The organism is Streptomyces sp. NPDC045431 (assembly GCF_040646655.1).
Lineage (GTDB): Bacteria > Actinomycetota > Actinomycetes > Streptomycetales > Streptomycetaceae > Streptomyces.
This window is the reverse complement of record NZ_JBEZAQ010000007.1, coordinates 226,739-281,656: the sequence shown is the minus strand read 5'-3', so window position 1 is coordinate 281,656 and position 54,918 is coordinate 226,739. Positions and strand designations below refer to the sequence as shown.

The window sequence follows — 54,918 nt, the reverse complement described above, 5'->3', positions numbered from 1 at the left end:
GTAGCCGGCGGGCGGGACGGCGACGCCGATCTCGCCCTGGATGGGCTCGATGATGACGAACGCCGTCTCCTCGGTGACCGCCGCGCGCAGCGCGTCGACGTCGCCGTACGGTACGTGCGTCACGTCGCCGGGCAGCGGCAGGAACGGCTGCTGCTTGCCGGCCTGGCCGGTGAGGGCGAGCGAGCCCATGGTGCGGCCGTGGAACCCGCCGGTGGTGGCGACCATGTGGGTGCGCCCGGTCAGCCGGCCGATCTTGAAGGCGGCTTCGTTGGCCTCGGCGCCGGAGTTGCAGAAGAAGACCCGGCCCGGCCGGCCGAAGAGCTGGAGCAGCCGCTCGGCGAGCGCGACGGGCGGCTCGGCGACGAAGAGGTTGGAGACGTGGCCGAGGGTGGCTACTTGCGTGGAGACGGCCTCGACGATCGCGGGGTGGGCGTGGCCGAGGGCGTTGACGGCGATGCCGCCGACGAAGTCGAGGTACTCGGTGCCGTCGGCGTCCCAGACCTTCGCGCCCTGACCGCGTACGAGGGACAGCTTCGGCGTGCCGTAGTTGTCCATCAGCGCGGCCTGCCAGCGCTGCCGCAGTGCGTCGGTGCTCATTGCTCCCCCTGTCCGTCCGGCACGACCATCGTGCCGATGCCCTCGTCGGTGAAGATCTCCAGGAGGATGGAGTGCTGCACGCGGCCGTCGATGACGCGCGCGGTCGTCACGCCGTTGCGTACGGCGTGGAGGCAGCCCTCCATCTTGGGGACCATGCCGCTGGAGAGCTCGGGCAGCAACTTCTCCAGTTCGGTGGCGGTGAGCCGGCTGATGACCTCGTCGGAGTGGGGCCAGTCCTCGTACAGGCCCTCGACATCGGTCAGGACCATCAGCGTCTCGGCGCCCAGCGCCGCAGCGAGTGCCGCAGCCGCCGTATCAGCATTGACGTTGTAGACATGTCCGTCGTCCTGGGAACGGGCGATCGACGAGACGACCGGGATGCGGCCGTCGGCGAGCAGGGCCTCGATGGCGCCGGTGTCGATGCCGGTGATCTCACCGACCCGGCCGATGTCGACGAGCTCGCCGTCGATGCGCGGCTGGTGCTTGGTGGCGGTGATGGTGTGGGCGTCCTCGCCGGTCAGGCCGACGGCGAGCGGGCCGTGCTGGTTGAGCAGCCCGACGAGCTCGCGCTGGACCTGCCCGGCCAGGACCATCCGTACGACGTCCATCGCGTCCTCGGTGGTGACCCTCAGGCCCGCCTTGAACTCGCTGACGATGCCGTGGCGGTCGAGCGCCGCGCTGATCTGCGGGCCGCCGCCGTGCACCACGACCGGCTTGAGGCCGGCGTGGTGCAGGAAGACGACGTCCTGGGCGAAGGCGGCTTTCAGGTCCTCGTCGATCATGGCGTTGCCGCCGAACTTGATGACGACGGTCTTGCCGCGGTGGCGGGTCAGCCAGGGCAGCGCCTCGATGAGGATCTGGGCCTTGGGCAGGGCGGTGTGCTTGCGTGTCGTGCTCATGAGCTGTACGCGCTGTTCTCGTGGACGTAGTCGGCGGTGAGGTCGTTGGTCCAGATGACCGCCGACGCGGAGCCGGCCGCGAGGTCGGCGGTGATCGTCACTTCCCGGTAGCGCATGTCGACGAGGTCGCGGTCCTCGCCGACGGAGCCGTTCTTGCAGACCCAGACGCCGTTGATGGCGACGTTGAGCCGGTCCGGCTCGAAGGCGGCCTCGGTGGTGCCGATGGCGGACAGGACGCGGCCCCAGTTGGGGTCCTCGCCGTGGATCGCGCACTTGAGGAGGTTGTTGCGGGCGATGGAGCGGCCCACCTCGACGGCGTCCTCCTCGGAGGCGGCGTTGACCACCTCGACGCGGATGTCCTTGGACGCGCCCTCGGCGTCGCCGATGAGCTGCCGGCCGAGGTCGTCGCAGACCGTGCGGACGGCCTCGGCGAACTCCTCGTACGCGGGCGTGGTGCCGGAGGCGCCGGAGGCGAGGAGCAGCACGGTGTCGTTGGTGGACATGCAGCCGTCGGAGTCGACCCGGTCGAAGGTGACGCGGGTGGCGTCGCGCAGCGCCTTGTCGAGCGTCGCGGCGTCGACGTCGGCGTCGGTGGTGAGGACGACGAGCATGGTGGCGAGGCCGGGGGCGAGCATGCCCGCGCCCTTGGCCATGCCGCCGACGGTCCAGCCGTCCTTGCCGGTGGCGACGGACGTCTTGTGGACGGTGTCGGTGGTCTTGATGGCGATGGCGGCCTTCTCGCCGCCGTGCTCGCTGAGCGCCTCGGCGGCCTTCTCCACGCCGGGGAGCAGCTTGTCCATGGGGAGGAGTACGCCGATGAGGCCGGTCGACGCGACGGCGACCTCGCCCGCGCCGATGCCGAGGACGTCGGCGGCCTTCTCGGCGGTGGCGTGGGCGTCCTGGAAGCCCTGCGGGCCGGTGCAGGCGTTGGCGCCGCCGGAGTTGAGGACGACGGCGGTCAGCTCGCCGGTCTTCAGGACCTGCTCGGACCACAGGACGGGCGCGGCCTTGACGCGGTTGGAGGTGAAGACGCCCGCGGCGGCGCGGCGCGGCCCGGTGTTGACCACGAGGGCCAGGTCCGGGTTGCCGTTCTCCTTGATCCCGGCGGCGATGCCGGCCGCCGTGAATCCCTTGGCTGCCGTGACGCTCACGGTGCGACTCCGATCGTCGAAAGACCCGTGTCCTCGGGGAACCCGAGGGCGATGTTCATGCTCTGCACCGCGCCGCCGGCGGTGCCCTTGGTGAGGTTGTCGATGGCGCTGATCGCGATGACGCGGCCGGCCGTCTCGTCGTACGCGACCTGGACCTGGACGGCGTTGGAGCCGTAGACGGAGGCGGTCGCGGGCCACTGCCCCTCGGGCAGGAGGTGGACGAACGGCTCGTCGGCGTACGCCTTCTCGTACGCGGCGCGTACGTCCTCGGCCGTGGTGCCCGGCTTGGCCTTGGCGCTGCAGGTGGCGAGGATGCCGCGGGCCATGGGGGCGAGGGTCGGGGTGAAGGAGACGGTGACCTTCTCGCCCGCCACGGCGCCGAGGTTCTGCATCATCTCGGGCGTGTGGCGGTGGCCGCCTCCGACGCCGTACGGGGACATGGAGCCCATGACCTCGGAGCCGAGCAGGTGCGGCTTGAGCGCCTTGCCCGCGCCGGAGGTGCCGGTGGCGGCGACGATCACGGCGTCCGGCTCGACGAGGCCGCTGCCGTACGCCGGGAAGAGCGCGAGCGATACGGCCGTGGGGTAGCAGCCGGGCACCGCGATGCGCTTGGCCCCCTCCAGCGCGGCGCGGGCGCCCGGCAGCTCGGGGAGGCCGTAGGGCCAGGTCCCGGCGTGCGGGGAGCCGTAGAACCTCTCCCAGTCGGCGGCGTCGCGCAGCCGGAAGTCGGCGCCCATGTCGACGACGAGGACGTCGTCGCCGAGTTGCTCGGCGACGGCGGCGGACTGGCCGTGCGGCAGGGCCAGGAAGACGACGTCGTGCCCGGCGAGGACCTCGGCGGTGGTCGGCTCCAGCACCCGGTCGGCGAGCGGCAGCAGGTGCGGCTGGAGCCCGCCGAAGCGCTGGCCGGCGTTGGAGTTGCCGGTCAGGGCGCCGATCTCGACGCGGGGGTGGGCGAGGAGCAGCCGGAGGAGCTCTCCCCCCGCGTATCCGCTCGCGCCCGCCACTGCTGCTCGTACTGCCATCGGTCCTCCTCGGTGATGGCATGACTATACGCAGCCCTGCAGCTTTATGCAAAGAGTTCAGTCGCGCGACGGTCGCCGCCAGGAGACCGAGCGGCCGGGTTGGCTACCACCGTCGTCGAATGAAGCGCACCCGCTCGACCGCGGGGCCCCGAGCGGGAACGCGCATCAGGGAGCGACCGGGCGCTCGAAGAAGGTCTCGAGCACCACGGTGGCCTGCGTGCCGCTGACGCCGTCGATCGCGTAGATGCGGCGCAGCACGTCCTGGAGCTGCTCGGTCGTCGAGGTCCTGACCTTGACGAGGACGGACGCGCTGCCCGCGATGACGTGGGCTTCCTGGATCTCCGGGATGGCGGAGAACCGGTTGCCGGAGTCACCCACCCATCGCGTCGAGTCCACCATGACGAAGGCGAGCACGCCCCGGCCGATCGCCATGGGGTCGACCTCCACGGCCGTCCGCCGGATGACACCCCGCTCCCGCAGTTTGCGTACGCGTTCATGGGTCGCCCCCGCCGACAGCCCGACGGCCCGGCCCAGTGCCGCGTACGACTGTGTGGCGTCCTGCTGGAGGAGGGCGAGCAGGTGCCGGTCCACGCCGTCCATCGAATCTCCTTCGGGTAAGTCCTTGATCCAACGAATGTGGTTCTGCATAGTAAGCCTTTGTTCGACTTACATTCGCCGAGGGTGAGGATGCCGCATGTCCAGTGAGCGACCGCCGTTGTACGAGGTCCTCGATGACCGGTTCCGCACGGGCAGGTGCAACGCGGGCGACTCGCGGCTGGAGAAGCTGTACGAGGGCAGCCGCTGGGCCGAGGGGCCGGTGTACGTCCCGGCCGGCCGGTACCTGGTGTGGAGCGACATCCCCAACGACCGGCTCCTCCGCTGGGACGAAACCACCGGCACGGTCGGCGTCTTCCGCTCACCCGCCGGTCACCCCAACGGCAACACGCTGGACGCCGAGGGCCGGCTCATCACCTGCGAACAGGGCAACCGCCGGGTCACCCGCACCGAACACGACGGTTCGGTCACCGTGATCGCCGACCGCTACCAGGGCAAGCGCCTGAACAGCCCGAACGACGCGGCGGTGAAGTCCGACGGCTCCATCTGGTTCTCCGACCCCGACTTCGGGATCACCAGCGACTACGAGGGGCATCGCGCCGAGAGCGAGATCGGCGCCTGCAACGTCTACCGCGTGGATCCCCGCAGCGGTGAGGTGCGGCTGGTCGCGGACGGTCTCCGCGGCCCGAACGGGCTCGTCTTCTCCCTCGACGAACGCCGCTTGTACGTCTCGGACAGCCGGGCCAACCACATCCGCGTCTTCGACGTCCACGAGGACGGCACCCTCACCGGCGGTGACGTCTTCGCCGAGTGCAAGAACGGCAACTTCGACAACATCCGCTTCGACGACGACGGCCGGCTCTGGGCCGCCGCCATGGACGGCGGCGTCCACTGCTACGACCCGGACGGCACGCTCCTCGGCCGCCTCCTGGTCCCCGATCCCGTCGCGAACATCCGCTTCGGAGGCGCGAAGCGCAACCGCCTGTTCATCGCCGCCGACACCGCGCTGTACTCCGTCGTCATGGGTGTCACCGGCCCGCCACCCCTGCCGGCGGCGCGCGGGGACCACGCCCGGCGCAGTGGCTGAGGCCGGCGCCGCGCGTCCGTGACGGCGCCCGCCGCCGGGCCCCGCCCGGCTTCCGGGCCGAGGAGCACGCCACGGGCTCCCCGGCGCGGCCGGGCCGTCAGGCGGCCCTCGTCACCACGCGCATCCCGCCCTCCGCGAGGACGTCGAGCACCAGGGCGACGAGGTCATACCGCTCGCCCTCCGGCGCCAGGGCGCGGGTACCGTCCCTGCCCGGCATGATCGCCGTCCACCTGCACCGGGGGTGCATGCCCCGACCAGGTGGAACCCGGGAAACCCTTTTCCGGCGGAAGCGTTCAGCCGCCGGCGCCGACGTACGCCGCGAGGTGCTCGCCGGTGAGGGTGGAGCGGGCGGTGACGAGGTCGGCGGGGGTGCCCTCGAAGACGATCCGGCCGCCGTCGTGGCCGGCGCCGGGGCCGAGGTCGATGATCCAGTCGGCGTGCGCCATGACCGCCTGGTGGTGCTCGATGACGATGACCGACTTGCCGGAGTCGACCAGCCGGTCCAGCAGGCCGAGCAGCTGCTCGACGTCGGCGAGGTGGAGGCCGGTGGTCGGCTCGTCGAGGACGTACACACCGCCCTTCTCCGCCATGTGCGTGGCGAGCTTCAGCCGCTGCCGCTCGCCGCCGGAGAGCGTGGTGAGCGGCTGGCCGAGGGTGAGGTAGCCGAGCCCGACGTCGGCGAGCCGCGTCAGGATCCTGTGGGCCGCCGGGGTGCGCGCCTCGCCGGTGGCGAAGAACTCCTCGGCCTCGGTCACCGACATCGCGAGCACCTCGCTGATGTCGCGCCCGCCGAGGTGGTGGTCGAGGACGGACGCCTGGAACCGCTTGCCCTCGCACTCCTCGCAGGGGGTGGCGACACCGGCCATCATCGCCAGGTCGGTGTAGATGACGCCGGCGCCGTTGCAGGTGGGGCAGGCACCCTCGCTGTTGGCGCTGAAGAGCGCGGGCTTGACCCCGTTGGCCTTGGCGAAGGCCTTGCGGATCGGCTCGAGCAGCCCGGTGTACGTCGCGGGGTTGCTGCGCCGCGAGCCGCGGATCGGGGTCTGGTCGATGGACACCACACCCTCGGATGCGGGGATCGACCCGTGGATGAGCGAGCTCTTGCCGGAACCGGCCACGCCGGTGACCACGCACAGCACCCCAAGCGGGACGTCGACGTCGACGTCCCGGAGGTTGTTCGCCGTCGCGCCGCGGATCTCCAGCGTGCCGGTGGGCTTGCGCACCGCCTCCCTGAGCGCGGCCCGGTCGTCGAGGTGGCGGCCGGTGACGGTGTCGGCGGCCCGCAGTCCCTCGACGGTGCCCTCGAAGCAGACCGTGCCGCCCGCCGTACCGGCGCCGGGGCCGAGGTCGACGACGTGGTCGGCGATGGCGATCACCTCGGGCTTGTGCTCCACGACGAGGACGGTGTTGCCCTTGTCGCGCAGCCGCAGCAGCAGGTCGTTCATCCGCTGGATGTCGTGGGGGTGCAGGCCGGCGGTCGGCTCGTCGAAGACGTACGTGACGTCGGTGAGCGAGGAGCCGAGGTGGCGGATCATCTTGACGCGCTGCGCCTCGCCGCCCGACAGCGTGCCCGACGGCCGGTCGAGCGAGAGGTAGCCGAGCCCGATCTCCACGAAGGAGTCCAGGGTCTGCCGCAGCGAGGCGAGCAGCGGCGCCGCCGAGGGCTCGTCGAGGTCGCGGACCCAGGCGGCGAGGTCGCTGATCTGCATCGCGCAGGCGTCGGCGATGCTGATGCCCCGGATCTTGGACGAGCGGGCCGCCTCGGTGAGCCGGGTGCCGTCGCACTCGGGGCAGGTGGCGAAGGTGACCGCCCGGTCCACGAACGCCCGGATGTGCGGCTGGAGCGCCTCCCGGTCCTTGGACAGCATCGACTTCCGGAGCTTCGGGATCAGCCCCTCGTAGGTGAGGTTGATGCCCTCGACCTTGATCTTGGTCGGCTCCTTGTGGAGGAGGGCGTACAGCTCCTTCTCGGTGAAGTCGCGGATCGGCTTGTCGGGATCGAAGAAGCCGCAGCCGGTGTAGATGCGGCCGTACCAGCCGTCCACGCTGTAACCGGGGACGGTGAGCGCGCCCTCATTGAGCGACTTGCTGTCGTCGTACAGCTGCGACAGGTCGACGTCGGAGACCCTGCCCATGCCCTCGCAGCGCGGGCACATACCACCGGTGATCTTGAAGTCGCGCCGCTCCTTCACGGTCTTCCCGCCGCGTTCCAGGGTGACCGCGCCGGCGCCGCTGATGGAGGCGACGTTGAAGGAGAAGGCCTGCGGCGAGCCGATGTGCGGGTGGCCGAGCCGGCTGAAGAGGATGCGCAGCATGGCGTGGGCGTCGGTGACGGTGCCCACCGTGGAGCGGGGGTTGGCGCCCATCCGCTGCTGGTCGACGATGATCGCGGTCGTCAGGCCCTCGAGTACGTCGACGTCGGGGCGGGCCAGCGTCGGCATGAAGCCCTGCACGAAGGCGCTGTACGTTTCGTTGATCAGCCGCTGGGACTCCGCGGCGACGGTGTCGAACACGAGTGAGCTCTTGCCCGAACCGGAGACCCCGGTGAACACCGTCAGCCGGCGCTTCGGGATCTCCAGGCTGACGTCCTTGAGGTTGTTCACCCGCGCGCCGTGCACGCGGATCAGATCGTGGCTGTCGGCGGTGTGCGGCACGGGCGACTGCGGGTCCGTCGTCGTGGCCATGCTCATCGTCTCTCCATCTGTGGGGCGGCGGGGCGGAGGGGCCGGCGATCTTTCGGCGTCGGGGAAGTATGCCCCGCGCCGGGGAGCGCGGTCACTGTGGGCCGCGCTCCCCGGCGAGTGGTCTTCGGGCGACCGAGTCGCTTGCCCGGCACCGGAGTTGGAGCGCTCCGGCGGCGGGGCGGCGGGCCCGGCCGAAGCCGGTCGTTACCGCTTGCGGGGCTGGTTGAAGCGGAGCATGTTGCCGGCCGGGTCGCGAAAGGCGCAGTCGCGGACGCCGTACGGCTGGTCGATCGGCTCCTGCAAGACCTCGCCCCCGGCGGCCCGGATGCGTTCGAAGGTGGCGTCGCAGTCGTCGGTGGTGAAGATGACGCCGCGCAGCAGGCCCTTGGCCAGCAGTTCGGCCATCGCCTGCCGGTCGGCGGGCGAGGCGTTGGGGTCGGCGAGCGGCGGTTCGAGGACGATCTCCACGCCCGGCTGCGTGGGCGAGCCGACGGTCACCCAGCGCATCCCCTCGAACGCGACGTCGTTGCGCACCTCGAGGCCGAGGACGTCGCGGTAGAAGGCGAGCGCCTTGTCATGGTCGTCGACGGCGATGAAGCACTGTGAGAGTTTGATGTCCATGCGGTCGACGCTACGAGGCGGCGGCCGCTCCCGCTTCTCCGATCCTGACCGGTTCTCCTCCGGCCCCGGCCGGTCGTACTTCGGCCCCGGCCGGTGCGCGGTCCCGGGACGGCCGGGTGAGGACCTTGGCGACGCAGGCCGGGATCGCGGCACCGGCCTCGTGGGAGCGGGCCCGGTAGGCGCTGGGGCTCTCGCCGACGAGCTCGGTGAAGCGCGAGCTGAACGACCCGAGCGAGGTACACCCCACCGCGAAGCAGACCTCGGTCACGCTCATGTCGCCCCGCCGCAGCAGCGCCTTCGCCCGCTCGATACGTCGGGTCATCAGGTAGCTGTAGGGCGTCTCCCCGAAGGCGGCGCGGAAGCTGCGGGAGAAGTGCCCCGCCGACATGAGGGCGACCTTGGCCAGCGCGGGCACGTCCAACGGCTGCGCGTAGTCGCGGTCCATCACGTCGCGCGCGCGCCGCAGCCGTACCAAGTCCTCCAGGGTCGCCATACGCACCAGGATGGCACGCGGCCGAGGGGGCTGCGTGGTCGGAACGTCGTGGACCCCCTTGACGAGTGGGCACGCGCCCCCTACAAGTGGGCGTATGCCCACTTCGCCCGAGCGAGGCCGTCCGTCCGGACAGGGGCCTCACCAACACCGGCACGTGGCCGAGGCGTTCGGCACGGACGCCGAGCGCTACGATCGCGCCCGGCCCCGCTATCCCCAGGCCCTCGTCGAGCGGATCGTCGCCGCCTGCCCGGGCCCGCGCGTCCTCGACGTCGGGTGCGGCACCGGCATCGCCGCCCGCCAGTTCCGGGCGGCCGGCTGCCGGGCCCTCGGGGTCGAGCCCGACCCGCGCATGGCCGACCGGGCGCGGCGGCTCGGGACCGAGGTGGAGGTGGCGACGTTCGAAGTCTGGGACCCGGCCGGCCGGAAGTTCGACGCGGTCGTCGCCGGCCAGGCGTGGCACTGGATCGACCCCGTCGCGGGAGCGGCCAAGGCCGCGCGCGTACTGCGCCCCGGCGGACTGCTGGCGCCGTTCTGGAACGCGTTCCGGTTGCCGCCCGACCTGGCGGAAGCCGTCTCCGAGGTCTGCCGACGGGCGCTGCCCGACGCGCCGTTCGACCACCACGCGATGGCGCAGGGCTCCCTGGACGCGTACGAGGCGGTCTTCGCCAAGGCCGCCGACGGGATACGCGAGGCGGGTGGCTTCAGCGAGCCGGAGCAGTGGCGCTTCGACTGGGAGTGGTCCTACACGCGGGACGCGTGGCTGGACCAGATGCCCACCCTGGGTGCCTTCACCCGGCTCCCGCCCGACAAGCTGGCGGAGGTGCTGGAGGGTGTCGGGGCCGCCGTCGACGCGCGGGGCGGCGGTTTCACGATGCGGTACGTCACGGTGGCGGTCACCGCGGTCCTCGACGGCGGAGCCGGAGCCGGGGGCGGCCCCGAAAGCGGGCCCGGAAGCGAGAGCGGAACCGGAGCCAGGGACGGGGGCTGGGACTGATGCCGACAGGCGTGGCCATCCGCGACCCGCGCGAGCAGCTCTTCGACGCCGCGGAGCGGGTCCTGCTCCGGGCCGGACCGAACGCGCTGACCAGCCGGGCGGTCACCACGGAGGCCGGGTGCGCCAAGGGCGTCCTGCACCGGCACTTCGCCGACTTCGACGCCTTCCTCGCCGAGCTCGTACGGGACCGGGTCCAGCGCATCGACGACCAGGCCGCCGCCCTGCGGGCCGCCGCCGGGACCGGCACCGTCACGGGCAACGTCACCGCCGCGCTGATGGAGCTCTTCCGGTCGGTCGCCGTGGCGATCGTCGCCCTCGTCATCTCCCGGGACGAGCTGCGCGCCCGCCTGCGCCGGGGCCGGCCGGCCGGCGTCCCGGCCCTGGCCGAAGCGGCCGCGATGATCGCCTCGTACCTGTCCGCCGAGCGAGAACTGGGCCGCGTCGACGCCCACGCGGACGTCGACACCCTCGCTCCCACCCTCATCGGCGCCGTGCACCTGCTGTTCGCCGACCGGGAAGGCGTTCCACCGGAGGCAGAGGCCGTCGGCAGGGTCGTGGACGCGGTCCTCGCCGGCGTCGTACGTCGGTGATCCGAACCAGGTCTTCCAGGGCCGCCGTACGCTCCCGAGCGGCACGCGGCCGGGCGCCGGGCGCCGGGGGCCGGGGGCCGGGGGCAAGCCGTGGGCAGAGGGCCTTCGGGGACAATGGGCCGATGCCGGGGCAGAGGAAGAGGAAGAACCGGGAGCAGGCCGCGAGCCGGCGGGCCGCCGTCCGCACTGCTCCCGGGGCGGGCCGCTGGGAAGTGGTGTTCGAGACGCAGGACGAGTCGGAGTGGCGCGCGTACCTGCGCCGTCCGCGTACGTCGGCGGAGCAGCCCGACGGGGCGATGACCCGGATCGACACGCTCTGCGGGCGGCTGACGCAGCCGACCACCTACCGGCTGAGCCGCTTCGTGCCGGACGCGGCGCCGTAGGAGCCCCTGCCGCCGGTCGCGCGGCCTGCCGCTCAGTACCCGGCCGGGCGCACCAGGCCCGTCTCGTACGCGAAGACCGCCGCCTGGGTCCGGTCGCGCAGGCCCAGTTTGACGAGGATTCGGCCGACGTGGGTCTTCACGGTCTGCTCCGCGACGACCAGCCGCTCGGCGATCTCCGCGTTGGACAGGCCCTGCGCGATCAGCGACAGGACCTCGGTCTCGCGTTCCGTCAGATCGCCGGCGCGGCCCTGGCGCGGGGTGCGGGCGGTACGGGCGCTGCGGGTCACCCGGGCGAACTCGGCGATGAGCCGCTTGGTGATGGTGGGCGCGAGCAGTGCCTGGCCGTCGGCCACGACCCGGACCGCCTGGGCGAGTTCCTCGGCGGAGGCGTCCTTGAGGAGGAAGCCGGAGGCGCCGGCGCGCAGCGCCTCGTACACGTACTCGTCGAGGTCGAAGGTGGTCAGGACCAGGACGCGGGCGGTGGCGCCGGGCGCCGCGGTGATGCGGTGCGTGGCCTCGATGCCGCCGAGGCCGGGCATGCGGATGTCCATCAGGACGACGTCGGGGGCGAGTTCGGCGACCTTGGCGACGGCGTCGAGGCCGTCCACGGCCTGGCCGACGACCTCGATGCCCGGCTCGGCGTCGAGCAGCACGGTGAAGCCCTGGCGGACCATCATCTGGTCGTCGGCGATCAGGACGCGGATGGGGGCGGTCATGCGGAGTCCTCACAGGGGTGGGTGCGGTGCGTCGGCAGGACCGCGGTCACCTCGTAACCGCCGTCCGGGGTGGGCCCGGTGGCGAGGTCGCCGCCGAGCATCGCGGTGCGCTCGCGCATGCCGAGCAGACCGTGTCCGGCGCCCGGCGAGGGCGCGGCCGGGCGGGCCGGCGGAGTGTTGGTGACGCGGATGGTGAGCGCGGCGGGGTGGTATCCCGTCTCCACGCGCACCTCCGCACCGGGCGCGTGCCGCATCGTGTTGCTGAGCGCCTCCTGCACGATCCGGAACGCCGACAGCTCGACACCCGGCGGCAGCGGGCGCCGTTCCCCGGTGGTGTGGGCGGTGACGGTGACACCGGCGCCGCGCACGCCCGCGAGGAGCTCGTCCAGCTGGGCGAGCGTCGGCTGCGGGGCGTGGCGTCCGCCCTCGGTGGCGGCCTCCTCGGAGCGCAGGACGCCGAGGACGCGGCGGAGTTCGGTGAGGGCCTCGACGGCGCTCTGGCGGATGCCGGCGAGGTTCTCGCGCAGCGCGTCGGGCGGGTCGGCGACGAGGTGCCGGGCGACCTGCGCCTGGATGGAGATGACCGACATGTGGTGGGCGACCACGTCGTGCAGCTCGCGCGCGATCCGGTGGCGCTCCTCCAGCAGCGTGCGCCGGGCGCGTTCCTCGGCGGTGAGCTCCTCCTGGACGCTCAGTTCGGTACGGGCGACCTGGCGGCCGCGCAGGGCCGCGCCGAGCACCGTCGCCCCCACCAGGACCGGAACGGCCAGAAGGACGCTCCCGAGGCTGTACCCGGAGCCCACGGCGTCCAGCATCAGCACGATCCCCGCCAGCACGGTGATGACCAGTGCCATCGCCGCGGCGCGCAGCCGGACCCGCAGGGCGAGCAGGAACAGCAGGCCCGCCTGCACGCCGAGTCCACCGGATGTCCACGGGTACGGCACCCCCGCATGGGGCAGGAGCGCGCCCGGTGCCCAGGGGTGCGGGTCGACGGCGCCGTCGGCAAGGGGCTGCGCGGCCATGGCCATGACGAGCGTCGCCGCCCACCAGGCCGGAACCGGGAAGTACAGCCCGGCGACGAGCGCCGCCGCCTGGACGCAGGCGAACAACACGCCCAGCCCGCTGCCCAGCCCGTAGTCGGAGCCGTATTCCTCCGCGCCCACGACGACCAGCATCGCGGCGATCAGGACCAGCGGGACCAGGAGAGCGGGCCGCCAGTCGAGCCAGCGCGGCGCCCGGACTCCCGGCAGCCGTTCCGGATCCACCGTCAACAGGTCCTCACACAGAGCGCGTACGACCGCACGCGAACCCCGCACCCACCGCTCCCCCACCGTCCCCCTGGTCATATGGGTCACCCTAGGCACGCCGCGCCTCCCTGTCGCGTACGGGCCTGCTCGCGCGTACGACGCGGCCGGCACCGCCCCGCGTCCGGCGCTGCTCGTACGTACGGAACGCCGCCCAGCACACGAGGAGCGCCACCGCGAACAACGGCAGCCAGGCGAGCCGGGCCGCGATCCAGCCGGTGCCGTCCGGGACGGTGTGCAGCCCCGGCAGGGGCCCGTCCGCGAGCAGGCCGAGCGCGGTGACGGCCATCATCGCCGTCTGGTGCCAGAGGAAGACCGTCATAGCGGAGAGGTTCACCAGCGCCACGGCCGCCCACGCCCCGGGCCGCCTCAGCACCCGCCGCAGCGGGCCGATGAGCAGCAGCGCCGCGCCGCACTGGGCGACGCCGAAGGTGACGGCGGCGAGCGTCGGCGGGTTGAGGTTGGAGACGGCGGCACCGGGCACGCCCACCATGGACGCCGGGTAACCGGCGACCAGGACGAGGCCGGCGGTGGCGGCGGAGCCGACGGCGACCAGCGCCCATCCCGTCGTACGCCCCGGCAGGCCGTCCCGCGCCCACAGCGCGCCCAGGCAGTACGGCACGAGCCAGCCGGCCGCCACGTTGACCCAGCCGAGCACGTCCGGGCCGCCGAGGCCGAAGCGCACCAGGTCGACGTGGAGCACGACGGCGAGCGGCCACAGCGGGTGCAGCCGCGCCACGAGCGGGGTCACCGCCGTCAGCGCCGCGAAGACGAGCAGGAACCACAGCGGCGACAGCACCAGCTTGAGCAGGGTGTGGACGGCCCCGGCGCCCGCCCCGGCGGCGAGCATCGCGCCCGCCGCCACGGCCCACACCGCCGCCACGGCGGCCACCGGCCGGGACAGCCGCACCAGGCGCGCGCCCAGCCAGCGGCGGTACCCCGTGCCGTCGGCGCGGGCCGCCGCGCGACTCCGTGCGGCCACGTAACCGCCCGCCAGGAAGAAGACGGCGAGGGTCTGCAGCAGCCAGGAGACGGGGGCGAGGTGGGGCAGGTACGACAGCGGGCTGGTGGCGCGGACCGTGCCGCTGTCGGCGACCAGGGCCGTCACCAGCCAGTGCCCGAGGACCACGCCGAGGATGGCGAGGGCGCGCAGGCCGTCGACGGCGCGGTCACGGCCGGGCGGGGTGGCGGCGTCGATCCGCCGGACGAGTTCACGCATCGGGAACCTCCCCGGAGACGATGCGGGCGATGTTGCGCAGGGGTACGGAGCCGGGCCCGAGGTAGTCGCTGTGGCCGCCCGGGCCCGCGTCGAAGGGGCGGGCGCCGAACTCCGGCGACACCGGATCGGTCCCGAACCCGACGGTGGCGAGGAGCGGGATCCGGAACCGTACGTGCGGGACGTCGGCGATCCAGTCGGCGGCGCCCCGCCCCGCCCAGACGGTGGCCGTGGTGCCCAGCTGCCGGGCGGTGCCGGTGCGGCCCGTGCCCGGGCTGCCGTACAGGACGATGTCGGCGAGGGGCAGGCCCGGGGCGGCATCGGCGCAGACGACGGAGCCGTAGGAGTGGCAGAGCAGGGAGATCCGGGCGGCGGGCTTGGCGCGGGCCAACTCCCTGACGAAGGCCGCCAGTCGCGGCCCGGCGTCGCCGGCGCGGCCATCCGTCAGGGCCTCGGGGCCCAGGGTGCGCGGCGTCTCGTAGCCGAGCCAGGCGACGACGGCCGCCCGGTCGCCCAGCTCACGCTGGAGCGCCACGGCGCCGGCGTGGAAGCGGCCGTACGTGTCGAGACCGGTGTCGGCGCCGGGTACGAGGACCGCGACGCGGTCGGCGCGCGCCAGGTCCCCGACGACCTCGGCGGTCCGGCCGCCGTCGCGGCCGTCGAAGTGGAGGAAGCGGCGTTCCGGGTGTGCCATCGCGCGCAGCGAGGCCGCGCGTCGGCGGTCGCCGTGGTCGGCGGCCATGCGCGCGGCCGCGCGGAGGGAGTCCCGGTTGACGGCGTAGCGCGCGTCGAGCGGCCCGGGCGCGGCCGTGGCGGGCGTGAGCGGTGCGAGGCGGGCCGGGGCGGGAGCAGGTACGGCGGAGGGGCGGGCGGCGGCCGACACCGGCAGGGCGACCGAGGTGGTGAGGAGCGCGGCGAGCAGGCCGCGGCGCAGGCGGGACGCCATGAGCGGTCCTTCCGTACCGGAGGGGGTGGGGGCGGGCTTCCGGTCCGGACGTTAGGGACCGGGCCGGGTGATCCGCGTCCCGCCGGGGAGGGCATCCGGGCCCTGGCTCTCAGGTATGACGGGTAGGGGGAGGAGTCATCGGTTGTGTGGGATTCCCATAAGCACGGACGGCCGGAATCCGTGGAGATACGCACCTGACCACGGATCTGTTCGCTGGCAGAGTGACAAGCGAAGTGATCTTGTTGTGCGATATCAATAAAGGAGGGTGTGCCAGTGAGCGCTTACACGGGTGACGTGGTCGTGACGGGTCTCGGCGCCACCACCCCGCTCGGCGGGGACGCGGCGGCCACCTGGGCCGGGATGCTGGCCGGCCGGTCGGGGATCCGCCCCATCGAGGAGGAGTGGGCTGCCGGGCTGCCCGTACGGATCGCGGGCCGGCTCGCGGTCGAGCCCAGCGAGGTCCTGGACCGCGTACAGGCCCGGCGCATGGACCGCTGCGAGCAGGTCGCGCTCGTCGCCGCGCGGGAGGCGTGGGCCGACGCGGGGGCTCCGGAGGTCGAGCCCGAGCGGCTGGCCGTGGTGATCGGTACGGGCACGGGCGGGGCGCTGACCATGCTCGGCCAGGACGACGTGCTGGAGGCGTCCGGGGTCCGGCGGGTCTCCCCGCACACGGTGCCGATGCTGATGGCGAACGGCCCGGCCGCCTGGGTCAGCATCGAGCTCGGCGCCCGGGGCGGTGCGCACACCCCGGTCAGCGCCTGCGCGTCGGGCGCGGAGGCGATCGCCATGGGCCTGGACCTGATCAGGCTGGGCCGGGCGGACGTGGTGGTGGCGGGCGGCGCCGAGGCGTGCGTCTGCCCGCTGACGCTGGCCGGGTTCGCACAGGCCAGGGCGCATTCGACGCGCAACGACGCCCCGGAGCGGGCGTCCCGGCCCTTCGACGTGGACCGGGACGGCTTCGTCATCGGCGAGGGCGCGGGCGTGGTGGTGCTGGAGCGCGCGGACTTCGCGGCGGCGCGGGCGGCCCGCGCCCACGCGGCGCTCGCCGGGGCGGGCGTGACGTCGGACGCGTACCACATCACGGCCGCGCACCCGGAGGGCCAGGTCCGCGCGATGCGCCTGGCGCTGGCGGCGGCCGGGCTGTCGCCGCTCGACATCGGGCACGTCCAGGCCCACGCGACGTCGACGCCCCAGGGCGATGTGACGGAGGCGCGGTCGGTGGCCGAGGCGATCGGGACGCACCCGGCCGTGACGGCGACGAAGTCGATGACGGGTCACCTCTTCGGCGCGGCCGGGGCGGTGGGCGCGCTGGCCGCGATCATGGCGGTGCGCGAGGGCGTCGTGCCGCCGACGGTGAACCTCGAGACGCTGGACCCGGAGGTGAAGCTGGACGTCGTCACCGGCGGGCCGCGCCGGGGGCCGGTGGGCGCGGCGCTGACGAACGCGTTCGGCTTCGGCGGGCACAACGCGTCGCTGGTGTTCACGGCGGCGCGGTAGGCCGCCTGCCGGGGCCGAAGCCGAAGCCGGGGCGGCGAAGCGGTTGCCGGGGAACGGAGCGTGCCGGGGAACGGGGCGGCGAACGGACCTGGTGCCAGGTGCTACCGCTTCGCCGCCCGCAGGACGACGAACTTCGGGTCGCTCGCGACGGTCTCGCAGTTGCCGAAGATCCGACGCAGCGTCACGTGGTAGCCCAGGTGCCGGTTGCCGATGACCCACAGCTCGCCGCCGGGCCGCAACGCGCGGCGGGCGTCGGTGAACATGCGCCGGGCCGTGCGGTCGGTGGTCGCCTGGTGGCTGTGGAAGGGCGGGTTGTTGAGGACGAGGTCCACGGACTCCGCGGGGACGTCCGCGAGCCCGTCGCCGACGAGGAACTCCGCCTTCGTCCCGGCCGGGGCGCTCTCCCGGTACGTCTCCTCCGCCGACGCGACCGCCTGGTACGACTCGTCGACGAAGACCAGCTCCGCTTCCGGGTCGGCGAGCGCCACCGCGAGGCCGACGACGCCGTTGCCACAGCCGAGGTCGACGACGCGGCGGCGGCCCGGGCCCGTCGTCGGCAGGTGCCGGAGGAAGAAGCGCGTGCCGATGTCGAGGCGGTCGGCGCAGAAGATGCCGGCGTGGTTGACGACGCTCCGGCCGGCCACGGGGGCGGGGGCGTCTCCGGGCAGCGCGTACCGGTACGGCCAGGGGCTCGGGCCGCGCTGCAGCGACGGGTCCGGCGTGGAGAAGATGAGGCGGGCCTTCTTGACGGCCAGCGAGGTGCGGGTGGGGCCGACGAGCCGCTCGAACAGCTTCAGCGTGGAGGTGTGGATCTCCTTGACCATGCCGGTGCCGACGACGACCGTCCCCGCGTGCAGCGCGGGGGCGAGCCGGTGCAGCTGGTCCTCCAGGAGCGCGAGGTTCTTGGGGACGCGGACGAGCAGCGCGTCGATGCGGTCGGGCGGGGTGTCGCGGGTGGTGAGGAGCCGTACGGACCTCTCCTCGATCCCGTTGCGGGCGAGGTTGGCACGGGTGGCCTCGCGGGCGAGGAAGGAGTCGGTGATCTGTACGGGGCCGAGCCCGGCGAGCGAGGTGACCAGCGCGCCCCACCGGTCGCCGACCACGACCACGGTGCCGGAGAGGTCCGGGGACTCCTCCGCCAGGTGCCGCAGCAGGTATTCGTCGGCGGCGTCCCAGGCGCGCAGCGGATCGCGCGGGTCCTCGGGGAAGCGGGCGAGCTCGGCATCGCCCCAGGGCGTGGTCAGACGGTTCATCGTGACCTCAGGCTAACCGCTCGTCCGCGGCCTACTGGAATCGGAGCGCCATCCAGTGCTCGGGCACGTCCAGGGCCCGGAAGCCGACCTTCTCGTACACGCCGTGCGCGTCCTCGGTGGCGAGCATGACGCGTTTGACGCCCAGCGGGGCGAAGTGGTCGCGGACCGCCTCGACGAGGGCGGTCCCCAGGCCCTTGCCGCGGGCGGCGCGGTCGACGTAGACGTCGCAGAGCCAGGCGAAGGTGGCGTGGTCGGTGACGGCGCGGGCGTAGCCGACGAGTTCGCCGGAGCCGGTCTCGTACAGGCCGAAGTTGAGCGATCCGTCGATGGCCCGGTCCTGCTTGTCGCGGCTGCGGCCGAGCGCCCAGTACGCGTCGGTCGACAGCCAGTGGTGGACGCGGGCGCGGTCGAGGCGGGCGGGGTCGGTGGAGATCTCGTACGCGCCCAGGGCGCCGCCGCTCGCCGCCGGGCCGTTCGCCGTCAGGGGGTTCGCCGTCGTCGTCTCGTCCATGATCGGACTCTGGCAGGACGGGGGCCGATTGTCAGTGGCGCGTGCCACGCTTTTCTCAGGCGCTTGTCCCAGGCGGTTCTCCCGGCGGCTCTCCCGGCGGTTCTCCCGGCGGTTCTCCAGGCGGTTCTCCCGGCGGTTCGCCACGGTCAGCGCCGCAGTTCGTCGCGGGCGGCGCGCAGCCGGCGTACGCCCTCGGCGAGCTCGGCCGGTCCGGCGACGGCGGCGAAGCCGAGGCGTACGTGCCCGGCGGGCGGTTCGGCGCAGAAGTAGGGGCGGCCGGGGGCGACGGCGACGCCCGCGCGCAGGGCGGCGGCGACCAGGGCGGGCTCGTCGAGGGTGTCGGGGAGGCGGAGCCAGAGCTGGTGGCCGCCGGAGGGGAGGTGGGTGAGGGCGAGTTCGGGCAGGTGCAGGGCGAGCGCGGCGGCCAGCGCGTCGCGCCGGGACTGCAACTCGGCCGCTACGGACCGGAGGTGACGGCTCCACGCGGGAGATCCGACGAGCTCCAGGGCGGCTTCCTGGAGGGGCCGCGGTACGAAGAACGTGTCGACGACCTGGATGGCGCGCAGCCGTTCCAGCACCGGGCCGCGCGCGGCCAGCGCGCCGACCCGCAGGCTGGGCGAGGCGATCTTGGTGAGCGAGCGGACGTGGACGACGACGCCGTCCGGGTCGTCGGCGGCGAGCGGCGCGGGGAGCCGGCCCGCGTCCTCGTGGACGAGGTGGCGGGCGAAGTCGTCCTCGACGACGAAGGCACCGGCCTCGCGGGCGATGCGCACCACCTCGCGCCGCCGCTCGACGGGGAGGGCCGCGCCGGTGGGGTTCTGGAAGAGCGGCTGGACGACGAAGACGCGCGCGCCGGTGGCCCGGAAGGCGGCCGCCAGCAGGTCGGGGCGGACGCCGTCGCGGTCGGTCGGTACGGGCACGGGGCGCAGCCCGGCGGCGCGGGCGACGGCCAGCATGCCCGGATAGGTGGGCGATTCGACGAGGACGGGCGCGCCGGGCGGGGCCAGGGCCCGCAGCGCGGTGGCGATCGCGGCCTGGCCGCCCGCGGTGACGAGGACGTCCGCCGCCGTGACGGTGCCGCCGATCTCGCGGGCGAACCAGTCGCGCAGCTCGTGCAGTCCGTCGGTGGGCGGGCGGCTCCAGGCGCCGGGGCGCCGGCCGGCGCGGGCGAGCGCGGCGGCGAGGGCCCGTTCGGGCTGGAGGGAGGGGTGCAGGTAGCCGCCATTGAACTCGACCACACCGGTGGGCGGCGCGGCGAGGGTGACGAGAACGCCCGAGGCGTCGACGGAGCGCGGGACGAGCTCGGTCGAGGAGTCGGCGCTGAGGGCGACCTCCTGCCAGGAGGTGTCGCCGGCCGCCGGTGTGCCGGTGGCGCGCGGCTGGGCCCGGAAGGCGCCCGCTCCGGGACGGGTGACGACCAAGCCCTCGGCGGCGAGCCGGGCAAGGGCCCGGGAGACGGTGACCGGGGAGACCCGGTAGCGCTCGACCAGGGCTCGACTGGACGGCAGCTTTCCACCTGGAGAGTAGCGGTCCAGCTCCTGCTTCAGGGTGGCCGCCAGTTCAGCGACGCTGCTACGCTCATGCATGAGAGCACAGAATAGCGCTACCACCTCGAACGCGATAGCAGTGCAGGCCCCGGCCACCCCCCGCACGGAGCCCGGGACCCCGGCCTCCCGGACGGACACCCCCCGGACGACCACCTCCGGGACGGCCGACCGTCGCGGCGCGGGTACGCTGCTCGCCGCGCTGGGCGTGGTGTCCTTCTCGCTCACCTTCCCCTCCACCGCCTGGGGGCTGGAGAGCTTCGGCCCCTGGTCGCTCGTCGCCGTCCGCTCCACGCTCGCCGCACTGATCGCCGGAGCCTTCCTGCTCGCCCTGCGCGTACCGGTCCCGGACCGCCGCCACTGGGCCGGGCTCGCGGTGGTCGGCGGCGGTGTCGTGGTGGGGTTCCCGCTGCTGACCACGCTGGCGCTGAAGACCTCGACCACCTCGCACGCGGCCGTGGTCGTGGGGCTCCTGCCGCTGACGACCGCCGTGTTCGCGGCCGTGCGTACCGGGAGGCGGCCGTCGCGCGCCTTCTGGGCGGCCGCGCTGGCCGGGGCGGCGGTGGTCATCGCGTTCACCGTGCAGCAGAGCGGCGGCGACCTGTCGGCCGGCGATCTGTACCTCTTCGCGGCGCTGCTGGTGTGCGCGGCCGGATACACCGAGGGCGGCCGGCTGGCCGGGGTGATGCCGGGCTGGCAGGTCATCGGCTGGGCGCTGGTGCTGTGCCTGCCGCTCGCCGTGGCCGGTTCGGCGGTCGCGCTGGCCTTCGAGCCGGTGCGGCTGACCACGCACGGCGTCGTGGGCCTGGTGTGGGTGGCGGCCGGGTCGACCTTCTTCGGCCTGTACGTCTGGTACCGGGGCATGGCGGCGGTGGGCATCGCCCGGGCCAGCCAGCTGCAGCTCGCCCAGCCGCTCCTGACCCTGGTCTGGTCGGTGTGGCTGCTGGGCGAGGCGGTCTCGCCCGCCGCGCCGCTGGCGGCCGGCGCGGTCCTCGTGTGCATCGCGGTGACCCAGCGGACCGGCTCCTGAGCCCTCCGCCCGCCGCCTCCGAAGTGACGCGGGACACACCTGCGGACGTAAACTCCCCATACGGGATAACTCCGATAAGTCCGGCAACTTCGATCCACGGCGCGAGGAGGTCACTCGATGCACGCGAGCAAGGGCGACAAACTGACGGTGCACGGCAGGACCGTCGGCCAGCACGACCGGACGGCCGAGGTCGTCGAGGTGCTGGGAAAGGACGGCAACCCTCCGTACCGCGTCCGCTTCGAGGACGGGCACGAGACGGTGATGTCCCCCGGGCCCGACAGCGTCGTCCGGCACGAGGAACAGATGTAGGCCGACCGCCGACGGGTCGCCGGCGGTCGGCCGGCCGGTCGGCCCGCCAGGCGGCAGCCGGTCGGCTGCCGCTCAACGGCCGGTCAGCGCCACGGACGGGCCGCGGTCGGGTAGTGGTCGGCCACCACCCTCGCCATCGCCCCGATGCGGTCCGCCCCGACCTCCTTGGCCGAGAAGAAGACGTGGCCGCGCACCTGGTCGTACCGCTCGGTGAGGGTGAGGTGGCGCGACAGCTCGGCCGGGTCCTGCCAGGGCTCGGGCTGAGCGGGGTCGCCCGCCTTGTACAGCGCCTCCCCCACGTACAGCCGTACGCCCGTGTCCCGCACGACCTCGTTCCACCAGGGCACCAGCTTGGCGTAGTCGGCGGTGGCGAACCCGATGTGCCAGTAGAGCTGCGGCACCACGTAGTCGATCCAGCGCTCCTTCACCCACGTGCGGGTGTCGGCGTGCAGATCGTCGTACGTCTGGACGCCCGCCCGGGTGTCGGAGCCCAGCGGGTCCGTCGCGGCGTTGCGCCACACCCCGAAGGGGCTGACCCCGAACCGGGCGCGCCGCCGCGTCTCCTTGATCCGGTACGACATCTCGCGCACCAGCCGGTCGATGTTGTCCCGCCGCCAGGCGGCCCGGTCCGGGAAGCCCGCCCCGTACGCCTCGTACGCCTCGTCGTCGTCGAAGGCCCGCCCGGCCACCGGGTACGGGTAGAAGTAGTCGTCGAAGTGGACGCCGTCGACCGCGTACCGGCGCACGGCGTCGAGCATGGCGTCCTGCACGAAGCGGCGCACCTCGGGCAGGCCCGGGTTGTAGAAGAGCTTCCCGCCGTACGGCACCACCCAGTCGGGGTGCACCCGGGCGGGGTGGTTCTCGGCCAGGCGGGCCGGGTCCGTGTGGTTGGCCACGCGGTACGGGTTGAACCAGGCGTGCAGCTCCAGGCCCCGCCGGTGCGCCTCCTCGACGGCCGTCCCCAGCGGGTCCCAGCCGGGGTCCTTGCCCTGTACGCCGGTGAGGACGTGCGACCAGGGCTCGTACGGCGAGGGCCACAGGGCGTCGGCGGTGGGCCGCACCTGGAAGACCACCGCGTTGAGCCGCCGCTCGACGGCGGTGTCGAGGTGGGCGAGCAGTTCGGCGCGCTGCGCGTCGGCGGTCAGCCCGGGCCGGGAGGGCCAGTCCCGGTTGGCGACCGTGGCCAGCCACATCCCCCGGAACTCCTTGCCGCCCGCCGCGCGCGCCCCCGTCGGCCCGGGCGCCGTCCCGGGCCGGGCCCCCTCGGCCGGAGCGGGCCCGCCTGCCGCGCCGACGCCCGCGACGCCCGCCGGTGCCCGCCGGGGTCCCGCGCCCGCCTCGGCCGCCGCCCACAGCGTCGCCAGCATCCCCGCCGCGCCCGCCATCAGACCTCTTCTCCGGATGTTTCCGATCCTTCCGTTCCTTCCGATGTGCCGCATTCATCGCCCCTTACCGGTTGGATTGTCCGGACGTCCCCGCAGAGCATGCCCGCCCCGGGCCGCCCCCCACCGGCCCGAACGGAGTAACGTCAGGGGGTCGAGGCGGGCGCCGGAATCACACGGGGAACCTGCCACCCGCAAGAACAGCGAAAGGCACGATGTGACCGACATCGAACGCGTCGGAGTGGTGGGCTGCGGCCAGATGGGCGCGGGCATCGCGGAGGTGTGCGCCCGCAGCGGCCTGGAGGTCAAGGTCGCCGAGACGACCGGCGAGGCGCTGGAGATCGGCCGTACCCGGCTGTACAACTCGCTCTCCAAGGCCGCCGAGCGCGGCAAGATCACCCAGGAGGAGCACGACGCGACGCTGGCCCGGCTCAGCTTCACCACGGACCTCGGCGAGTTCGCCGACCGTGACCTCGTCATCGAGGCCGTCGTGGAGAACGAGCAGGTCAAGACGGAGATCTTCCAGGTCCTCGACCAGGTCGTGACCCGCCAGGACGCGATCCTCGCCTCCAACACCTCCTCCATCCCGCTGGTGAAGCTGGCCGTGGCGACGTCCCGCCCGGACCAGGTCATCGGCATCCACTTCTTCAACCCGGCCCCGGTGCAGCAACTCGTCGAGCTGATCCCGGCGCTGACCACCTCCGAGGGCACGCTCAGCCGCGCCCAGGCCGTGGTGGAGAAGGTGCTGGGCAAGCACGCCATCCGCGCCCAGGACCGCTCCGGCTTCGTGGTGAACGCGCTGCTGATCCCGTACCTCCTCTCCGCGATCCGGATGTTCGAGTCGGGCATCGCCAGCCGCGAGGACATCGACAACGGCATGGAGCTGGGCTGCGCCCACCCGATGGGCCCGCTGAAGCTCGCGGACCTCATCGGCCTGGACACGGTCCACTCGGTCGCCGACTCGATGTACGCCGAGTACAAGGAGCCGCTGTACGCCGCTCCCCCGCTGCTCCAGCGGATGGTGGACGCGGGCCGGCTCGGCCGCAAGACGGGGTCGGGCTTCTACCCGTACGCGTGACCGCGTCACGCACGACTCGTCACGCGCAACGCTCCGCGACCGGGATTCGCACGGGGTGTGCGGAGCGTGTGCGCATATGCCCTTCGCACACGCTCCCCCCGCTCCACCAGGGGGAGTTGACTCGGCCCCGGCCCGTCGTCGGCCAGTCAACGAAGAGGAGCGTAGAACCGTGACCACCACCGACCCCGAACACTTAGCGGCCGTCGAGGAGTTCGCAGAGCTGCGGCGCTGTCTCGACGTCGGTCTCGCGCGGATCGACGGCCAACTGGCGCTGCTCGCCCAGCGCCACGGCCAGATCGACCGTGATCTGACCGATCTGGCCTCGCGCGTCGCGGCGCTGGAGCACACGAGGTGGCCCGTGCCCGCCGTGTCCGTGCTCACCGCGGTGGGCGCGCTCACGGTCGCGGTGTGGCAGGCGCTCGGGCGCTGACGCGCCCCGGGCACACCTCACGGCGCCGACGCGCCCTGCTCTGCCCCGAGGCGCCGACGCGCCACCGGCGGCGTGCCTCAGCCCAGCCGCAGATGGTGCAGCATCAGCAGCCCGGCCGCCATGTTGGCGGCCGGGACCTCACCGCGGGCGATCATGTCGGGCACCAGCTTCAGCGGGACCCACTCGCGGCGCGAGGACTCGAAGGCGTCCTCGGGAGGGCCGGTGTAGGTGGCCTCCTCCGCCCAGTAGAGGTGGTGGCGGGCGTCGGTCAGACCGTTGGACGGTTCGACGGTGAGCAGGTGCCGCAGCGGCCCGGGGCGCCAGCCCGTCTCCTCCTCCATCTCCCGCGCCGCCGCGGTCTCGACGTCCTCGCCGTCCTCGACGACGCCCGCCGCCAGCTCCCACCCCCAGCTGTCGGTGATGAAGCGGTGGCGCCACAGCATCAGCACCTCGTTGGCCTCGTTGACGACGGTCGCCACCGCGACCGGACGCAGCCGGATGAGGAAGTGGTCGAGGTGCCGGCCGTCGGGGAGTGCGACGTCCGCGAGGTTCACCTTGAACCAGCGGTTCTCATACACGGTGTGTTCGTTTAAGTTCGTCCACTGCACGGTTCTGCCACCTTCCGACAAGTAGGTGGCAATATCGCAGCAGGTGCGGGGTCACAGCGGAACGCGCAACGCCCCATCGATGAGCTCGGCGGCCTCGCGCGCCTCACCGCACCCGCTCGCCACCAGGTGCTCCCGCACCGCGCGCAACCGGTCCCGCAGCCGCTGCGACTCCATCCCCCGGGCCCGCTCGGCCATCTCCACGGCGGTCCGCGCGGCGCGATCGGCCTCGCCCTGCCGCAGCTCGATCTGGCTGAGCATCGCCAGCCGGTGGACCCGGCCCCGGTCGTGCGCCGGCGTGCGCACGGCGGCCGCCGCGTGCTCCCGGGCGCCGCTCAGGTCCCCCAGGCTGAGCAGCGCCTCCGCGACCTGCACATTGACCAGCCCGGGCTGGACGTAGCCGGTCTCGTCGGGCTCGCGCCCCGGCCGGATCCGGTCCGCCTCCGCCTCCGCGTGCCGGATGCACCGCAGGGCACCGGCGCCGTCCCCGAGGTGCGCGTACGCCTTCGCCTGCATGGCGTAGAGGTCGGCGGCGAGCGCGGGCGTGATCTCCCGGCCCGCCGTGCGCAGCGCCGCCTCCGCGAACGCGACCGCCTGCCGGTGCTCCCCCAGGAACAGCGACTGGTTGACCAGCAGCGCGATCACGTACGCGCCGAGCCCCCGGTCCCCGCTCGCCTTCGCCAGCCGCAGCGCCTGGTGGAAGTAGCGCTGCGCGAGCCCGTGCGCGTCGGAGTCGTACGCGCAGATCCCGGCCACCGCCACCAGGCCGCCGGTGGCGCGGTGCAACTGCCGGCCGAGGGCGTCGCTGTAGGAGCCGCGCAGCAGCGGCGCGGTCTCGGCGTTGAGGAACCCGACGATCCGGGCGCGCGTGGCGATGCCGCCCGCCTTGCGGTACATGAGCTCGTAGTGCGCCCGGGCGGCGCGCAGCATCTCGATGTCGCCGTCCGACACGTGCGTCTGCCCGTCGCGCGAGACGTCCGCGTCCTCGGGAGGGTTCTCCCACTCCCATACGGGCATCACCGCGGGCGTGCCGGTGACGGCCGGGGCGCCCAGTATGTGCGGCCGCTGCTGCTCGTCGGAGCGCCACAGGGCGGTGGCCCGCTCGACGAAGCCGGACAGCGGCGAGCCGTGCCCGGCGGCGGCCTCGCCCGCCACGCCCAGGCCGACGTCGTCGAGCGTGACGGGCCGGTGCAGCCGGGCGCTCAGCACCTCGCAGATCAGGTCCGGCACCTGACCGCGCGGGCGCTGGCCCTTCAACCAACGGGCCACGGCCGTGTGTTCGTACCGTAGCGCCATGCCTCTGGCACGGCCGGCCTGGTTCACGTGCGCGGCGAGGCCGGCGTGGGAGATGCCCGCCTCGTCGAGCAGGGCGTCGAGCAGGGTGTTGGGCTGCATGGGCCCCTCCGATAACTCGGTGCGCTCAGCGTAGTGCAGGCGCGTTCGCACGGGGTGTGAACCGAGTGCCCCGGTCCGTGCCCCGCGTGCGCTCCCGCACCGCCGTGGGCGCCGGTTGACTGGGCTGTCTCTTCACAGAGGCGGCGGGTCACCGGCTCCCCCTCGTACAGTTGCGGTGGCCCGTCGCGTGCCGTCCGTCCTGCCGGATCTGCCCGATACTCCGCGGCGGGGCGGGCGGCACCAACGACGGGCGGGAGACGTCGTTGCGCAGGACGACGAGGGCGACGTCGTCGGTCAGCCGCCCGCCGGTGTGCCGCAGCAGCGCGGCGTGCACGCACTGGACGACGGCGGCCGGCGGCGCGCCCGTCCGCGCGGTCTGCGCCAGCACCTCCTCCAGCCGGAAGAACCGCCCGCCCCGGTCCCGCGCGTCCTCGGCGCCGTCCGTGTGCAGGAACAGCGCCTGCCCCGGCAGCAGCCGGGTGCACCGTTGCGCGGGCAGCTCGTCGGGGAGCGGGGAGACGCCGAGCGGCGGCAGGGGGTCGCCCGCGGCGACCGGTTCCGCGCCGGGGCCGAGCCGATAGGGCCATGGATGGCCGCAGTTGAGCGCCCGGACCTCGCCGTCCCGGGCTATCTCCAGCAGCAGGACGGTGACGAACTCCTCCGCCGACGGGCTCAGCGGGTTCCAGCCACCGGAGGCCGGATGTTCATGGCGGGCCCGCTCGCGCAGATGCCGCGCCAGCGCCCGGTCCAACCGCCGCAGGACGCCGCCGAGTTCCGGCTCGTCGTGCGCGGCCTCCCGGAAGCTGCCGAGCACAGCGGCCACCGCGCCGAGGGCGCCGAGCCCATGGCCGCGTACGTCACCGATGACGACGCGTACGCCGTACGGCGTGGCCACCGCCTCGTAGAGGTCGCCGCCCACGGCCGCGCCCGGGGCGGCGGAGAGCTGGCCCGCCGCGACGGACAGGCCGTCCAGCCGCGGCGGCAGCGGGCGCAGCAGCACCTGCTGCGCGGCCTGCGCGACGGCCCGGACCTGCCGCAGCTCCCGCGCCAGACGGTGCCGGAGGCCCAGGATGAGACCGGTGCCCACGGTGAAGAACACGACGCAGGTGACGAGCCGGGTGGGCAGGCTCTCCTGCTGCGCCAGCGGGCAGGTGAGCTTCCACAGGACGGCGACCCCGCCCCAGAGGGTGGGCGGCACGAGCGGGACGAGCGAAGCAGGGTGACGAGGCCAAGATCGCGTACGGGCCATACGGATCATGCGGACCGCCCTTCTTCAGGCCCCTGTCGCGGTCGGGACGATTCTGTCGATCGTCTCCGCCGCGGGGCGGGCTCCACCAGCCTTCCCACTCGAACGAGTGAGGGGCATGACCGGTGTTCCGGCCATGCCCCTCATCACGTGGGACGCGTCCCGTGGGACGCACGCGGGTGTCAGGCGCCGCGCAGCACCGCGCCCGTCCGCTCGGCGGCCAGCGCCACCGCGGCGTCCCGGGCGGCCGACGCCTCCTCGACGGTCAGCGTGCGGTCGGCGGCGCGGAAACGCAGCGCGTACGCCAGGGACTTGCGGCCCTCACCGATCTGCTCGCCCTCGAAGACGTCGAACAGCCGGAGGGACTCCAGCAGTTCGCCCGCGCCCTCGCGCAGCGCGCGCTCGACGTCGGCGGCCGGCACGTCCTTGCCGACGACCAGGGCGACGTCCTGCGTGGCGACCGGGAACGCCGAGATCCGCGGCGCGCGCAGCGCACCGGCCGAGGCGCGCTCGACGGTGTCGAGGTTCAGCTCCATCGCGCACGTACGGGCGGGCAGGTGCAGCGCCTTGACGACGCGCGGGTGCAGCTCACCGGCGTACCCGACGATCTGCTCCTCGCCGCCGACCACGACGGCGAGCTCGGCGCAGCGGCCCGGGTGCCACGGCCCGTACTGGCCCTGGCGGACGATGAGCTCGGCGCCGGCCTCGCGGGCGACGCTGCGGGCGGCCTCGACCGCGTCGGCCCAGTCGGCCGGGCGGTCCTGGCCCCACCAGCCGGCCTGCTCGCGCGCCCCGGCGAGGACGACCGCGACGTGGCGCGGCTGCGCGGGGAGCGGGGCGTTGAGGGCCGCGATCTCCTCGTCGGTGGGACGGCGGTCGACGGGCAGCACCACGGCGGTCCCGGCCTCGTCGGCCGGGTGGAAGACCAGCCCGGTCTCGAAGAGCGCCAGGTCGTGGCTGCCGCGCCCGTCGTTGCGGCGCAGGGCGCCGAGCAGCCCGGGCAGCAGCGTGGTGCGCATCGCCGGCTCTTCGTCGGAGAGCGGGTTGACGAGCGTGACGACCTTGCGGTTCGGGTCGTCCGCCGCGAGGCCCAGCTGGTCGAAGACCTGCGGGGAGACGAACGGGTAGTTCGGCGCCTCGACGTACCCGGCGCCGGCGAGCACCCGTCCGACGCGGCGGTGCAGCCGCTGCCGCGCGGTCAGGCCGCGGCCGGCCGGGGGCTTGGGCAGCGTGGACGGGAGGTTCTCGTACCCCTCCAGCCGGATGACCTCTTCGGCGAGGTCGTTCGGGTGGGCGAGGTCGGGCCGCCACGACGGGACGGTGACGGTCAGCTCGTCCTGACCCAGGACGTCGCAGCCGACCTCCTGGAGGCGGCGGACGACGGTCTCGCGGCCGTAGACGACACCGGCGACGCGGTCGGGGTGGTCGGCGGCCATCGTCACCGTGCGCGAGGCGGACGGCGCGACGATCTCGGTGACACCGGCCTCGGCGGTGCCGCCCGCGAGCAGCACCAGCAGGTCGACGGTGCGCTGCGCGGCAGCGGCGGCGGCCTGCGGGTCGACGCCCCGCTCGAAGCGCCGGGACGCCTCGGAGGACAGCTTGTGGCGGCGCGCGGTGCGGGCGATGGAGACCGGGTCGAAGTGGGCGGCCTCGATGACGACCTCGGTGGTGCCGCGCACCTCGCCGGTCTCGGGGTCGGTGACGGAGTCGGCGATCTCGGTGTTCGCGCCGCCCATCACGCCCGCGAGGCCGATGGGCCCGCGCTCGTCCGTGATCACCAGGTCCTCGGCGTCGAGGACGCGCTTGACGCCGTCGAGGGTGGTGAACTTCTCGCCCTCCTCCGCGCGGCGCACGCCGATCGCCCCCTGGACGCGGGTGCGGTCGTACGCGTGCAGCGGCTGGCCGAGCTCGAGCATCACGTAGTTGGTGACGTCGACGGCGAGCGAGATCGGGCGCATGCCGGCCTTCTGGAGGCGGCGGCGCAGCCAGATCGGGGAGCGCGCCTCGGGGTCGAGCCCGACGACGGTACGCGCGGTGAAGCGGTCGCAGCCGATCGGGTCGGAGACCTTGACGGGGTAGCCGTACGCGTTCGGCGCGGGCACGTCGAGGAGCGCCGGGTCGCGCAGCGGCAGGCCGTAGGCGGTGGCGGTCTCGCGGGCGACGCCGCGCATCGACAGGCAGTAGCCGCGGTCGGGCGTGACGGCGATGTCGAGGACCTCGTCGTACAGCTCCAGCAGCTCGGTGGCGTCGATGCCGATCTCGATCTCGGGCGGCAGCACGATGATGCCGTGTGTGCCGTCGTCGCCCATGCCGAGCTCGTCGGTGGAGCAGATCATGCCGCGGGAGATCCGGCCGTACGTCTTGCGCTCGGCGATCCGGAAGTCGCCGGGGAGCACGGCGCCGGGCAGGGCCACGACGACCTTGTCGCCCTCGGCGAAGTTCCGGGCGCCGCAGATGATCTCCTGCGGCTCACCGGTGCCGTTGGCCTGGCCGACGTTGACGGTGCAGAAGCGGATGGGCTTCTTGAACTCGGTCAGCTCCTCGATGGTGAGGACCTGGCCGACGACCAGCGGGCCGGTGAGCCCGGCGCCGAGCTGCTCGACGGTCTCGACCTCCAGGCCCGCCGACACCAGCTTGGCCTGTACGTCACGGCCGGTTTCCGTCGCCGGCAGGTCGACGTACTCCCGCAGCCACGAAAGCGGGACCCGCATCAGATCTCCATCCCGAACGGCCGGGTGAACCGGACGTCACCCTCGACCATGTCTCGCATGTCTTCTACGTTGTGGCGGAACATCAGCATCCGTTCGATGCCGAACCCGAAGGCGAAGCCGCTGTACTTCTCCGGGTCCACGCCGCAGGCGGTCAGCACCTTGGGGTTGACCATGCCGCAGCCGCCGAGCTCGATCCAGCCCTCGCTGGAGCAGGTGCGGCAGGGGCGGTCGGGGTTGCCGACGGACTCGCCGCGGCACACGTAGCAGACCATGTCCATCTCGGCGGACGGCTCGGTGAAGGGGAAGAAGTTCGGCCGGAGCCGGGTCTTCATGCCCTCACCGCCGAAGAGCGCCTGGACCATGTGGTCGAGGGTGCCCTTCAGGTCGGCCATGGTCAGGCCCTCGTCGACGGCGAGCAGCTCGACCTGGTGGAAGACCGGGGTGTGCGTGGCGTCCAGCTCGTCCGTGCGGTACACGCGGCCGGGGCAGATCACGTACACCGGGGGCTCGCGGTCCAGCATGGACCGGACCTGGACCGGCGAGGTGTGCGTGCGCAGCACGACGCCGGAGCCGGAGGTGCCCTCGGCGTCGGTGACGAAGAAGGTGTCCTGCTCGCCGCGGGCGGGGTGGTCGACGGCGATGTTGAGCGCGTCGAAGTTGAGCCACTCGGACTCGACCTCGGGGCCCTCGGCGACCTCGTAGCCCATGGCGACGAAGACGTCCTCGATGCGCTCCATGAGGGTGGTCAGCGGGTGGCGGGCGCCGGCCGGCACGCGGTCGTACGGAAGGGTGACGTCCACCGCCTCCTCGACCAGCACGCGCGCGTCGCGCTCGGCCTCCAGCTCCGCCTGGCGGGCGGCGAGTGCCTTGTTCACGGCACCGCGGGCCTGGCCCACGCGCTTGCCGGCCTCCGCCTTCGCGTGCGGGGGCAGGGCGCCGATCTCCCGGTTGGCGAGCGACAGCGGCGAGGTGGGGCCGGTGTGCGCGATCTTCGCCTCGTGGAGCGCGTCGAGGTCGCCGGCGGCGGCGAAGGCGGCGAGCGCCTCGTCCCGCATGCGCTCGATCTCTTCCGGTTTCAGTGCCTCGACCTCGACAGGGTCGTACGACTTATTGGGTGCCGACATCTCTTCCGTACTTCCGTGGGCTGGCTGGGGCCCCCGCTCGACGACCGAGGACGCAAAGGTGCCAAAGGACGAGTCTAACGGGGTATGGGGTGGCGGATGAGCCGAGGATCAGCCCGTGGACACCTGCGCGGCCTCTGTTACGCCAGATAGGCCGGGGCGCTCACGGGCAGCGTAAATCGGAACTCGGCGCCGCCGGCCGGTCCGCGGCCGACGGTGATCGTCCCGCCGTGCGCCTCGACGATGCCCTTGACGATGTACAGGCCGAGGCCGGTCCCGCCGCGCTTGCTCCCCCGCCAGAAGCGGGTGAAGACACGGCCCATCGACTCCTCGGGGATGCCGGGGCCTTCGTCGCTCACGGTGACCGCCGTTCCCTTCTCCTCGTCGTCGGCGCCGGTGGGTGCCACCTCGATGGTGACGGTTCCCTCGCCGTGCCGCACCGCATTTTCGAGCAGGTTGCCGAGGACCTGGTCGATCTTGTCGGGGTCGGCCCACAGATCGGGCAGCGGGCGGCGTACGCGCACGAAGAAGCGGTCCGGGGACTGGCCGCGCGCGGTGTGGGCCTGGATGTGGCGGCCGATGGCCGCGGCGATGTCGACGGGCTGGCGGCGCACCTCGAGGCGGCCGGAGTCTATTCGGGAGATGTCGAGCAGCTCGGCGATCAACCGGGTGACGCGGCCCGCGTCGGCGTCCACGGTCTCCAGCATCAGCCGCTTCTGGTCGTCGGTGAACCGCTCCCACTTGGCGAGGAGCGTGGCGGTGAAGCCCTTGACGGAGGTGAGCGGGGAGCGCAGCTCGTGGGCGACGGTGGCGATCAGTTCGGCGTGGCTGCGTTCGGTACGGCGCCGGGCCTCGGTGCCGCGCAGGGTGACGACGACCTTCCGGACCGGGCCCAGGGGGTGCTCGCGCACGTAGCGGGCGGCGACCAGGACCTCCCGGTTGCCGGGCAGCAGCAGGTTGCGCTCGGGCTGGCCGCCCCGGATGGCGAGCCCGCCGTACGGGTCGGTCAGCGCCCACCAGCGGCGCCCCTTGAGGTCCTCCAACGGGAGGGCCTCCTCCAGCGGGCGCCCGAGGGCCGCGTCGCGGCGGACGGCTGTGAGGCGCTCGGCGGCGGCGTTGAAGCAGACCACGGTGCCGTGCCGGTCGGCGATGACCAGGCCGTCGGGCAGGTCGTCGGGCTCGTAGGCGCGGGCGGACGCGTAGGCGTCCGGCGCGGCGGCGGGCGCCGGGGACGCGCCGGGGGCGGCGGGCGTGCGTTCGGCGGCGGACTCGGCGGGCGCGCCGGGCGCGCTGGGTGCACGTTCGGCGGGCGCGTTGAGTAAAGCGCCCCGCTTCGCCGACGGCCTGCTCGTCCCGGGTGTCATCCCCGAATCCCACCCCTCCGTACCGCACAGTGGGCCGTTCCCCCGGCCCGCCAGCCTACTAGCTGGAGGTGACGGAGCGGCACCCTCCGGCAGCGCGCTGCGCACGCGCGGAGCCGTAGAGACATACGGCGGCGGCGGTGGCCAGGTTCAGGCTCTCGGCCTTGCCGTGGATCGGTACGCGGACGACCGCGTCGGCGAGGGCGCGGGTCTCCTCGGGGAGGCCCCAGGCCTCGTTGCCGAAGATCCAGGCGGTGGGGCCGCCCATGGTGCCCGCGTCGAGCTCGGCGTCCAGGTCGGCCTCGCCCGCCCCGTCGGCGGCGAGGATCCGCACTCCGGCGCCCCGGAGCCCGGCGACGGCCTGCTCGACGGGGACGCCGACCGCGACCGGCAGGTGGAAGACGGAACCGACGGAGGCGCGTACCGCCTTGGGGTTGTACAGGTCGACGGAGGCGTCGGTGAGGACCACGGCGTCGGCGCCGGCCGCGTCGGCGCAGCGCAGCACGGTGCCGGCGTTGCCGGGGTCGCGTACGTGGGCGAGGACGGCGACGAGCTTGGGGCGGCCCTTGAGGATCTCCTCGAAGGGCGAGTCCAGGAACCGGCAGACGCCGAGGAGGCCCTGCGGGGTGACGGTCTGGGAGACCTCGGCGAGGACGGCGTCGGAGGCGTGGTGGACGCGGGCGCCGGTGGCGCGGGCGGCCTCGACGATGTCGGCGTACCGCTCGGCGGCCTCGACGGTGGTGAACAGCTCGACCAGCGTCGGCTCGCCGCCGCTGCGGTGGGCGACGGCCTCCCGCACGGCCTGCGGGCCCTCGGCGATGAACCGCCGCTCCTTGCCCCGGAAGTTCCGCTTGGCGAGCCGCCGGGCGGCGATGACGCGCGGGGAGCGGGGGGAGATCAGCTCGGGGAGCTCGGGGGTGCCCATGGTGGTCGGCGGCTCTCTTCTCGTACGCACGGGGTGGAACAGACCGGACCCGCAGGCGCTGGGCCTGCGGGTCCGGGCGGAAGTCCTACTGCCTGGGAGATCAGGCGGCGGCCTTCGGGGCGTTGACGTCGCTCGGGAGCGCCTTCTGGGCGGCCTCGACGAGCGCGGCGAACGCGTTGGCGTCGTTGACGGCCAGCTCGGCCAGGATCTTGCGGTCCACCTCGATGTTGGCGGCCTTCAGACCCTGGATGAAGCGGTTGTAGGTGATGCCGTTGGCGCGGGCAGCGGCGTTGATGCGCTGGATCCACAGCTGACGGAAGTCGCCCTTGCGCTTCTTGCGGTCGTTGTAGTTGTAGACGAGGGAGTGGGTGACCTGCTCCTTCGCCTTGCGGTACAGGCGCGAGCGCTGGCCGCGGTAACCGCTGGCCTGCTCGAGGATCGCCCGGCGCTTCTTGTGGGCGTTGACTGCCCGCTTGACGCGTGCCACGTGTTAACTCCTTGTAGCGGGGTCGTGGTTGGACTCACACGACCCGGAAACGAATGGATCCCGGCGGTGACCGGATGCCCCCGTCACCGAGGGCGGGAGGTCAATCAGATGCCCAGCATCTTCTTGATCTTGGCGCTGTCACCCGGGGCCATCTCGGCGTTGCCGGTGAGGCGACGCGTCAGCTTGGACGACTTGTGCTCGAGCAGGTGGCGCTTGCCGGCGCGCTCGCGCAGCACCTTGCCGGAGCCGGTGATCTTGAAGCGCTTCTTGGCACCGCTGTGCGTCTTGTTCTTCGGCATAGCGCCGTTCTCTCCTCGTCAGTGGCGCTCCCAGCCGGTCCGGGGACCGGCACGCGGGAGCGTCAGGTGTATCGGTTGAGTCCTGGGCGGATGCCCCGGACACAGGCCCTCGGGGACCTCGGGCCTACTGGGCGGACTCCGCCTCGGCGGGCTGCTCCACCTCGGTGGGCTCGTCCGCCTGAGCGGGCTGGCCCTGGCGCTCCGCCTTGCGGGCGGCCTGCGCCTCGCGGGCCTCGGCCATGGCCTCGGTCTTCTTCTTGTGCGGACCGAGAACCATGATCATGTTGCGGCCGTCCTGCTTCGGGTTCGACTCGATGAAGCCGAGGTCCTGGACGTCCTCCGCGAGCCGCTGCAGCAGTCGGTAGCCGAGCTCCGGCCGGGACTGCTCGCGACCACGGAACATGATCGTGATCTTGACCTTGTCGCCCTGCTTGAGGAACCGGACGACGTGACCCTTCTTGGTGTCGTAGTCGTGCGGGTCGATCTTCGGCCGGAGCTTCATTTCCTTGATGACCGTGTGCGCCTGGTTCTTGCGCGCCTCACGGGCCTTCATGGCCGACTCGTACTTGAACTTGCCGTAGTCCATGAGCTTGCAGACCGGCGGCCGTGCGGACGCCGCGACCTCAACCAGGTCCAGGTCGTACTCCTGCGCAAGCTCCAGCGCCTTGGCGAGCGGCACAATGCCCACCTGCTCGCCGCTGGGACCGACAAGTCGCACCTCGGGAACGCGAATCCGGTCGTTGATGCGGGGCTCGGTGCTGATGGATCCTCCTCGGTAGCACCACGCGACCGCCTGGCGGACGGACGCGTAACGTCTGTTTAGTGAGACCAACCGCACCGGCGCATGAAAAATGCCCCGGACGGGACACAGGCGGGGCTCCTCGTGCTACCGGAGCACCGCCGCGGTCAACCGCGGGGCGCGCATTCGGACGGCCCCATCGTCCGTACGGAACGATGGTCGCCGTCTGACCGGTGACCCGCCGTCCCGGAGGACGGCCAGGTGGGAGAGCGGAGCCTCCACTTGTGGGCCGGAGCACGAGTCGTGTCCGGCCGGTCGTCACACCAGGTTAGCAGCTCCCCGGGGGTGCGGCTAACTGTGAGGCGTACGCCTATCGTGGGCGTCATGAGTGACGCCACGCCGAGCAACCCCTCCGCTTCCGACTCCGCCTCCGGTGCGGAGACGACCGATTTCGAGACCATGACCCGCGACATCGCGGAGGTGCCCGCGGTCGAGGTGATCGTCACGGTCGCCGTCAACCTGATGAGCGCCGCGGCCGTGAAGCTCGGTCTCACCGAGGAGGGCGACCAGTACAAGGACCTCGACGAGGCGCGCAAGCTGATCCACGCGCTGGCGGGTCTGCTGGACGCGGGCGCGACGGAGATCAGCTCGTTCCACGCGGCGCCGCTGCGCGACGGGCTGAAGTCGCTGCAGCTGGCGTTCCGCGAGGCGTCGATCGTGCCGGACGAGCCGGGTCAGGGGCCGGGCGAGAAGTACACGGGCCCCGTTTACAGCTGATCGCTCACGGTCTCACGTAGAAGGGCTCGCCCGGAGGGGTGGCCTCGGCCGGCAGGAGTGCCAGGTCCAGGCCCCGCACCAGGCGGGCCCTCAGTGTTTCGTCGGCCGCGAGCGCGCGGGCCACGCGCTGGGCGGTCTCCGCGGGCGGCGCGGCCGGACCGGTGACGAGCGCGAGCGTGCCGTCCGCGCCGCCGCCTGGCACCAGGTACGCGCGGAGCACGGCCGGCTCGGCCGCCACCACGGCGCGTACCGCCTCGGTGACGGCGGGGTCGGCGAGCGGGTCGGTCGTCGTGCGGCCCTCGGCGGCGGCGAGCAGCGCGCGGCCGGTCAGCTGGTACGGCACCGGTCCCGCGAGGTCCAGCACCAGCGTGTCGGCCTTCTCGTGGGCGGCCGCCTGGAGCGCCTGGTGCAGCGGTACGGCGACGGGGCGGGCGGCCGGGTCCCAGCGGGCCAGGGACTCGAGGGAGGTGAACGCGGGCAGCGCGCGGCGGTCGCCGGCGGTGAGCGTGGGCACGGCCATGTCGCTGGTCTTCTCGCGGCGCAGCCCGGTCTCCTCGTCCTCCTCCACCTCGCCGAGGACGGCGACGACGGGGACCAGCAGCCGGGCGCCCTTGAGCGCCGCGAGCACGCGCGGCTCGGCCGACCGGTCCTCGGCCCAGGCCGCGAGGGCGGCGGTGAGCTCGGGGTCGGCGGTGCCGTCGTCGTCGGAGAAACCGGGGTCGGGGATGTTCTTGAGCGCCACGCGTCGAGCCTATCCGGGCGTCAGTACCCGTTCGCGCGGCCCCCTCGCCACAGGACGACGGCGACGATCACCAGCAGGACGCCGACGCCGCCGGTGACGGGCGCGATCAGCCCGGTGCCCGCCTCCTCCTCGGGCTCGGGGCTGGGGCCGGTGCCGAAGTAGCGCTTGGCGTAGCCGGAGGTGGCGGCCTTCGGGTCGGCCGGGCGCAGCGTGCGGCCCGCCTCGATCGCCGCGGCGGGGTCGACCGTGCCGTAGCCCTTGTCGTCGTCGTGGCCGCCGCTCTCGGGGCGGTCGCGGGCCGTGTCGGCGAGGAGTTTCTTGATCTGGGCGGGCGTCAGTCCGGGGTGGGCGGCGCGGACCAGGGCGACGGCTCCGGAGACGAACGCGGAGGCGGCGCTGGTGCCCCAGCCCTGGTAGTACTTGCGGTCCGGGTCGGGGATGACGATGTCGACGCCGGGCGCGCTGACGGTGGCGTACCAGCGGCTGGTGGAGAAGGCGGCGTGCGTGCCGTAGCGGTCGACGGCGGTGACGGCGATGACGCCGGGGTAGGCGGCGGGGTACGAGATGTGGTCGCCCTTCTCGCCGCCGTTGCCGGCGGAGGCGACGACGACCACGCCCTTGGAGAGGGCGTACTGGACGGCGGCGTCCTCACCGGCGTCGGGGTGGGCGGACTCGCTGTCGTCGCCGAGGGAGAGGTTGATGACGTCGGCGCCCTGGTCGACGGCCCAGCGGATGCCCTTGGCGAGGGCGGTGCCGCGCGTGGCGCGGGCCTTGGTGCGGGCGGGGTCGGCGCCTTCGAGGATGACGCGGACGGGGAGGATCTTCGCCTCGGGCGCGATGCCGAGGACGCCGTCCTGGTTGCCGCGCCCATGGCCGTGACCGGCGATGATCCCGGCCATGGCGGTGCCGTGGCGGGCCCAGGCGCGGTCGCCGCGGCCGGCGCCGAAGCCGATGAGGTCCTTGCCGGGCAGGACGTTGCCCGCGAGGTCGGGGTGGGTGTCGTCGACACCGGTGTCGAGGACGGCGACGGTGACCCCCGCGCCCTTGGTGGTACGCCACGCCTCGGCGGTGTGCATGGCCTCCAGGCCCCACTGCTGCGCGCGGATCGCGTCGGCGTGGGCGGGGGCGGCGGGCAGCAGCGCGAAACCGACGGCCGCGAGGGCGGCGGCGAAGGCGCGCGGGCGGCGTCTCACTGCGGCTCCTGGGTACTGGTGGCCTTGGCGAGGGCGGCGCGCAGGCCGCGCTCGACGCGGTCGGCTATGCCCTTGGCCTCATGTCCGAGGCCGGCCTGGGCGGACGCGGTCGTCTGGCCCTCCGCCATCGCCTCGGCGGCGGGCTGCGGATCGGGGACGGTACGGCCGTCGGCGAAGCCGGAGACCGCGTACACGATCACCGGTGCCTCGGTGAGGACGCTCACCCGCCAGCTGGCGCGCTGCTTGTCGCCGAAGCCGGCGGCGACGGTGCCGGGGGCCGGGAGGGTGCGGGGCATCAGGTCGGGGCGCTCGTCGAGGCTCTCGTCGCCGAAACGCGCCCTGAGGGCGGTCATGGCGGTGGCGTCGGCCTGGGTGAAGACCATGCCGACGGTGGTGACGCTGGTCGAGGTGGCGTCGGTGTACGTGGCGCGCAGCACGCGTGCGCAGCCGACGGGGCGCAGCGCCTTGAGGAGCAGCGGGTCGAGCGCCCCCGCGCAGGGGCCGTCGGGCGCCACGGCGACGCGCGTCCACACCCGGTCGGCGCGGCCGGGACCGGCGTCCTCGCCCTTGAGGGTGCGGGGGAAGAGGGTGTCGACGGGGACGCTGTGCCAGAGGGTGCGGGCCTCGGTGTACGCGGTACGGGCGGCCGGGTCGGGGCTCGGGCCCCCGGCGAGCCACGCCCCGGCCACGGCGCCGCCGATCAGCCCGAGCCCGAGCACCAGGCACGCGAGGGCGGCCCCGGTGCGCGCGGGGTGGCGGTCCCGGACGGGCCGCAGGCGCGTGGTCTGCTCCACGGGCGCCTCGGGGGGCAGCGGCCCCCAGTAGGCGTGCGGGGCGCTGACGGGTGGGCCGGAGGGCGCCGGTCCGAGGTGGACGGACCCGACGGGAGGTCGCCGCGAGGGCGCCGAAGCCACGGCCGGGGCGCCGGCCGGTGCCCCGGCCGGGGCGGACTGATGCGGTACGGGCCTCAGCCGCGCGGTGCTTTCGGCGCCCGGCTCCTGCCGCACGGGGCGGAGACGCGCGGTGGTCTCGACGGCGGCGGGCGCGGGCTGCTGGGGCGCGGCGGGGGGCTGGGGCGCGACGGGGGCCTGCGGCCGCGGTACGCCGGGGGCGCGCGGCGGCTGGGCGGCGGCGGGCGCGGGCTGGCGGGGGGCGGCGGGGCGCGGGGGCACGACCGGCGGCGAGGTCGGTGGCGGCGTCGGCGGGGAGGCCGGCGCGAGCGGAGGCAGCGGGGCGGCCTGGCGCGGCGGGGAGGCTGGCGGGGTGCTCTGGGGCGACGGGGAGGTCGGCGGTTCAGCCGGCGGGGTGTTCTCGGCGAGCGGGGGCAGCGGGGCGGCCGTCCGTGCCGCGCCGGAGGGCGCGGACTGCGGGACAGCCGGGGCCGGCGCTTCCGGAGGCGTGGGGCGTTCCGGCGATGCGGGGCGTTCCGGAGGGAGGAGGGCGTCGGTGATGCGGGAGGACGGGCGTCGTGCTTCGGTGCTCATCCGCCCCCCTGGTTGTCGTCCGGATCGCCTTTCGGGGCAGGCCCGTTCGTCGGCGCGTGTCGTCACTCTAAGGCTTCCTCCCAGGTCCGCCGCAACGCGGCCGCGGGTGGGCGGCGGGGGCCCGCACCGATCTGACCGGAACATCCCCCTACCCGGAGGTAGCACCGTCTGGCAGGCTCGGGCCATGACTCCCCGTGCCGCTGACCGGGCCCGGTACGACCGGGCCACCGCCCATCTCGACGCGCCGCTGGCCGTCGTCGATCTGGAGGCGTTCGACGCGAACGCCGACGACCTGGTCCGCCGGGCCGGCGGCAAGCCGGTCCGGGTGGCGAGCAAGTCGGTACGGTGCCGGGCGCTGCTGGAGCGGGTGCTCGCGCGGGACGGGTTCGCCGGGATCATGTCGTTCACGCTCGACGAGTCGCTGTGGCTGGCGCGGGCGGGGTTCGAGGACGTCCTGCTGGCGTACCCCTCGGTCGACCGGGCCGGCTTCTCGGAGCTCGCGCGGGACCCGAAGCTCGCGCGCGCGGTGACGGTGATGGTCGACGACCCGGCGCAGCTGGAGCTGATCGACCGGGCCCGTGAGGGCGGGGCCGAGGAGATCCGGGTCTGTCTGGAGCTGGACACCTCCCTGCGCCTGCTGGGCGGTCGCGTACGGATCGGGGCCCGGCGCTCGCCGCTGCACACGCCCGCGGAGGTGGCCGAGGTGGCCCGGTCGGTGGCGCGGCGGCCGGGGTTCCGGCTGGTCGGGCTGATGGCGTACGAGGGGCACGTCGCGGGGGTCGGGGACGCGGTCGCGGGGCGGCCGGCGCGGTCGCGGGCCGTGCGGCTGATGCAGGCGGCCGCCCGTAGGGAGCTGGCGGTCCGGCGGGCGGCCGTGGTGGACGCGGTCCGGGCGGTGGCGCCGGAGCTGGAGTTCGTCAACGGCGGCGGTACGGGGAGCGTGCAGCACACCGCGGCCGAGGACGCGGTGACGGAGATCGCGGCCGGGTCGGGGCTCTACGTGCCGCGGCTGTTCGACCACTACACCTCCTTCACCGGCCGGCCGGCCGCGCTGTTCGCGCAGCCCGTCGTCCGCCGCCCGGGCGTGGGCGCGGTCACCGTGCTCGGCGGCGGCTACCCCGCGTCGGGCGCGCCGGGCAGGGACCGGCTGCCGGTGCCGTACCTGCCCGAAGGGCTGCGGTACGACCCGCAGGAGGGCGCGGGGGAGGTGCAGACGCCGCTGCTGGGCGCCCCCGCCGACGATCTGCTGATCGGCGACAAGGTGTGGTTCCGGCACGCGAAGGCGGGCGAGCTGTGCGAGCGGTTCGACGCGCTGCACCTGATCGAGGGCGACCGGATCACGGCGACCGTGCCGACGTACCGGGGTGAGGGCCGGACGTTCCTCTGAGGGCCGGACGTTCCTCTCAGGCCCTCACGGCCCTCACGGCCCGATGGAGCTGCCGACGCCGCCGCCCGTGGCACTGCCGATGGGGCGGATCCCGCGCGTGATCTCGTCCATGAGGGTCAGGGGCGGCCCCTCCGGGCCGGCGTCGAAGGCGAACCGTACGACCACCGGGGTCCCGTTGCCGGAGGGGGCGGGAAAGGCGAGCGACTGGACGTAGCCGCCCGGGCCGTTGCCGGTGGTGACCTGCCAGCGGACCAGGTGGCCGGTACGGCCGGCGACGACGGCCGGGCGCGAGGCGATCACCTTGTGGGAACGGATGCCGCCGTGGAGGCGGTTGCCGAGGGCGTCCTCCTCGTACGCGCGGTCCGCGGCCGTCACGATGTCCTGTTCGGCGATGGCCTTGACGGTGCTGCCCTCCGGCGCGCTGACGGTCCAGGAGGTGACGGTCCCGGGCTTGCAGAAGCGGCTCGTGTCGCCGGGGCAGGGTACGTCGGCCACGGTGGTCACGGTGGCGACGTCGGCCGTGGTGTGCTCCGGCTTCTCCCAGCCGTCGGGGACGGGGAGCGTGATGCCGTTGAGCTGGTCGACGACGACCGCGGGGTCGCCCTCGGCGCCGGCACCGGAGGGGGAAGGCGTGGGCGTCGCCGGGGTCGTCGTCACCGGGGCCGTGGGGGAGGGCGGCGGGGCGAGGGCCTCGTCGTCGCCGGAGGGCCGGAGGACGACCGCCGCGACGGCGACCGCCGCCACCAGGACGGTCCCGGCGACGGCGAGCGGAAGCACACCGCTCCGGCCTCTCGGGGGGCGGCCGGCGGGGCGGGTGCGGCCGGTCCACGCGGTGCCGTCCCACCAGTGCTCGACGGCGGGGTTGCCCGGGTCCGGGTACCAGCCGGGAGGAGTCGTCATGCTCATCCGATCAGCGTAGGCAGCCGGACGCCGTACGACGACGCCCGGCCACCCGCGCGGTCCCTACAGGGGCGTGACGTACGCCCCGGAGATGCCGCCGTCGACGAGGAAGTCGGTGGCGTTGACGAAGGACGAGTCGTCGCTGGCGAGGAACGCGACGGCGGCCGCGATCTCCTCCGCCTCGGCGAAGCGCCCGACCGGGATGTGGACGAGGCGGCGCGCGGCCCGCTCGGGGTCCTTGGCGAACAGCTCCTGCAGGAGCGGGGTGTTGACCGGCCCCGGGCACAGGGCGTTGACGCGGATCCCCTCGCGGGCGAACTGCACGCCCAGCTCGCGTGACATGGCGAGCACGCCGCCCTTGGAGGCGGTGTACGAGATCTGGCTGGTGGCCGCGCCCATGCGGGCGACGAAGGACGCGGTGTTGATGATGGAGCCCTTGCCCTGGCGCCGCATGTAGGGGATGGCGGCCTTGCAGCACAGGTAGACCGAGGTGAGGTTGACCTCCTGGACGCGCTTCCACGCCTCCAGGCCGGTCTCCAGGATGGAGTCGTCGTCGGGCGGGGAGATGCCCGCGTTGTTGAAGGCGATGTCGACACTGCCGTACGTGTCGTACGCCGTCTTGAAGAGCGCCTCGACCTGTTCGGCGTCGGTGACGTCGACGCGTACGAAGGTGCCGCCGACCTCGTCGGCCGCGGCCTTGCCGGCCTTCTCGTCGATGTCGCCGCAGACGACGTGGGCGCCCTCGGAGGCGAGGCGGCGGGCGGTGGCGAGGCCGATGCCGCTGCCGGCGCCGGTGATGACGGCGGTACGGCCGACCAGGCGGCGGCAGACGGTGTTCTCGTTGGTGGCGGTCATGGGGTCTCAGGCCTCCGTGCTGATGAAGACGTTCTTGGTTTCGGTGAAGGCGGTCAGGGCGTCGGGGCCGAGCTCACGACCGAGGCCGGACTGCTTGAAGCCGCCGAACGGGGTCCAGTAGCGGACGCTGGAGTGGGAGTTGACGGAGAGGGCGCCCGCGCGGACGGCGCCGGAGACGCGCAGGGCGCGGCCGACGTCGCGGGTCCAGATGGAGCCGGACAGGCCGTACTCGGTGGCGTTCGCGAGCCGTACGGCGTCCTCCTCGTCCTCGAAGGGGAGGACGACGGCGACCGGCCCGAAGATCTCCTCCATGGCGGCGGGCGCGTCCGCCGGGAGGCCGGTGAGGACGGTGGGCGGGAACCAGAAACCGGGTCCCTCCGGGGCCTTCCCGCGGATCGCGGCCGCGTCCTCGGGGACGTACCCGCGCACCCTCTCCAGCTGCGTGCGGGAGATCAGCGGGCCCATCTGCGTCCGCTCGTCGGACGGGTCGCCGACGACGACCTCCTCGATGGCGGGCGTGAGGAGCTCCAGGAAGCGGTCGTACGCGCTGCGCTGGACGAGGATGCGGGTGCGGGCGCAGCAGTCCTGGCCGGAGTTGTCGAGGAACGCCATGGGGGCGGTGGCCGCCGCGGCCTCGATGTCGGCGTCGGCGAAGACGATGTTGGGGCTCTTGCCGCCGAGTTCGAGGGTCACGCGCTTCACGCGGTCGGCGCACTTCGCCATGATCTGCTTGCCGACGCGCGTGGAGCCCGTGAAGACGATCTTGGCGACGCCGGGGTGCTCGACGAGGGCGTTCCCGGCGACGGCCCCGGCTCCGGGCAGCACCTGGAACAGGTGCTCCGGGAGGCCCGCCTCCAGGGCGAGCTCGGCGAGCCGCAGCGCCGTGAGCGGGGTGGTCTCGGCGGGCTTGAGGACGACGGCGTTGCCGGCCGCGAGGGCGGGGGCGGTGCCCCAGGCGGCGATGGGCATCGGGAAGTTCCAGGGGGCGATCACGCCGACGACGCCGAGGGGTTCGAGGATCGTGACGTCGAGGCCGCCGGGGACGGGGATCTGGCGGCCGTTCAGGCGCTCCACTCCCCCGGCCGCGTAGTCGAGCAGGTCCCGGACGTTGCCGGCCTCCCAGCGGGCGTTGCCGAGGGTGTGGCCGGCCTCGCGGACCTCCAGCCGGGCCAGCTCCTCCCGGTGGTCGTCGACGACGGCGGCGAAGCGGCGCAGGAGGCGGGCGCGGTCCGCGGGGGCTGCGGCGGCCCAGGTGCGCTGGGCGGCGGCGGCGCGCGTGACCGCGGCGTCGACGTCGGCGGCGGTGGCCGCCGGGACGGTGGCGACGACCTCTTCGGTGGCGGGGTTCAGTACGAGGTGTTCGGTGGTCTCTTCGGTGCTCAAGAGGAGGGCCTCACATGCGTTCGAAGGAGCGGCGCAGCTCCCAGTCGGTGACCGCGGCGTCGAAGGCGTCCAGTTCGACCCGCGCCATGTTGCGGTAGTGGGCGACGACCTCGTCCCCGAAGGCCGCCTTCGCCAGGGGGCTGTTCTCCCACAGTTCGGCGGCCTCGCGCAGGGTGGTCGGCACGTGGGCGTAGTCGGCGGTGTAGGCGTTCCCGTCGCACGGCTCGGGCAGCTCCAGCTCGTGCTCGATGCCGTACAGACCGGCCGCGACCAGGCCCGCGACGGCGAGGTGCGGGTTGACGTCACCGCCGGGGAGGCGGTTCTCGAAGCGCAGGGAGCGGCCGTGGCCGACCACCCGGAGGGAGCAGGTGCGGTTGTCGTATCCCCAGGCGACGGCGGTGGGGGCGAAGGAGCCGGGCTGGAAGCGTTTGTACGAGTTGATGTTGGGTGCGTAGAGGAGGGAGAAGTCGCGGAGCGCGGCGAGCTGCCCGGCGAGGAAGTGGCGCATGACCGGGGACATGCCGCCGGGTCCGTCGCCCGCCATGGCGTTGCGGCCCTCGGCGTCCTGGAGGGAGAGGTGGATGTGGCAGGAGTTGCCCTCGCGCTCGTTGTACTTCGCCATGAAGGTGAGCGAGACGCCCTCCTGGGCGGCGATCTCCTTGGCGCCCGTCTTGTAGACGGCGTGCTGGTCGCAGGTGACCAGGGCTTCGTCGTACTTGAAGGCGATCTCGTGCTGCCCGGGGTTGCACTCGCCCTTGGCGGACTCGACGGTGAGGCCGGCGGCTGCCATCTCGTTGCGGATGCGGCGCAGGAGGGGCTCGATGCGGCCGGTGCCGAGGACGGAGTAGTCGATGTTGTACTGGTTGGCCGGGGTGAGCCCCTTGTACCCGGCGTCCCATGCCTGCTCGTAGGTGTCCTTGAAGACGATGAACTCGAGCTCGGTGCCGACGTGCGCGGTGTAGCCGTGTTCGGCGAGCCGTTCCAGCTGGCGGCGCAGGATCTGGCGGGGCGCGGCGACGACCGGGGTTCCGTCGCTCCAGGCGAGGTCGGCGATGAGGAGCGCCGTGGCCTCGTTCCAGGGGACGCGCCGCAGGGTGGTCAGGTCGGGGCGCATGGCGAAGTCGCCGTAGCCGTTGTTCCATGAGGACATCGCGTAGCCGTCGACGGTGTTCAGCTCCACGTCCACGGCGAGGAGGTAGTTGCAGCCCTCCGTGCCGTGCTCGAGCACGTCGGAGAGGAAGAAGGGTGCGGCGAACCGCTTGCCCTGGAGCCGCCCTTGCATATCGGGGAAGGCCAGGACCACTGTGTCGATCTCACCGCTCGCGACGAGGGCGCGCAGCTCCTCGACGGTGAGCGGGGGTTTGCGGTCTGCCACGGGAATGCTCCTCCTTCGGTCAGCCGGGAGCCATAAGGTATTGCCGGAGACCATTGCTTGGGAAGGGGAAACCGCGAGGTGGCGAAGAAGAGCGAACCGGAGGACCGGCTGACACCGGTCCTGCGCCCGGTGCGGGCGGGCAACGGCTTCGAGGAGGCGCTGGAGCAGATCCTCCAGGTCGTACGGCTCGGCCTGGTGCCCGGTGGCGAGCGCCTGCCCGCCGAGCGGGAGCTGGCCGAGCGGATGGGCATCAGCCGGGTCACCCTGCGCGAGGTGCTGAAGGTGCTCCAGGAGCAGGGGCTCGTGGAGAGCCGGCGCGGCCGCTACGGCGGAACGTTTGTGCTGCGCCGCGACCGCGCGCCCGGCGACCAGGGCGAGGACGAGCTGCGCCGCCGCGTAGCCGCCGTCGACGTCGAGGACACGCTGCGCTTCCGCGAGGTGCTGGAGGTGGGCGCGGCCGGGCTGTGCGCGGTGCACGGGCTCTCGGAAGAGGGCGCGGAGCGGTTGCGGACGGCGCTGCGGGCGACGCACGACGCACCGCTGGACGACTACCGGCGCCAGGACACGCTGCTGCACCTCACGCTGGCGGAGCTGTCGGGGTCGCCGACGCTGACGGCGCAGTACGCGGCGGTCCGGGCGACGGTGAACGACCTGCTGGACTGCATCCCGCTGCTGGTGCGGAACCTGGAGCACTCGCAGCACCAGCACACCGCGCTGGTGGAGGCGGTGCTGGAGGGGGACGCGGACGCGGCGCGCGAGGTGATGCGGGAGCACTGCGCGGGGACGGCTGCGCTGCTGCGCGGCTTCCTGGCGTGAGCGCGGCCGGGGCGCGGGGCCCGGCGTAACCGGAACGTAACGCACGGGGGTTGCGCTCCCCTCCCGGCCACCGCAAAGGTATGGGTCCATTCCATTGGGCCCCGACCGATGCGGGAGCACGCTGCCATGACGCTGGAAGAAACCAAGGACGCCCCGGTCCCTGCGGACGACTACTTGAAACGACGGGCCCTGCGGCAGGGCAGCGCGGGCTGGCTGCTGCTGACCGGTCTGGGGGTCGGTTACGTCGTCTCGGGCGACTTCTCCGGCTGGAACATCGGCCTGGCGGAGGGCGGTTTCGGCGGGCTGGCCATCGCCACCCTTCTGATGGGCGTGATGTACGCCTGCCTGGTGTACGCGCTCGCCGAGCTGTCCGCGATCCTCCCCGCCGCCGGAGGCGGTTACGGCTTCGCGCGCCGCGCCCTCGGCACCTGGGGAGGCTTCCTGACCGGGACGGCCATCCTCATCGAGTACGTCCTGGCCCCGGCCGCCATCTCCATCTTCATCGGCGACTACGTCGAATCGCTCGGCCTGTTCGGCCTGGAGTCCGGCTGGCCGGTCTACCTCGCGTGCTTCGTCGTCTTCATCGGCATCCACCTGTGGGGCGTGGGCGAGGCGCTGCGCTTCAGCCTCATCGTGACGGCGATCGCGGTGGCGGCGCTGCTGATCTTCGCGGCCGGCGCCTTCACGGAGTTCCGCGCCGACGGGCTGGACGACATCCCGGTGGACGGGTCCGCCTTCGGGGCGAGCTCCTGGCTGCCCTTCGGCCTGCTCGGCATCTGGGCGGCCTTCCCCTTCGGGATGTGGTTCTTCCTCGGCGTGGAGGGCGTGCCCCTGGCCGCCGAGGAGGCCAAGGACCCGGTGCGGTCCATGCCGCGCGCGCTCTCGCTGTCGATGATGGTTCTGGTGCTGCTCGCCGTCCTGACGTTCTTCGCGGCCACGGGGGCTCGCGGCTCGGCCGCGATCCAGGACGCGGGCAACCCGCTCGTCGTCGCGCTCCAGGGGGACGGCGGTCCGACCCCGCTGAGCCGGTTCGTCAACTACGCGGGCCTGGCGGGCCTGGTGGCGTCGTTCTTCTCCCTCATCTACGCGGGCTCGCGCCAGCTGTTCGCCCTGTCCCGTGCGGGCTACCTGCCCCGCTTCCTGTCGCTGACGAGCCGCCGCAGGTCGCCGTACCTGGGGCTGCTGATCCCGGGCGCGATCGGCTTCGCGCTGGCGGCCGGGACCGGCGACGGCGCGCGGATGCTGAACATCGCCGTCTTCGGCGCCACCATCAGTTACGCCCTCATGGCGCTGTCCCACATCGTGCTCCGGCGCCGCGAGCCGGACCTGCCGCGCCCCTACCGGACGCCCGGCGGGGTCCTGACGTCCTCCGTCGCGCTCGTCCTCGCGCTCTCCGCCCTGGTGGCGACGTTTCTGGTGGACGTGGACGCGGCACTCATCGCGCTGGGGGTGTACGTCGTCGCCCTCGCGTACTTCGCGTTCTACAGTCGGCACCGTCTCGTCGCGAGCGCGCCCGAGGAGGAGTTCGCGGCGCTGGCGGCGGCCGAGGCCGAGCTCGAACGCAACTGAAACGCAACCGAGAGGAACCACCCGTGCCGAAGCCGCTCATCGGCGTCACCACCTACCTGGACCGCGCCCGGTGGGGCGTCTGGGACATGCCGGCGGCGCTGCTGCCGGAGTCGTACCCGCGCCTGGTCCAGGCGGCGGGCGGCATCGCCGCGATGCTCCCGCCGGACGCACCCGCCACGGCCCCGGAGGCGGTGGCCCGCCTCGACGCCCTGGTCGTCGCGGGCGGCGCCGACGTCGACCCCGTACGGTACGGCGCCGAGCGCGACCCCCGCACGGGCCCGGCGGCGGCGGAGCGGGACTCCTGGGAGCTCGCGCTGATCGACGCGGCCCTCGCGACCGGCACGCCGCTGCTGGGCGTCTGCCGCGGCATGCAGCTGCTCAACGTGGCGCTCGGCGGCACGCTGGTGCAGCACCTGGACGGGCACACCGGCGGCCCCGGCGTCTTCGCCGCCCACACGGTGAAGCCGGTCCCGGGCACGCGGTACGCCTCCCTGGTCCCGGAGGCGGTGACGGTCCCGACGTACCACCACCAGGCGGTGGACCGGCTGGGCCGCGGCCTGACCCCTTCGGCGCACGCGGAGGACGGCACGGTGGAGGCGGTCGAGCTGCCGGGCACGCGCTGGGCGATGGGCGTGCAGTGGCACCCCGAGATGGACGCCGACCTGCGGGTGATGGAGGGACTGGTCGCGGCGGCGTCGTGAGACGCGTGAGGCCCGGCCCGCTGATAGCGGACCGGGCCTCACGTGCGCGCGCCGAGCCTCAGGCGGCCGGGAGCCGGGGCAGCTCCTTCGGGAAGGTCCGCGCCTCCTGGCAGTCGACGGCCTCGTACGTGTGGCGGGCGAGCTGGTAGGCGAAGTCGACGAGGACCTGGCGCAGCTCGTTCCCGTGGACGCGGGTGTCGCCGATGGTGCGGGCGTCGACGGTCAGCGCATAGGCCTCCCGCGCCTCGCCGCTCTTCATGCCAGGCGTGGTGCAGGGGATGTACACGTACGCGGTGTCCGGGTGCACCACGGCTCTGATGTCGCCGGACGACACCTCGACGGGGTCCGCGTCATACGGCTCCTTCGCGTAGTAGTCACGCCACGGGCCGAGAGCCGAATCCCGCGACTCCACCTCACCCGAGATGACGGAGCCGCCGCTGGTGCGTACGTAGCAAGCGAAGAAAAATTTTCCTCTCCCATGCAAGACGAGCTTTCCCCGCTCCTCGGCCGCGCGCGCCGAGGGCAGGGCACGCGCCGCCGTCTCCCGGCTCACCGCACCGTCGCACGGCCGGGGCGACAGCCGGTCGATACCCTTGGTGAAGATCTCCAGGTATCCGAATACCGCCACAGTCACCAACAGGAACGCCACGCCAGCGGTAATGACGGTCTTCTTTCGACTTGCTTGCATGAGGCTGCCCACATCCACTCAGTGATTACGCGGCCGGCCGGGCATGGGAGTCCTCCAGCATTCCATCGCTCAGATTCCAGCCCGCCTGGATTTGCTCGCGGATCATGTTTCGCGTGGCGTCTTCCGTCAATTCCTTGGACCCGTGTTCCTTGATGGCGTTGACCGCACTCTCCTGTGTCTGCACATTGGCAGATTCCTGCGCTTCGTTCAGCTTCCCTCCACTGTCGTAGAGGGCCTGGTCCAAAGCTCCGTCGAGCTGTTGCATGTCGATGATGCGGTCGACGGCCATGCCGGAGATACCGCCGAAGAATCCACTGACCGCTGCCGCCGTCGCGGCCACGGCGGGTGACGTGCCCACCAGAGCGACGGTACCCACGCCGACACCGGCGGACAGGATGGACTTGACGACGTCGCCCTTGGTCTTCAGGGCGGCGTTCGCCTCCTTCTCGGCATCCAGGTCGCCGGCGATCTTGGCGTCTGCGACCGAATGCCCGACGATGCCTTCGATAATCCCGGCGTTCGTGGAAATGGCCCTGACTGCGTCTTCCGTCTTCCCGCTGAACCGCTCGGGCTGGGCGACGTGCGCTTCCAGCGAACTGGCCGTGTAGACGCTCTCTCCGACAATGATCGCGGCGCGCCCCATGGGATCCCTGGCCGTCTCGTACAGGAAGCGCGTGACATCCAGCTTGTCCAGGCCGCCGGGATCCTGGCTGTTGCTCCAGAAGATCGACTCGGCTCCCTGGCCCGACAGCGACCGGCTGATCTCCGGCATGTACGCCGCCGCCATGTCCCCGAAGCTCTCACCCGTGGCCTTGTTCACCAGCTGGGCGCCGGTCTCCGGCTGTGCGACCGCGTGCATGACCTGCTGCATCAGCGCGACCTGCGCCTTGCTGTGCGGCCTGACGTCGGTCGCCTTCTCGCCGTCCCCGTACCCCGTCACCGCCGCCTCGAGGGCGTGCGCCACCGCTCCGTCGCGGTCGGTGTAGCGGATGCTCTGCACCGTGTGCTCGAACACCTCCTTGTCACCGAAGGTGTTCAGCGCGGCCTCGGGATTGTGCGACAGCGCCTTCATGAAACCGGTCACCGGGTCGGCGCCGTTGTCCTTGCCGAAGACCAGGTCCGTGACCGTGCCGGCCTCCCACAGGTCATTGGTGCCCATGCCGACAGGATTGGCCGCCGTGGACATGTCCTTCTTCATGAGCTGCTTGCCGTACGCGTCCAGGAATTCGGAGTCGTACTTGCCGTGGTGCATGAGGCTGCTCATGACCTGATAGCCCAGGGCGCCGTTCACACGCATCGGCTCGATGGAGTTGTTCCTGAAGGCCGTGGTCGCCTCGTCCAGGACACTCTTCTTCCACTGCTGCATGCCCTCCGCGTCGGAAAGCGTGGCCGTGGCGAGCGTGATGCTCAGGTCCTTCTGGAAGCTCTGGAGCTGCTTGAGTTCATCGCCGCGCGCTCCCGCGTGGATCTCCGCGACATCGTTCCAGAACTGGAGCGTGGCCTTGCCACCCAGCTTCGAGGCGAACTGTGCGGCGAAGAGCTCGTCGTCCTTGTACTTGGCGACGGTCCGCTGGAACTCGGCGAACTCCTCCGGCGACATCTTCGTGGCGTCCTTCGCCAGCTTGGCCATGGCGTCGGCCGCTTTCATCGCGTCGGCGGCGGAGTCCCGGTCACCGTACGTGGCGCCGGAGAAGCCGTAGTCGGCCTGCTCGGCAAGGGCCCGCAGGGCGCCGGCGGCCGTGGAGTCGCTGGTCGTGGCCTGGGTGAGGATCCGCTGGATGGTGTCCCGCAGCGCCTCTGCCTTCTGCTCCGAACCGGGCGGCGCCGGTTGACCGGTGACCTCGACGCGGAAGCGACCGCCCTTTTCTCCGGAGACGGACAGCTTGTCCTTCTCGAAGCCGTCGTCGATGGCCTTCCTCAGCTGGTCCCGGTAGCCGACGAGCTCGTCGTGGGTGTCCTTGAGGATGTTGTGGATCGAGGTGGCCTGGGCGAGGGCGTCGGAGAACTCACCGGCCGTCTTGGAGATGAACGTACGGGACACGGTGGCGTTGACACCGGTCCAGGTTGCCCTGTCGGCCTTGGCCTTCATGTCGTCCTGCGCCCGCTTCTCCAGGGTCGTCAGGTTCTTGACGACCGTGGCCCAGTCGCCGATCGCGGTGCTGAGCGCGGAGAAGTTGGCGTTGCGCAGTGCTTCGAGGTCCATCAGCGCTTCGCCCCCTCGTCGAAGCCCTTGTCCAGGGTCGCGATGCTGCTCACGGTCGACGTGATGTGGTACTCGTCGCCCGCGTGGGCCTTCTGGGTGAAGTCCATGTGGTTGGAGATGTGGGCACAGGCGTCGAGCAGCGTCGTAAGGGACTTCTCCCACCGGTCCTGAACCGTGTGCAGGGCGCTGCCGAGCGCGAACTCCTGCGACGTGAGGTCCTTGGCCGCGGTCTGGCTGCTGGACCAGGCGTCACGGCCGTAGCGGCCGAGGTCCTCGAACAGCTTGAACGCGCTGTCGCCGACCGCGGCCAGGTCCTTCTGCGAGACCGTGAGGTCGCCCTGTCCGGCTCCGCCCTTGCCGCTCGGAGCCTCGTTCAGTTGCATACGCGAGGAACTTCTGCCGTTGGCGTCGGCCTTCAGTTGCTCCCATTCGTCCCATGCCATCTGATGGGCTCCCTTCCCCCGTGCGGACAAGCGAATGATCGACGTTCCGGACGGAAACGGACGCAAGACGTCCGGGACACGTCATTGGATGACCCTACACAAGGCAAAGGGCGGACTTGCACGGGGAGTTGGGGCGACCGTCCGGAGGCCTGACCCCCAACCGTTCTCCTCCGGCCCCCGCCCTACCCCCGCGCCAGCGACAGCAGGTCGCGGGCCGGCCCCGTCGGGAGCGGGCCCGTCGGCCAGACCGCGCGCAGGGCGCGGTGGAGGTGGACGCCCTCGACCGGCACCTCGACCAGGCGGCGCGAGGCGAGTTCCTCGGTGACCGCGAGCTCGCTGAGGACCGCCGGGCCCGCGCCGGTCACGGCCGCCGCCTTGACGGCCGTGGTGGAGGCGAGCTCCAGCAGCGGGTCCGCCAGGCCGCCGTGGCCGGCGAGGGCGGCGTCCAGGACCTGGCGGGTGCCGGAGCCGTACTCGCGCAGCACCAGCGGGGTCGCCGCCAGCTCCGCCGGGGTGACGGGGCCGCGGCGGCGGGCCCAGCGGTGCGAGGGCGCGGCGACGACCACGAGCCGGTCGTGGGCGACGACCACGGCGTCCAGGCCGTCCGGCACGGCGAGTCCCTCGACGTACCCGAGGTCCGCCTCGCCCGCGAGCAGGCAGGCGGCGACGGCGGCCGAGTTGCCCGCCTGGAGCGAGACGGCCGTGTCGGGGCGCTCGGCGCGCAGCGCGATGAGCCACCCGGGCAGCAGGTACTCCGCGATGGTCATGGAGGCGGCGACCCGGAGGCGCGAATCGCGCCGGTCCCGCAGCGCCTGCGCCCCCACGTCGAACGCCTCCGCCGCCTCCACCACCCGCCGCGCCCAGTCGGTGACGAGGGAACCCGCGTCGGTCAGCCGCGAGCCGCGCGGCGAGCGGTCCACCAGGGCGACACCGAGCTGCCGCTCCATGGAGCGGATCCGGCTGCTGGCGGCCGGCTGCGTGATGCCGACCTCGCGCGCGGCCCGGCCCAGGCTGCCGTGCCGGGCGACGGCGAGCAGCAGTTCGAGGGCTCCGAGGTCGGGGACGCGATGCGACAGGCTCATAACTTCAGTTTATGGGGTCATAGGGACAAGATCCCTGGTGATGGGCATCGGCGCAGTTCACGGTGGGTGGATGGCAACAACGCTCGCGCAGTACACCCCTCTCCCCCGCGTCCCCCGCACCCTGGCGGTCCGCCATCTCGGACCCAACTGGTACGCGACGGTGATGGGTACCGCGATCGTCGCCGGCGCGGGTGCCGCCCTGCCCGTCCGGGTGCCCGGTCTGCGCACCGCCTGCACCGCCGTCTGGTCCCTGTCCCTGCTGATGCTCGCCGTGCTGCTCGTGGCGCGGACGCTGCACTGGACGCACCACCGCGACCAGGCCCGGGCCCATCTGCTGGACCCGGCGGTGGCGCCGTTCTACGGGTGCGTGGCCATGGCCATGATGTCGGTCGGCGGAGGCGCCCTCACCGTCGGCAGGGACTGGATCGGGCTGGACGCGGCCCTCGCCCTGGACGGCGTCCTGTTCGTCCTGGGCACGGCCCTCGGCGTGGCGGTCGCGGTCACCGTCCCGTACCTGATGGTGGTGCACCACCGGATCGAGGCCGCCTCTCCGGTGTGGCTGCTGCCGGTCGTGGCGCCCATGGTCTCCGCCGCGCAGGGCCCCTTCCTCGTACCGCATCTGCCGCCGGGGCAGTGGCAGGGGACGCTGCTGCTCACCTGCTACGGGCTGTTCGGGCTGAGTCTGTTCGCGGTGCTGCTGATGCTTCCGCTGGTCTTCGGGCGGCTGATGACGGGCGGGCCGCTGCCCCTCACCCTGACGCCGACGCTCTTCCTGGTGCTCGGGCCGCTGGGCCAGTCCACGACGGCCGCGAACAACTTCGCCGACGCGGCACCGCACCTTCCCTACGGGACGACGCTGGCCGTGCTGTACGGCGTGCCGGTCATGGGCTTCGCCCTGATGTGGCTGGTACTGGCCGGTGCCCTGCTGGTGCGGGCGCGTCGCAGGGGCATGGGGTTCGCGATGACGTGGTGGGCGCTGACGTTCCCGGTGGGGGTGTGCGTGACCGGCGCGGAGGGGCTGGCCCGGCACACCGGACTCACGCCGCTGCTGTGGCTGGCCGTGGCGCTGTACGCGCTGCTGGTGGCGGTCTGGCTGGTGGCCGCCGCCCGGACCGTACGGGGGCTGGTCAGCGGAGCGCTGCTCGCAGCGCCGCCGGTGCCGTCGCCAGGGACGGCCCGTACCAGGTGAGGTGGCGCCCGTCGACGAGCGCGGCGGGGATCCCCTCGAACGCCTCGGGTCCGTCGTCCGCCGTGAAGCGGTACGGCTCGTCCGGCAGGACCACCAGGTCGGCGCCGGAGGCGCGCAGCTCGTCGAGCGGGACGCGCGGGTAGCGCTCGGCGTGGTCCGCGTACACGTTGACCACACCCAGGCGGGCCAGCAGGTCACCCGCGAAGGTGTCGCGGCCCAGCACCATCCAGGGGCGGCGCCAGATGGGCACGACGGCCCTGCGCGGGTACGGGCCCGGGGTGAGCGCGTCCCAGGCCGCCTCGGCCTCGTCGAGCCAGCGCGGCCGGGTCCGTACGCCGCAGGCCCGCAGCACGCGGTCCAGCTCGGCGAAGGCCTGCTCCAGGGTGCGCACCTCGGTGACCAGCACGTCCAGTCCCGCGGCACGCAGGGCGGCGAGGTCGGGGGCGCGGTTCTCCTCCTCGTTGGCGAGGACGAGGTCGGGGCGCAGGGCGGCGATGGCGTCCACGTCCGGGTTCTTGGTACCGCCGATACGGGTGACGTCGAGGCCTGAGGGGTGGGCGCACCAGTTCGTGGCACCGACGAGCAGGCCGGGCGCCGTGGCGGCGACGGTCTCGGTCAGGGAGGGCACCAGGGAGACGACCCGGGTGCGCACGGCCGCCCCGTGCCCGGCCCCCGCGCGCTCGGCACTCGTGCGCTCGGCCCCCGTGCGCTCGGCACTCGTGCGCTCGGCACTCGTGCGCTCGGCCCCCGTGCGTTCAGCCATCGCGGGGCGCCGTCCCCATGTGCTCGGCGACGGCGACGACCAGGATGCGGGTGGCGGGCCCGGTGGCGCGCCAGCGGTGGCGCACGCCACCGGAGAGGTACAGCGTGTCGCCGCGTTCCAGCCGGTAGGCGCGGCCCTCGGCCTCCACCTGGGCGGCGCCGTCGGCGACGTACAGCAGGGCGTC

General features: G+C 73.2%; 54 protein-coding genes (2 of these 54 only partly in view). 15 read left to right on the top strand and 39 right to left on the bottom strand.

From position 1 onward, the window contains the following. The 5 genes from AB0A69_RS18390 to AB0A69_RS18370 form a co-directional block, all read right to left on the bottom strand. Positions 1–597, bottom strand: partial view of an acetylornithine transaminase gene (locus AB0A69_RS18390; RefSeq protein WP_361422382.1) — the start only. 600 nt of this gene lie to the left of the window's left edge; the window shows 597 of its 1,197 coding nt (coding positions 1–597); its start codon is at positions 595–597; its stop codon lies off the left edge, out of view. Next, the gene (argB, locus tag AB0A69_RS18385; RefSeq protein WP_361422379.1) at positions 594–1,496 is read right to left on the bottom strand and encodes an acetylglutamate kinase; all 903 of its coding nucleotides are present in this window, start codon (positions 1,494–1,496) and stop codon (positions 594–596) included. Before argB ends, AB0A69_RS18390 begins: the two co-directional genes overlap by 4 nt. Then, positions 1,493–2,647: a bifunctional glutamate N-acetyltransferase/amino-acid acetyltransferase ArgJ gene (gene argJ, locus AB0A69_RS18380; RefSeq protein ID WP_361422376.1), complete on the bottom strand. Its 1,155-nt coding sequence runs from the start codon at positions 2,645–2,647 to the stop codon at positions 1,493–1,495. The genes argB and argJ overlap by 4 nt, the downstream gene beginning before the upstream one ends. Further along, on the bottom strand, positions 2,644–3,672 hold the full coding sequence (gene argC / locus AB0A69_RS18375; protein WP_361422373.1) for an N-acetyl-gamma-glutamyl-phosphate reductase: 1,029 nt from the start codon (positions 3,670–3,672) through the stop codon (positions 2,644–2,646). Before argC ends, argJ begins: the two co-directional genes overlap by 4 nt. A 165-nt stretch (positions 3,673–3,837) precedes the next feature. Next, the gene (locus tag AB0A69_RS18370; RefSeq protein WP_361422370.1) at positions 3,838–4,272 is read right to left on the bottom strand and encodes an Lrp/AsnC family transcriptional regulator; all 435 of its coding nucleotides are present in this window, start codon (positions 4,270–4,272) and stop codon (positions 3,838–3,840) included. A 94-nt stretch (positions 4,273–4,366) separates the two neighbouring features. Here AB0A69_RS18370 and AB0A69_RS18365 point away from each other — a divergent pair, with 94 nt between their 5' ends. Then, positions 4,367–5,314 (top strand): SMP-30/gluconolactonase/LRE family protein, encoded by a 948-nt coding sequence (locus AB0A69_RS18365; RefSeq protein ID WP_361422367.1) that lies wholly within the window; start codon positions 4,367–4,369, stop codon positions 5,312–5,314. 293 nt (positions 5,315–5,607) lie between these two features. Here AB0A69_RS18365 and AB0A69_RS18360 read toward each other — a convergent pair whose 3' ends face one another. The 3 genes from AB0A69_RS18360 to AB0A69_RS18350 all read right to left on the bottom strand — a co-directional run bounded on the left by AB0A69_RS18360 (position 5,608) and on the right by AB0A69_RS18350 (position 9,112). Next, positions 5,608–8,004: an excinuclease ABC subunit UvrA gene (locus AB0A69_RS18360; protein ID WP_361422364.1), complete on the bottom strand. Its 2,397-nt coding sequence runs from the start codon at positions 8,002–8,004 to the stop codon at positions 5,608–5,610. Positions 8,005–8,202: 198 nt separating this feature from the next. Beyond that, positions 8,203–8,619 carry a VOC family protein gene (locus tag AB0A69_RS18355; RefSeq protein ID WP_361422361.1) on the bottom strand — a complete coding sequence of 139 codons (417 nt, stop codon included), beginning with the start codon at positions 8,617–8,619 and terminating at the stop codon, positions 8,203–8,205. Positions 8,620–8,629: 10 nt separating this feature from the next. Then, positions 8,630–9,112 (bottom strand): helix-turn-helix transcriptional regulator, encoded by a 483-nt coding sequence (locus AB0A69_RS18350; RefSeq protein ID WP_361422358.1) that lies wholly within the window; start codon positions 9,110–9,112, stop codon positions 8,630–8,632. 94 nt (positions 9,113–9,206) lie between these two features. On the opposite strand from AB0A69_RS18350, the gene AB0A69_RS18345 reads away from it, so the two are divergent. From AB0A69_RS18345 to AB0A69_RS18335, 3 genes are all read left to right on the top strand, one after another. Then, the gene (locus AB0A69_RS18345; RefSeq protein ID WP_361422355.1) at positions 9,207–10,106 is read left to right on the top strand and encodes a class I SAM-dependent methyltransferase; all 900 of its coding nucleotides are present in this window, start codon (positions 9,207–9,209) and stop codon (positions 10,104–10,106) included. Next, on the top strand, positions 10,106–10,696 hold the full coding sequence (locus tag AB0A69_RS18340) for a TetR/AcrR family transcriptional regulator (protein ID WP_361422352.1): 591 nt from the start codon (positions 10,106–10,108) through the stop codon (positions 10,694–10,696). The genes AB0A69_RS18345 and AB0A69_RS18340 overlap by 1 nt, the downstream gene beginning before the upstream one ends. A 122-nt stretch (positions 10,697–10,818) precedes the next feature. Continuing rightward, on the top strand, positions 10,819–11,079 hold the full coding sequence (locus AB0A69_RS18335; RefSeq protein WP_361422349.1) for a hypothetical protein: 261 nt from the start codon (positions 10,819–10,821) through the stop codon (positions 11,077–11,079). Between the two features lie 32 nt (positions 11,080–11,111). Here the strand turns inward: AB0A69_RS18335 and AB0A69_RS18330 are convergent, their stop codons facing one another. Genes AB0A69_RS18330 through AB0A69_RS18315 form a run of 4 tightly spaced genes read right to left on the bottom strand, consistent with a single transcriptional unit; the run spans position 11,112 to position 15,261 of the window. After that, the gene (locus tag AB0A69_RS18330) at positions 11,112–11,795 is read right to left on the bottom strand and encodes a response regulator transcription factor (protein ID WP_361422346.1); all 684 of its coding nucleotides are present in this window, start codon (positions 11,793–11,795) and stop codon (positions 11,112–11,114) included. Then, on the bottom strand, positions 11,792–13,141 hold the full coding sequence (locus tag AB0A69_RS18325) for a sensor histidine kinase (RefSeq protein ID WP_361422343.1): 1,350 nt from the start codon (positions 13,139–13,141) through the stop codon (positions 11,792–11,794). The genes AB0A69_RS18330 and AB0A69_RS18325 overlap by 4 nt, the downstream gene beginning before the upstream one ends. Positions 13,142–13,151: 10 nt before the next feature. Continuing rightward, positions 13,152–14,318 carry an acyltransferase gene (locus tag AB0A69_RS18320; RefSeq protein ID WP_361422340.1) on the bottom strand — a complete coding sequence of 389 codons (1,167 nt, stop codon included), beginning with the start codon at positions 14,316–14,318 and terminating at the stop codon, positions 13,152–13,154. Next, positions 14,311–15,261: an alpha/beta hydrolase gene (locus tag AB0A69_RS18315; RefSeq protein WP_361422337.1), complete on the bottom strand. Its 951-nt coding sequence runs from the start codon at positions 15,259–15,261 to the stop codon at positions 14,311–14,313. Before AB0A69_RS18315 ends, AB0A69_RS18320 begins: the two co-directional genes overlap by 8 nt. Positions 15,262–15,534: 273 nt before the next feature. Between AB0A69_RS18315 and AB0A69_RS18310 the strand changes: the two genes are divergently transcribed. Then, entirely contained in the window at positions 15,535–16,758 is a 1,224-nt protein-coding gene (locus AB0A69_RS18310) for a beta-ketoacyl-ACP synthase II (RefSeq protein WP_361422334.1), read from the top strand. Positions 16,759–16,859: 101 nt separating this feature from the next. Here the strand turns inward: AB0A69_RS18310 and AB0A69_RS18305 are convergent, their stop codons facing one another. From AB0A69_RS18305 to AB0A69_RS18295, 3 genes are all read right to left on the bottom strand, one after another. After that, positions 16,860–18,011, bottom strand: a complete 1,152-nt coding sequence (locus AB0A69_RS18305; RefSeq protein ID WP_361422331.1) for a methyltransferase — start codon at positions 18,009–18,011, stop codon at positions 16,860–16,862. A 31-nt stretch (positions 18,012–18,042) separates the two neighbouring features. Continuing rightward, positions 18,043–18,522 (bottom strand): GNAT family N-acetyltransferase, encoded by a 480-nt coding sequence (locus AB0A69_RS18300; protein ID WP_361422328.1) that lies wholly within the window; start codon positions 18,520–18,522, stop codon positions 18,043–18,045. Positions 18,523–18,668: 146 nt separating this feature from the next. After that, entirely contained in the window at positions 18,669–20,108 is a 1,440-nt protein-coding gene (locus AB0A69_RS18295; protein WP_361422325.1) for a PLP-dependent aminotransferase family protein, read from the bottom strand. Between AB0A69_RS18295 and AB0A69_RS18290 the strand changes: the two genes are divergently transcribed. Next, positions 20,107–21,096 carry a DMT family transporter gene (locus tag AB0A69_RS18290; protein WP_361422322.1) on the top strand — a complete coding sequence of 330 codons (990 nt, stop codon included), beginning with the start codon at positions 20,107–20,109 and terminating at the stop codon, positions 21,094–21,096. The genes AB0A69_RS18295 and AB0A69_RS18290 overlap by 2 nt on opposite strands. 117 nt (positions 21,097–21,213) lie before the next feature. Next, the gene (locus tag AB0A69_RS18285) at positions 21,214–21,405 is read left to right on the top strand and encodes a DUF1918 domain-containing protein (RefSeq protein WP_361422319.1); all 192 of its coding nucleotides are present in this window, start codon (positions 21,214–21,216) and stop codon (positions 21,403–21,405) included. 83 nt (positions 21,406–21,488) lie between these two features. On the opposite strand, the gene AB0A69_RS18280 is transcribed toward AB0A69_RS18285, so the two are convergent. Further along, complete coding sequence (locus tag AB0A69_RS18280; protein WP_361422316.1) at positions 21,489–22,790, bottom strand: family 10 glycosylhydrolase; 1,302 nt, start codon at positions 22,788–22,790, stop codon at positions 21,489–21,491. Positions 22,791–23,004: 214 nt separating this feature from the next. Here AB0A69_RS18280 and AB0A69_RS18275 point away from each other — a divergent pair, with 214 nt between their 5' ends. Then, positions 23,005–23,865: a 3-hydroxybutyryl-CoA dehydrogenase gene (locus AB0A69_RS18275; protein ID WP_361422313.1), complete on the top strand. Its 861-nt coding sequence runs from the start codon at positions 23,005–23,007 to the stop codon at positions 23,863–23,865. A gap of 169 nt (positions 23,866–24,034) precedes the next feature. Beyond that, positions 24,035–24,295, top strand: a complete 261-nt coding sequence (locus AB0A69_RS18270; protein ID WP_361422310.1) for a hypothetical protein — start codon at positions 24,035–24,037, stop codon at positions 24,293–24,295. A 77-nt stretch (positions 24,296–24,372) separates the two neighbouring features. On the opposite strand, the gene AB0A69_RS18265 is transcribed toward AB0A69_RS18270, so the two are convergent. The 10 genes from AB0A69_RS18265 to infC form a co-directional block, all read right to left on the bottom strand. Beyond that, entirely contained in the window at positions 24,373–24,903 is a 531-nt protein-coding gene (locus AB0A69_RS18265) for an NUDIX hydrolase (protein ID WP_361422307.1), read from the bottom strand. 51 nt (positions 24,904–24,954) lie between these two features. After that, complete coding sequence (locus AB0A69_RS18260) at positions 24,955–26,295, bottom strand: transcriptional regulator (protein WP_361422304.1); 1,341 nt, start codon at positions 26,293–26,295, stop codon at positions 24,955–24,957. Positions 26,296–26,443: 148 nt separating this feature from the next. Beyond that, on the bottom strand, positions 26,444–27,544 hold the full coding sequence (locus AB0A69_RS18255; RefSeq protein WP_361422488.1) for a PP2C family protein-serine/threonine phosphatase: 1,101 nt from the start codon (positions 27,542–27,544) through the stop codon (positions 26,444–26,446). A gap of 179 nt (positions 27,545–27,723) precedes the next feature. Continuing rightward, entirely contained in the window at positions 27,724–30,252 is a 2,529-nt protein-coding gene (gene pheT, locus AB0A69_RS18250) for a phenylalanine--tRNA ligase subunit beta (RefSeq protein ID WP_361422301.1), read from the bottom strand. After that, positions 30,252–31,376 (bottom strand): phenylalanine--tRNA ligase subunit alpha, encoded by a 1,125-nt coding sequence (gene pheS, locus AB0A69_RS18245; RefSeq protein WP_361422298.1) that lies wholly within the window; start codon positions 31,374–31,376, stop codon positions 30,252–30,254. Before pheS ends, pheT begins: the two co-directional genes overlap by 1 nt. Positions 31,377–31,513: 137 nt before the next feature. Continuing rightward, positions 31,514–32,737, bottom strand: coding sequence for an ATP-binding protein (locus tag AB0A69_RS18240; protein WP_361422295.1), 1,224 nt, complete (start codon positions 32,735–32,737; stop codon positions 31,514–31,516). Between the two features lie 58 nt (positions 32,738–32,795). Beyond that, complete coding sequence (locus AB0A69_RS18235; protein WP_361422485.1) at positions 32,796–33,659, bottom strand: RNA methyltransferase; 864 nt, start codon at positions 33,657–33,659, stop codon at positions 32,796–32,798. 100 nt (positions 33,660–33,759) lie between these two features. After that, a complete protein-coding gene (rplT, locus tag AB0A69_RS18230) occupies positions 33,760–34,146 on the bottom strand; it encodes a 50S ribosomal protein L20 (RefSeq protein WP_031080021.1) in 387 nt (128 codons plus the stop codon). Between the two features lie 104 nt (positions 34,147–34,250). Further along, positions 34,251–34,445, bottom strand: a complete 195-nt coding sequence (gene rpmI, locus AB0A69_RS18225) for a 50S ribosomal protein L35 (protein ID WP_010476245.1) — start codon at positions 34,443–34,445, stop codon at positions 34,251–34,253. A gap of 124 nt (positions 34,446–34,569) precedes the next feature. Beyond that, positions 34,570–35,277, bottom strand: coding sequence for a translation initiation factor IF-3 (gene infC, locus AB0A69_RS18220; protein WP_355362395.1), 708 nt, complete (start codon positions 35,275–35,277; stop codon positions 34,570–34,572). Positions 35,278–35,568: 291 nt separating this feature from the next. Here infC and AB0A69_RS18215 point away from each other — a divergent pair, with 291 nt between their 5' ends. Further along, positions 35,569–35,961 carry a DUF1844 domain-containing protein gene (locus tag AB0A69_RS18215; RefSeq protein WP_361422291.1) on the top strand — a complete coding sequence of 131 codons (393 nt, stop codon included), beginning with the start codon at positions 35,569–35,571 and terminating at the stop codon, positions 35,959–35,961. Between the two features lie 4 nt (positions 35,962–35,965). Here the strand turns inward: AB0A69_RS18215 and AB0A69_RS18210 are convergent, their stop codons facing one another. Genes AB0A69_RS18210 through AB0A69_RS18200 form a run of 3 tightly spaced genes read right to left on the bottom strand, consistent with a single transcriptional unit; the run spans position 35,966 to position 39,380 of the window. Beyond that, a complete protein-coding gene (locus tag AB0A69_RS18210; protein WP_361422288.1) occupies positions 35,966–36,703 on the bottom strand; it encodes an SseB family protein in 738 nt (245 codons plus the stop codon). Between the two features lie 20 nt (positions 36,704–36,723). Next, positions 36,724–37,896 carry a type VII secretion-associated serine protease mycosin gene (gene mycP, locus AB0A69_RS18205; RefSeq protein WP_361422285.1) on the bottom strand — a complete coding sequence of 391 codons (1,173 nt, stop codon included), beginning with the start codon at positions 37,894–37,896 and terminating at the stop codon, positions 36,724–36,726. Beyond that, positions 37,893–39,380, bottom strand: coding sequence for a hypothetical protein (locus tag AB0A69_RS18200; protein WP_361422282.1), 1,488 nt, complete (start codon positions 39,378–39,380; stop codon positions 37,893–37,895). The genes mycP and AB0A69_RS18200 overlap by 4 nt, the downstream gene beginning before the upstream one ends. Before the next feature lie 184 nt (positions 39,381–39,564). Between AB0A69_RS18200 and AB0A69_RS18195 the strand changes: the two genes are divergently transcribed. After that, positions 39,565–40,767 (top strand): amino acid deaminase/aldolase, encoded by a 1,203-nt coding sequence (locus AB0A69_RS18195; RefSeq protein WP_361422279.1) that lies wholly within the window; start codon positions 39,565–39,567, stop codon positions 40,765–40,767. A 33-nt stretch (positions 40,768–40,800) separates the two neighbouring features. Here the strand turns inward: AB0A69_RS18195 and AB0A69_RS18190 are convergent, their stop codons facing one another. The 4 genes from AB0A69_RS18190 to AB0A69_RS18175 are packed head-to-tail and all read right to left on the bottom strand — an operon-like array spanning position 40,801 to position 45,280. Next, positions 40,801–41,673, bottom strand: coding sequence for a DUF2510 domain-containing protein (locus AB0A69_RS18190; RefSeq protein WP_361422276.1), 873 nt, complete (start codon positions 41,671–41,673; stop codon positions 40,801–40,803). A gap of 57 nt (positions 41,674–41,730) precedes the next feature. Beyond that, positions 41,731–42,522: a 3-oxoacyl-ACP reductase gene (locus tag AB0A69_RS18185; RefSeq protein WP_361422273.1), complete on the bottom strand. Its 792-nt coding sequence runs from the start codon at positions 42,520–42,522 to the stop codon at positions 41,731–41,733. Positions 42,523–42,528: 6 nt separating this feature from the next. Further along, positions 42,529–43,905, bottom strand: coding sequence for an aldehyde dehydrogenase family protein (locus AB0A69_RS18180; RefSeq protein ID WP_361422270.1), 1,377 nt, complete (start codon positions 43,903–43,905; stop codon positions 42,529–42,531). Between the two features lie 10 nt (positions 43,906–43,915). Next, the gene (locus AB0A69_RS18175) at positions 43,916–45,280 is read right to left on the bottom strand and encodes a glutamine synthetase family protein (RefSeq protein WP_361422267.1); all 1,365 of its coding nucleotides are present in this window, start codon (positions 45,278–45,280) and stop codon (positions 43,916–43,918) included. A 78-nt stretch (positions 45,281–45,358) separates the two neighbouring features. Between AB0A69_RS18175 and AB0A69_RS18170 the strand changes: the two genes are divergently transcribed. The 3 genes from AB0A69_RS18170 to AB0A69_RS18160 all read left to right on the top strand — a co-directional run bounded on the left by AB0A69_RS18170 (position 45,359) and on the right by AB0A69_RS18160 (position 48,366). Next, positions 45,359–46,096: an FCD domain-containing protein gene (locus AB0A69_RS18170; RefSeq protein WP_361422264.1), complete on the top strand. Its 738-nt coding sequence runs from the start codon at positions 45,359–45,361 to the stop codon at positions 46,094–46,096. A gap of 126 nt (positions 46,097–46,222) precedes the next feature. Next, positions 46,223–47,665 carry an ethanolamine permease gene (gene eat, locus AB0A69_RS18165; protein ID WP_361422261.1) on the top strand — a complete coding sequence of 481 codons (1,443 nt, stop codon included), beginning with the start codon at positions 46,223–46,225 and terminating at the stop codon, positions 47,663–47,665. 23 nt (positions 47,666–47,688) lie between these two features. Then, a complete protein-coding gene (locus tag AB0A69_RS18160; RefSeq protein ID WP_361422258.1) occupies positions 47,689–48,366 on the top strand; it encodes a gamma-glutamyl-gamma-aminobutyrate hydrolase family protein in 678 nt (225 codons plus the stop codon). A gap of 58 nt (positions 48,367–48,424) precedes the next feature. On the opposite strand, the gene AB0A69_RS18155 is transcribed toward AB0A69_RS18160, so the two are convergent. The 4 genes from AB0A69_RS18155 to AB0A69_RS18140 all read right to left on the bottom strand — a co-directional run bounded on the left by AB0A69_RS18155 (position 48,425) and on the right by AB0A69_RS18140 (position 52,782). Beyond that, positions 48,425–49,000 carry a hypothetical protein gene (locus tag AB0A69_RS18155; RefSeq protein ID WP_361422255.1) on the bottom strand — a complete coding sequence of 192 codons (576 nt, stop codon included), beginning with the start codon at positions 48,998–49,000 and terminating at the stop codon, positions 48,425–48,427. Between the two features lie 79 nt (positions 49,001–49,079). Beyond that, entirely contained in the window at positions 49,080–51,257 is a 2,178-nt protein-coding gene (locus tag AB0A69_RS18150; RefSeq protein ID WP_361422252.1) for a hypothetical protein, read from the bottom strand. Then, positions 51,257–51,700 carry a hypothetical protein gene (locus AB0A69_RS18145; protein ID WP_361422249.1) on the bottom strand — a complete coding sequence of 148 codons (444 nt, stop codon included), beginning with the start codon at positions 51,698–51,700 and terminating at the stop codon, positions 51,257–51,259. The genes AB0A69_RS18150 and AB0A69_RS18145 overlap by 1 nt, the downstream gene beginning before the upstream one ends. A 182-nt stretch (positions 51,701–51,882) precedes the next feature. Next, positions 51,883–52,782, bottom strand: a complete 900-nt coding sequence (locus tag AB0A69_RS18140) for a LysR family transcriptional regulator (protein ID WP_361422246.1) — start codon at positions 52,780–52,782, stop codon at positions 51,883–51,885. A gap of 70 nt (positions 52,783–52,852) precedes the next feature. Between AB0A69_RS18140 and AB0A69_RS18135 the strand changes: the two genes are divergently transcribed. Next, on the top strand, positions 52,853–53,971 hold the full coding sequence (locus AB0A69_RS18135) for a TDT family transporter (protein WP_361422243.1): 1,119 nt from the start codon (positions 52,853–52,855) through the stop codon (positions 53,969–53,971). On the opposite strand, the gene AB0A69_RS18130 is transcribed toward AB0A69_RS18135, so the two are convergent. Further along, positions 53,910–54,734 (bottom strand): helical backbone metal receptor, encoded by an 825-nt coding sequence (locus AB0A69_RS18130; RefSeq protein WP_361422240.1) that lies wholly within the window; start codon positions 54,732–54,734, stop codon positions 53,910–53,912. The genes AB0A69_RS18135 and AB0A69_RS18130 overlap by 62 nt on opposite strands. Beyond that, positions 54,727–54,918, bottom strand: partial view of a helix-turn-helix domain-containing protein gene (locus AB0A69_RS18125; protein ID WP_361422237.1) — the final stretch only. The gene runs 360 nt beyond the window's last position; only the last 192 of its 552 coding nucleotides appear in the window; its start codon lies beyond the right edge, outside the window; its stop codon occupies positions 54,727–54,729. The genes AB0A69_RS18130 and AB0A69_RS18125 overlap by 8 nt, the downstream gene beginning before the upstream one ends.

Coding starts and splice junctions, on each gene's coding strand:
- argB (WP_361422379.1), bottom strand. CDS start 1,496: ATGAGCACGACACGCAAGCACACCGCCCTGCCCAAGGCCCAGATCCTC.
- argC (WP_361422373.1), bottom strand. CDS start 3,672: ATGGCAGTACGAGCAGCAGTGGCGGGCGCGAGCGGATACGCGGGGGGA.
- AB0A69_RS18370 (WP_361422370.1), bottom strand. CDS start 4,272: ATGGACGGCGTGGACCGGCACCTGCTCGCCCTCCTCCAGCAGGACGCC.
- AB0A69_RS18365 (WP_361422367.1), top strand. CDS start 4,367: ATGTCCAGTGAGCGACCGCCGTTGTACGAGGTCCTCGATGACCGGTTC.
- AB0A69_RS18360 (WP_361422364.1), bottom strand. CDS start 8,004: ATGAGCATGGCCACGACGACGGACCCGCAGTCGCCCGTGCCGCACACC.
- AB0A69_RS18355 (WP_361422361.1), bottom strand. CDS start 8,619: ATGGACATCAAACTCTCACAGTGCTTCATCGCCGTCGACGACCATGAC.
- AB0A69_RS18350 (WP_361422358.1), bottom strand. CDS start 9,112: ATGGCGACCCTGGAGGACTTGGTACGGCTGCGGCGCGCGCGCGACGTG.
- AB0A69_RS18345 (WP_361422355.1), top strand. CDS start 9,207: ATGCCCACTTCGCCCGAGCGAGGCCGTCCGTCCGGACAGGGGCCTCAC.
- AB0A69_RS18340 (WP_361422352.1), top strand. CDS start 10,106: ATGCCGACAGGCGTGGCCATCCGCGACCCGCGCGAGCAGCTCTTCGAC.
- AB0A69_RS18335 (WP_361422349.1), top strand. CDS start 10,819: ATGCCGGGGCAGAGGAAGAGGAAGAACCGGGAGCAGGCCGCGAGCCGG.
- AB0A69_RS18330 (WP_361422346.1), bottom strand. CDS start 11,795: ATGACCGCCCCCATCCGCGTCCTGATCGCCGACGACCAGATGATGGTC.
- AB0A69_RS18325 (WP_361422343.1), bottom strand. CDS start 13,141: ATGACCAGGGGGACGGTGGGGGAGCGGTGGGTGCGGGGTTCGCGTGCG.
- AB0A69_RS18320 (WP_361422340.1), bottom strand. CDS start 14,318: ATGCGTGAACTCGTCCGGCGGATCGACGCCGCCACCCCGCCCGGCCGT.
- AB0A69_RS18315 (WP_361422337.1), bottom strand. CDS start 15,261: ATGGCGTCCCGCCTGCGCCGCGGCCTGCTCGCCGCGCTCCTCACCACC.
- AB0A69_RS18305 (WP_361422331.1), bottom strand. CDS start 18,011: ATGAACCGTCTGACCACGCCCTGGGGCGATGCCGAGCTCGCCCGCTTC.
- AB0A69_RS18300 (WP_361422328.1), bottom strand. CDS start 18,522: ATGGACGAGACGACGACGGCGAACCCCCTGACGGCGAACGGCCCGGCG.
- AB0A69_RS18290 (WP_361422322.1), top strand. CDS start 20,107: ATGAGAGCACAGAATAGCGCTACCACCTCGAACGCGATAGCAGTGCAG.
- AB0A69_RS18295 (WP_361422325.1), bottom strand. CDS start 20,108: ATGCATGAGCGTAGCAGCGTCGCTGAACTGGCGGCCACCCTGAAGCAG.
- AB0A69_RS18285 (WP_361422319.1), top strand. CDS start 21,214: ATGCACGCGAGCAAGGGCGACAAACTGACGGTGCACGGCAGGACCGTC.
- AB0A69_RS18280 (WP_361422316.1), bottom strand. CDS start 22,790: ATGGCGGGCGCGGCGGGGATGCTGGCGACGCTGTGGGCGGCGGCCGAG.
- AB0A69_RS18260 (WP_361422304.1), bottom strand. CDS start 26,295: ATGCAGCCCAACACCCTGCTCGACGCCCTGCTCGACGAGGCGGGCATC.
- AB0A69_RS18255 (WP_361422488.1), bottom strand. CDS start 27,544: ATGGCCCGTACGCGATCTTGGCCTCGTCACCCTGCTTCGCTCGTCCCG.
- pheT (WP_361422301.1), bottom strand. CDS start 30,252: ATGCGGGTCCCGCTTTCGTGGCTGCGGGAGTACGTCGACCTGCCGGCG.
- pheS (WP_361422298.1), bottom strand. CDS start 31,376: ATGTCGGCACCCAATAAGTCGTACGACCCTGTCGAGGTCGAGGCACTG.
- AB0A69_RS18240 (WP_361422295.1), bottom strand. CDS start 32,737: ATGACACCCGGGACGAGCAGGCCGTCGGCGAAGCGGGGCGCTTTACTC.
- AB0A69_RS18235 (WP_361422485.1), bottom strand. CDS start 33,659: ATGGGCACCCCCGAGCTCCCCGAGCTGATCTCCCCCCGCTCCCCGCGC.
- rpmI (WP_010476245.1), bottom strand. CDS start 34,445: ATGCCGAAGAACAAGACGCACAGCGGTGCCAAGAAGCGCTTCAAGATC.
- AB0A69_RS18215 (WP_361422291.1), top strand. CDS start 35,569: ATGAGTGACGCCACGCCGAGCAACCCCTCCGCTTCCGACTCCGCCTCC.
- AB0A69_RS18200 (WP_361422282.1), bottom strand. CDS start 39,380: ATGAGCACCGAAGCACGACGCCCGTCCTCCCGCATCACCGACGCCCTC.
- AB0A69_RS18195 (WP_361422279.1), top strand. CDS start 39,565: ATGACTCCCCGTGCCGCTGACCGGGCCCGGTACGACCGGGCCACCGCC.
- AB0A69_RS18190 (WP_361422276.1), bottom strand. CDS start 41,673: ATGAGCATGACGACTCCTCCCGGCTGGTACCCGGACCCGGGCAACCCC.
- AB0A69_RS18185 (WP_361422273.1), bottom strand. CDS start 42,522: ATGACCGCCACCAACGAGAACACCGTCTGCCGCCGCCTGGTCGGCCGT.
- eat (WP_361422261.1), top strand. CDS start 46,223: ATGACGCTGGAAGAAACCAAGGACGCCCCGGTCCCTGCGGACGACTAC.
- AB0A69_RS18150 (WP_361422252.1), bottom strand. CDS start 51,257: ATGGACCTCGAAGCACTGCGCAACGCCAACTTCTCCGCGCTCAGCACC.
- AB0A69_RS18145 (WP_361422249.1), bottom strand. CDS start 51,700: ATGGCATGGGACGAATGGGAGCAACTGAAGGCCGACGCCAACGGCAGA.
- AB0A69_RS18140 (WP_361422246.1), bottom strand. CDS start 52,782: ATGAGCCTGTCGCATCGCGTCCCCGACCTCGGAGCCCTCGAACTGCTG.
- AB0A69_RS18135 (WP_361422243.1), top strand. CDS start 52,853: ATGGCAACAACGCTCGCGCAGTACACCCCTCTCCCCCGCGTCCCCCGC.
- AB0A69_RS18130 (WP_361422240.1), bottom strand. CDS start 54,734: ATGGCTGAACGCACGGGGGCCGAGCGCACGAGTGCCGAGCGCACGAGT.